At 68.9% G+C, this 55,877-nt stretch carries 50 protein-coding genes and 1 pseudogene (2 of these 51 running past the window's edge); 22 read left to right on the forward strand and 29 right to left on the reverse strand.

Going from position 1 to position 55,877, the window contains the following annotated elements; genetic code table 11:
* From V5F61_RS07040 to V5F61_RS07055, 4 genes are all read right to left on the reverse strand, one after another.
* A protein-coding gene (locus V5F61_RS07040) for a WecB/TagA/CpsF family glycosyltransferase (protein WP_393987751.1) crosses the window boundary here: on the reverse strand, positions 1-27 show its start. It extends 819 nt beyond the left edge of the window; only the first 27 of its 846 coding nucleotides appear in the window; it begins with the start codon at positions 25-27; its stop codon lies off the left edge, out of view.
* A gap of 86 nt (positions 28-113) precedes the next feature.
* Positions 114-965, reverse strand: a complete 852-nt coding sequence (locus V5F61_RS07045) for a polysaccharide biosynthesis/export family protein (RefSeq protein WP_393987750.1) — start codon at positions 963-965, stop codon at positions 114-116.
* A gap of 374 nt (positions 966-1,339) precedes the next feature.
* The gene (locus V5F61_RS07050) at positions 1,340-3,463 is read right to left on the reverse strand and encodes an exopolysaccharide transport family protein (RefSeq protein ID WP_393987749.1); all 2,124 of its coding nucleotides are present in this window, start codon (positions 3,461-3,463) and stop codon (positions 1,340-1,342) included.
* A 188-nt stretch (positions 3,464-3,651) separates the two neighbouring features.
* Entirely contained in the window at positions 3,652-4,944 is a 1,293-nt protein-coding gene (locus V5F61_RS07055; protein WP_394104020.1) for an oligosaccharide flippase family protein, read from the reverse strand.
* Positions 4,945-5,236: 292 nt separating this feature from the next.
* On the opposite strand from V5F61_RS07055, the gene V5F61_RS07060 reads away from it, so the two are divergent.
* Entirely contained in the window at positions 5,237-5,671 is a 435-nt protein-coding gene (locus V5F61_RS07060) for a hypothetical protein (RefSeq protein WP_393987748.1), read from the forward strand.
* Between the two features lie 473 nt (positions 5,672-6,144).
* Here V5F61_RS07060 and V5F61_RS07065 read toward each other — a convergent pair whose 3' ends face one another.
* The 6 genes from V5F61_RS07065 to V5F61_RS07090 all read right to left on the reverse strand — a co-directional run bounded on the left by V5F61_RS07065 (position 6,145) and on the right by V5F61_RS07090 (position 11,459).
* Positions 6,145-6,390: a hypothetical protein gene (locus V5F61_RS07065; RefSeq protein WP_393987747.1), complete on the reverse strand. Its 246-nt coding sequence runs from the start codon at positions 6,388-6,390 to the stop codon at positions 6,145-6,147.
* 404 nt (positions 6,391-6,794) lie between these two features.
* Complete coding sequence (locus V5F61_RS07070; RefSeq protein WP_393987746.1) at positions 6,795-7,580, reverse strand: succinate dehydrogenase iron-sulfur subunit; 786 nt, start codon at positions 7,578-7,580, stop codon at positions 6,795-6,797.
* 111 nt (positions 7,581-7,691) lie between these two features.
* Positions 7,692-9,527, reverse strand: coding sequence for a succinate dehydrogenase flavoprotein subunit (gene sdhA / locus V5F61_RS07075; protein WP_393987745.1), 1,836 nt, complete (start codon positions 9,525-9,527; stop codon positions 7,692-7,694).
* A gap of 3 nt (positions 9,528-9,530) precedes the next feature.
* A complete protein-coding gene (gene sdhD, locus V5F61_RS07080) occupies positions 9,531-9,929 on the reverse strand; it encodes a succinate dehydrogenase, hydrophobic membrane anchor protein (protein ID WP_393987744.1) in 399 nt (132 codons plus the stop codon).
* A 10-nt stretch (positions 9,930-9,939) separates the two neighbouring features.
* Positions 9,940-10,341, reverse strand: coding sequence for a succinate dehydrogenase, cytochrome b556 subunit (sdhC, locus tag V5F61_RS07085; RefSeq protein WP_393987743.1), 402 nt, complete (start codon positions 10,339-10,341; stop codon positions 9,940-9,942).
* Positions 10,342-10,772: 431 nt separating this feature from the next.
* Positions 10,773-11,459 (reverse strand): OmpW/AlkL family protein, encoded by a 687-nt coding sequence (locus V5F61_RS07090; protein ID WP_393987742.1) that lies wholly within the window; start codon positions 11,457-11,459, stop codon positions 10,773-10,775.
* A 396-nt stretch (positions 11,460-11,855) separates the two neighbouring features.
* On the opposite strand from V5F61_RS07090, the gene V5F61_RS07095 reads away from it, so the two are divergent.
* Positions 11,856-12,866 (forward strand): CE1 family esterase, encoded by a 1,011-nt coding sequence (locus V5F61_RS07095; RefSeq protein ID WP_393987741.1) that lies wholly within the window; start codon positions 11,856-11,858, stop codon positions 12,864-12,866.
* On the opposite strand, the gene V5F61_RS07100 is transcribed toward V5F61_RS07095, so the two are convergent.
* Positions 12,842-13,891 carry a MaoC family dehydratase gene (locus V5F61_RS07100; protein ID WP_393987740.1) on the reverse strand — a complete coding sequence of 350 codons (1,050 nt, stop codon included), beginning with the start codon at positions 13,889-13,891 and terminating at the stop codon, positions 12,842-12,844. The genes V5F61_RS07095 and V5F61_RS07100 overlap by 25 nt on opposite strands.
* A 100-nt stretch (positions 13,892-13,991) precedes the next feature.
* Here V5F61_RS07100 and V5F61_RS07105 point away from each other — a divergent pair, with 100 nt between their 5' ends.
* Complete coding sequence (locus V5F61_RS07105) at positions 13,992-14,951, forward strand: cation diffusion facilitator family transporter (protein ID WP_393987739.1); 960 nt, start codon at positions 13,992-13,994, stop codon at positions 14,949-14,951.
* 135 nt (positions 14,952-15,086) lie between these two features.
* On the opposite strand, the gene V5F61_RS07110 is transcribed toward V5F61_RS07105, so the two are convergent.
* The 10 genes from V5F61_RS07110 to smc all read right to left on the reverse strand — a co-directional run bounded on the left by V5F61_RS07110 (position 15,087) and on the right by smc (position 25,606).
* Positions 15,087-15,290: a DUF1737 domain-containing protein gene (locus tag V5F61_RS07110; protein ID WP_393987738.1), complete on the reverse strand. Its 204-nt coding sequence runs from the start codon at positions 15,288-15,290 to the stop codon at positions 15,087-15,089.
* 162 nt (positions 15,291-15,452) lie between these two features.
* Entirely contained in the window at positions 15,453-16,154 is a 702-nt protein-coding gene (locus V5F61_RS07115; protein WP_393987737.1) for a DJ-1/PfpI family protein, read from the reverse strand.
* Between the two features lie 4 nt (positions 16,155-16,158).
* Positions 16,159-17,037 carry an HpcH/HpaI aldolase/citrate lyase family protein gene (locus V5F61_RS07120; protein WP_393987736.1) on the reverse strand — a complete coding sequence of 293 codons (879 nt, stop codon included), beginning with the start codon at positions 17,035-17,037 and terminating at the stop codon, positions 16,159-16,161.
* A 282-nt stretch (positions 17,038-17,319) separates the two neighbouring features.
* Entirely contained in the window at positions 17,320-18,456 is a 1,137-nt protein-coding gene (locus V5F61_RS07125; protein ID WP_393987735.1) for an SGNH/GDSL hydrolase family protein, read from the reverse strand.
* Between the two features lie 275 nt (positions 18,457-18,731).
* Positions 18,732-19,223, reverse strand: coding sequence for a F0F1 ATP synthase subunit B family protein (locus tag V5F61_RS07130; RefSeq protein ID WP_393987734.1), 492 nt, complete (start codon positions 19,221-19,223; stop codon positions 18,732-18,734).
* Positions 19,224-19,437: 214 nt separating this feature from the next.
* Complete coding sequence (locus V5F61_RS07135) at positions 19,438-20,091, reverse strand: F0F1 ATP synthase subunit B (protein ID WP_393987951.1); 654 nt, start codon at positions 20,089-20,091, stop codon at positions 19,438-19,440.
* A 112-nt stretch (positions 20,092-20,203) separates the two neighbouring features.
* Positions 20,204-20,431 (reverse strand): F0F1 ATP synthase subunit C, encoded by a 228-nt coding sequence (locus tag V5F61_RS07140; RefSeq protein ID WP_234051604.1) that lies wholly within the window; start codon positions 20,429-20,431, stop codon positions 20,204-20,206.
* A gap of 75 nt (positions 20,432-20,506) precedes the next feature.
* Positions 20,507-21,259, reverse strand: coding sequence for a F0F1 ATP synthase subunit A (locus V5F61_RS07145; RefSeq protein WP_393987733.1), 753 nt, complete (start codon positions 21,257-21,259; stop codon positions 20,507-20,509).
* 268 nt (positions 21,260-21,527) lie between these two features.
* Positions 21,528-21,917 (reverse strand): AtpZ/AtpI family protein, encoded by a 390-nt coding sequence (locus V5F61_RS07150; protein WP_393987732.1) that lies wholly within the window; start codon positions 21,915-21,917, stop codon positions 21,528-21,530.
* Positions 21,918-22,153: 236 nt separating this feature from the next.
* On the reverse strand, positions 22,154-25,606 hold the full coding sequence (gene smc, locus V5F61_RS07155) for a chromosome segregation protein SMC (protein WP_394104021.1): 3,453 nt from the start codon (positions 25,604-25,606) through the stop codon (positions 22,154-22,156).
* Positions 25,607-26,027: 421 nt separating this feature from the next.
* On the opposite strand from smc, the gene V5F61_RS07160 reads away from it, so the two are divergent.
* The 5 genes from V5F61_RS07160 (at position 26,028) to V5F61_RS07180 (ending at position 30,741) form a co-directional block, all read left to right on the forward strand.
* The gene (locus V5F61_RS07160; RefSeq protein ID WP_393988804.1) at positions 26,028-27,827 is read left to right on the forward strand and encodes an acetolactate synthase 3 large subunit; all 1,800 of its coding nucleotides are present in this window, start codon (positions 26,028-26,030) and stop codon (positions 27,825-27,827) included.
* Positions 27,828-27,917: 90 nt separating this feature from the next.
* The gene (ilvN, locus tag V5F61_RS07165; protein ID WP_393988805.1) at positions 27,918-28,433 is read left to right on the forward strand and encodes an acetolactate synthase small subunit; all 516 of its coding nucleotides are present in this window, start codon (positions 27,918-27,920) and stop codon (positions 28,431-28,433) included.
* A 97-nt stretch (positions 28,434-28,530) separates the two neighbouring features.
* Positions 28,531-29,550: a ketol-acid reductoisomerase gene (gene ilvC / locus V5F61_RS07170; RefSeq protein WP_393988806.1), complete on the forward strand. Its 1,020-nt coding sequence runs from the start codon at positions 28,531-28,533 to the stop codon at positions 29,548-29,550.
* Between the two features lie 343 nt (positions 29,551-29,893).
* Entirely contained in the window at positions 29,894-30,376 is a 483-nt protein-coding gene (gene fldA, locus V5F61_RS07175) for a flavodoxin FldA (protein WP_393988807.1), read from the forward strand.
* Positions 30,355-30,741 carry a DUF2023 family protein gene (locus tag V5F61_RS07180; RefSeq protein ID WP_393988808.1) on the forward strand — a complete coding sequence of 129 codons (387 nt, stop codon included), beginning with the start codon at positions 30,355-30,357 and terminating at the stop codon, positions 30,739-30,741. The genes fldA and V5F61_RS07180 overlap by 22 nt, the downstream gene beginning before the upstream one ends.
* A gap of 160 nt (positions 30,742-30,901) precedes the next feature.
* Here the strand turns inward: V5F61_RS07180 and V5F61_RS07185 are convergent, their stop codons facing one another.
* Positions 30,902-31,261: a hypothetical protein gene (locus tag V5F61_RS07185; protein ID WP_393988809.1), complete on the reverse strand. Its 360-nt coding sequence runs from the start codon at positions 31,259-31,261 to the stop codon at positions 30,902-30,904.
* A 187-nt stretch (positions 31,262-31,448) separates the two neighbouring features.
* Here V5F61_RS07185 and V5F61_RS07190 point away from each other — a divergent pair, with 187 nt between their 5' ends.
* The 3 genes and pseudogenes from V5F61_RS07190 (at position 31,449) to V5F61_RS07200 (ending at position 34,427) form a co-directional block, all read left to right on the forward strand.
* Positions 31,449-32,195: a transaldolase family protein gene (locus V5F61_RS07190; RefSeq protein WP_393988810.1), complete on the forward strand. Its 747-nt coding sequence runs from the start codon at positions 31,449-31,451 to the stop codon at positions 32,193-32,195.
* 223 nt (positions 32,196-32,418) lie between these two features.
* Positions 32,419-33,516, forward strand: a pseudogene (locus tag V5F61_RS07195) (Ppx/GppA phosphatase family protein); the annotation flags it as partial.
* A gap of 170 nt (positions 33,517-33,686) precedes the next feature.
* A complete protein-coding gene (locus V5F61_RS07200; protein ID WP_393988811.1) occupies positions 33,687-34,427 on the forward strand; it encodes an RlmE family RNA methyltransferase in 741 nt (246 codons plus the stop codon).
* Positions 34,428-34,554: 127 nt separating this feature from the next.
* Here the strand turns inward: V5F61_RS07200 and V5F61_RS07205 are convergent, their stop codons facing one another.
* On the reverse strand, positions 34,555-35,976 hold the full coding sequence (locus V5F61_RS07205; RefSeq protein WP_393988952.1) for a DHA2 family efflux MFS transporter permease subunit: 1,422 nt from the start codon (positions 35,974-35,976) through the stop codon (positions 34,555-34,557).
* 526 nt (positions 35,977-36,502) lie between these two features.
* Between V5F61_RS07205 and V5F61_RS07210 the strand changes: the two genes are divergently transcribed.
* Entirely contained in the window at positions 36,503-36,751 is a 249-nt protein-coding gene (locus V5F61_RS07210; protein ID WP_393988812.1) for a hypothetical protein, read from the forward strand.
* Between the two features lie 281 nt (positions 36,752-37,032).
* Here V5F61_RS07210 and V5F61_RS07215 read toward each other — a convergent pair whose 3' ends face one another.
* The 5 genes from V5F61_RS07215 to uvrC form a co-directional block, all read right to left on the reverse strand.
* The gene (locus V5F61_RS07215) at positions 37,033-37,593 is read right to left on the reverse strand and encodes a hypothetical protein (protein WP_393988813.1); all 561 of its coding nucleotides are present in this window, start codon (positions 37,591-37,593) and stop codon (positions 37,033-37,035) included.
* Between the two features lie 316 nt (positions 37,594-37,909).
* Complete coding sequence (locus V5F61_RS07220) at positions 37,910-38,416, reverse strand: molybdenum cofactor biosynthesis protein MoaE (RefSeq protein ID WP_393988814.1); 507 nt, start codon at positions 38,414-38,416, stop codon at positions 37,910-37,912.
* Between the two features lie 3 nt (positions 38,417-38,419).
* Entirely contained in the window at positions 38,420-38,671 is a 252-nt protein-coding gene (moaD, locus tag V5F61_RS07225) for a molybdopterin converting factor subunit 1 (protein ID WP_393988815.1), read from the reverse strand.
* Positions 38,668-39,300: a CDP-diacylglycerol--glycerol-3-phosphate 3-phosphatidyltransferase gene (pgsA, locus tag V5F61_RS07230; protein WP_393988816.1), complete on the reverse strand. Its 633-nt coding sequence runs from the start codon at positions 39,298-39,300 to the stop codon at positions 38,668-38,670. Before pgsA ends, moaD begins: the two co-directional genes overlap by 4 nt.
* A gap of 93 nt (positions 39,301-39,393) precedes the next feature.
* Entirely contained in the window at positions 39,394-41,658 is a 2,265-nt protein-coding gene (gene uvrC, locus V5F61_RS07235) for an excinuclease ABC subunit UvrC (protein ID WP_394104022.1), read from the reverse strand.
* Between the two features lie 689 nt (positions 41,659-42,347).
* Between uvrC and V5F61_RS07240 the strand changes: the two genes are divergently transcribed.
* Positions 42,348-43,040 (forward strand): outer membrane protein, encoded by a 693-nt coding sequence (locus tag V5F61_RS07240; protein WP_393988818.1) that lies wholly within the window; start codon positions 42,348-42,350, stop codon positions 43,038-43,040.
* Between the two features lie 83 nt (positions 43,041-43,123).
* On the opposite strand, the gene panD is transcribed toward V5F61_RS07240, so the two are convergent.
* Positions 43,124-43,579: an aspartate 1-decarboxylase gene (gene panD / locus V5F61_RS07245; RefSeq protein ID WP_393988819.1), complete on the reverse strand. Its 456-nt coding sequence runs from the start codon at positions 43,577-43,579 to the stop codon at positions 43,124-43,126.
* Positions 43,580-43,827: 248 nt separating this feature from the next.
* Here panD and V5F61_RS07250 point away from each other — a divergent pair, with 248 nt between their 5' ends.
* From V5F61_RS07250 to V5F61_RS07290, 9 genes are all read left to right on the forward strand, one after another.
* Positions 43,828-44,808 carry a Gfo/Idh/MocA family oxidoreductase gene (locus tag V5F61_RS07250; protein WP_393988820.1) on the forward strand — a complete coding sequence of 327 codons (981 nt, stop codon included), beginning with the start codon at positions 43,828-43,830 and terminating at the stop codon, positions 44,806-44,808.
* Between the two features lie 49 nt (positions 44,809-44,857).
* Positions 44,858-46,006, forward strand: coding sequence for a DegT/DnrJ/EryC1/StrS family aminotransferase (locus tag V5F61_RS07255; protein ID WP_393988821.1), 1,149 nt, complete (start codon positions 44,858-44,860; stop codon positions 46,004-46,006).
* 178 nt (positions 46,007-46,184) lie between these two features.
* Positions 46,185-47,735, forward strand: a complete 1,551-nt coding sequence (gene murJ / locus V5F61_RS07260; RefSeq protein ID WP_393988822.1) for a murein biosynthesis integral membrane protein MurJ — start codon at positions 46,185-46,187, stop codon at positions 47,733-47,735.
* Between the two features lie 234 nt (positions 47,736-47,969).
* Positions 47,970-49,211: an efflux RND transporter periplasmic adaptor subunit gene (locus tag V5F61_RS07265; protein WP_393988823.1), complete on the forward strand. Its 1,242-nt coding sequence runs from the start codon at positions 47,970-47,972 to the stop codon at positions 49,209-49,211.
* A 12-nt stretch (positions 49,212-49,223) separates the two neighbouring features.
* Entirely contained in the window at positions 49,224-52,400 is a 3,177-nt protein-coding gene (locus V5F61_RS07270; protein WP_393988824.1) for an efflux RND transporter permease subunit, read from the forward strand.
* A 715-nt stretch (positions 52,401-53,115) separates the two neighbouring features.
* Positions 53,116-53,748 (forward strand): TetR/AcrR family transcriptional regulator, encoded by a 633-nt coding sequence (locus tag V5F61_RS07275; RefSeq protein WP_393988825.1) that lies wholly within the window; start codon positions 53,116-53,118, stop codon positions 53,746-53,748.
* Positions 53,748-54,713 (forward strand): HlyD family secretion protein, encoded by a 966-nt coding sequence (locus V5F61_RS07280; protein WP_393988826.1) that lies wholly within the window; start codon positions 53,748-53,750, stop codon positions 54,711-54,713. The genes V5F61_RS07275 and V5F61_RS07280 overlap by 1 nt, the downstream gene beginning before the upstream one ends.
* Positions 54,710-55,678: an ABC transporter ATP-binding protein gene (locus tag V5F61_RS07285; protein ID WP_393988827.1), complete on the forward strand. Its 969-nt coding sequence runs from the start codon at positions 54,710-54,712 to the stop codon at positions 55,676-55,678. The genes V5F61_RS07280 and V5F61_RS07285 overlap by 4 nt, the downstream gene beginning before the upstream one ends.
* Positions 55,675-55,877, forward strand: partial view of an ABC transporter permease gene (locus V5F61_RS07290; protein ID WP_393988828.1) — the start only. It continues 964 nt past the right edge of the window; the window shows 203 of its 1,167 coding nt (coding positions 1-203); its start codon is at positions 55,675-55,677; its stop codon lies beyond the right edge, outside the window. Before V5F61_RS07285 ends, V5F61_RS07290 begins: the two co-directional genes overlap by 4 nt.

The raw sequence follows: 55,877 nt of genomic DNA on the forward strand, positions 1-55,877 counted from the left end.
TTCCTGCGGCAAGGCTTCCTGCGGCATGGCTTCTGGTTCCGCTCCTGTGTCCGGCCGCAGGGCGCCGTGCACCGGCTCCCGTGCCCCATCCTGCCGGGGCGGCGCCCGCCCGCTCAGGGGACGAGCGAGGTGGTGCCGCCGTTCTGCGTGTAATTGCCGATGGTATAGCTGAACGAGCGCTGGAACGGCACCACGCGATTGATGAACTGGTCGATCCAGAGATTGACCTCGGCGATGGAGCTGCGCGGCACGAAGATGATGTCGCCGCTCTGGAGCGGCACGTCGCCGTCGGAGAAGCCGGTTTCGATCATTTCGCGCACGTCGATCAGGCGCAGCATGGGCAGGTTGTCGGGCCCGCGGCGGATGAGCGCCACCTGGCCGGTGCGCGCCTCCTCGGTGAAGCCGCCCGCCATCACCACGCCCTGCAGCACGCTGATGCCCGAGCTCTCCACCTTGATCATGCCGGGCTGCTTCACCATGCCGCCCACATAGACGCGGGGGCCGGCTGCCGCCTCCAGGGACACCACCACCTTCTGGTCCACCAGCTCCTTGCGGGAGGCCTTGCGGACGTACTCCTCGACCCCGGTGAGGGTGGACCCCTCCACCCGGATCTGGCCGATGGCGCGCGGGGCGATGGTGCCGTCCGGGCTGACGGTGAGTTCCTCGTCCATGTCGCGGGTGATGAAATACTTGAGCTTCAGCCGATCGCCCGGGCCCACCCGATAGGCGGGCAGGGTGTCGGTCCAGGGGCGGAAACGGTCGGCATTGACCTCGGTGAAGCGCAGCTCGTGGCCGGTGGTGAAGGGGGGCGTGCCCGTGTTCTGCGAGGTGGCGATGGCGGCGCAGCCGCTCAGGGCGAGGGGGCCGGCGATGAGCACCAGCGCCACCGGCACCGCGCGCCGGCTGGTCCGGTCCCGCACCATGTGGCGAGCGGATGCGATCCAACCGCACCGGGGCAAGACCATCGAGGACTCCCAAAATGACACGTTCGCACCGCGCCCGCCGCGTCCTGGCCGATCGATCCCTCCGGCCTCCGGAGCGGTGATGCCGCCAGCACGAGCTGAACCGCAATTCTTGGTTAACACACGCTAAAGCCGCACGGTTAACAAAGTCCTTAACGCTACGCTGCAAAGCAAAATAGCCCCAGCTTCCGACCAGGGCAGGCGGTAGCGAAATGTCGCGTGGGCCTGTGGATGGCGCGCGTGCGGTGCGGTAGGGGAGGGTAGAATGCGCGCCGCCGCCCGCCCGGCCGCGATTGCGACGGGGCGGGCGTGCGGGACGAATCACGCGGATGCGGGCGAGGGGAGGAGGGGTGCCCGAGGGCACCCGCGCGGCGCCCTCAGGCGCGGCGGTAGAGCCACGCGGGCAGGTAAAAGCGCCGTCCGAAGAAGACGAGCCCCAGCAGCGTGCCGCCCGCCTCGGCCACCGTGTCGCGCAGGTGGATGGCGGCCGGCTTGCGGGTGATCTCCGCATGAACGGTGAGAATGTTGCCGTCCACCAGCTGGGTGAGGCGCTGGGTCACCAGCGAGGAGCCCTGGAGGCTGGAGCAGATGATGATGCAGTCGAAGGCGACCTTGAGCGCCTTGATCATCTCCTCTCCTTCCACCACCGGCAGCCGCACGCTGAGCAGGGGCGAGGATTCCACCTCCGCCGCAGACCACAGCAGCGGCACGGGAGTGGTGGTCACCGCAAGGCCGCCGATCACCTCCATGTGCCCGGTGTGCAGCGGATAGGGGGTGTAGGAGCTGAGGTCCACCAGCAGGGTGCGCAGGCGGCGCTGGGTGGCGAACTCCTCCGCGAGGCGGCGGCAGAACCAGGGCAGGGTCTCGTCGCGATCGGGCGAGAGGAAGTGCATGGCGCGCAGCGGCACGTCGTCGATGCGCGTGTCGAGCAGGAGTGTGGCGCAACTGCCGATGGCCTGGTCCACCGCCGGGCTGGCGTGCTCCTCCACGCCCTCATCGAAGGTGGCGAGGTTGGGCAGGTCCAGGAGGCGCTCCGGCTCGCTGGGCATGATGAAGGTGGTGCGCAGCACCGACGCGATCGCGCCCGCCGCTGCACCGAACAATATGCCGCCGATAAGGCCGCCCGCCAGCATGGGCAGCACCAGCGAGCGCTTGGTCACCGCCGCCCCGGCTTCCTGCACCAGGCGCACGTTGGACTGGCGGGTGCGGGCTGCGGTTTCCTCGATGTTTGCGGCCACCGCCCGGCGCAGGTACTCGCGATAGCCCTCGCTCAGGGTCTCCCGCTGGCGGGTCAGCTCGACGAGTCGCGTCTCGGCGCCGCGCAGGATGTCGATGCGCTGCTGCGCGGCGGTGCGCTGCTGCTCCAGCTCGGCCCGCTGCTTGCCGAGGGAATCCTTCTCCACCTTCAGGTTGAGGACGAGATTGTCCACATAATTGATGGACGGGTTCCGCGAGGCGCGGTCGGTGTAATAGGGGTTCTGCCCGCGCTCGGCGATGCGCTTGCGCATCGTGTCGATCTTTTTCTGCACCTCCTTCAGCAGCGGGCTGCCGGGAGCGTACTGGGCGGCGAGGCGGTCGCGCTCCAAAAGGAGCTGGGTGAGCTGGTTGGAGCTGTCGTCGCCCTGGAGGGCGTCGCTCTTCTCCGCGAAGTCGAACACCGAGTCAGGCAGCGCGCGGCGCTGGGCCTCGGCCTCCGCGAGCTGGGCGGCAAGGGTGGCCTCGCGCTCGTCCACCTGCCGGATGCGCTGCACCACGCTGTCCATCTGGTTGGAGGCGAGGATGGCGTCCTGGTTGAAGTCGATCACGCCCACCTTCGCCTTGAGCGCCTCGATGTCGTTATCGGCTGTCGTGAGGTCACGCTTGAAGCGGTCAACCTCCAGCATCAGGATCTTGGCGGTGGGATTCTCGAACACCTTGCGGCGGCTGGCGAGGTAATTCTGCACCAGCGCGTCGGTGGTCTTGATGGCGATCTCGCGGTCCGGATTGGTGAACTGCACCTGGATGATGTTGGAATCGGACACCACGTCCGCGCGCAGGCTGCGGCGGAAGCGCTCGATGGCCTGGTCCATTTCGTCCTGGCTGGAACTGAGCATGCGGGCGAGGCTGCTCAGCGGGCCCGGCGGAAACAGCCGGTCGAGGCCGATCTGCTCGATGGTGGTGCGGATCACCTCCGCGCTCTCGATGATCTGGACCTCGGATTCCACCTGCTTCAGGCCCTCCACCGTGAGCACGGCGGGGCCGGTGTCGGTGATGTTACCGGCGTTGGAAACCTCGCGGTTCACGATCACCAGCATCAGGCTGGAGGCGGTATATTCGGTCTTGGCGAGGGCGGCAGCGGCGATACCGATCACCAGCGGCACCAGGGCCGCTGCCGCCACCACGCGGATATGGAAGAAGGCGGCGATCAGGAAGTCGCGCAGCGTGAAGCTCGGCGCCTCCGCGGCGATGGCCGGTGCGAGTGCGGTGTCGTCCGCCGTGCCGGCCTGTTGCGCCATCGACATGCTTCCCCCTGCGGCCATCCGCCTCTTGCTCCCCCGCCGCGGCGGCTGCGCCCCCGCGCCCCGCCGGCGTCCCGTCCCGGCTGGCCGCGCGGCCGCGAAGGCGGCATCACGCAGGCGGGTCTCGCCGGAGAATCATGCCGTGGCCCGATTACCCCGCGGTTAAGCGGTAGTGCGCAAAGCCGGCGCGCTCAATAGGCCCGCCGCATCAGCTTCAGCACCGCCAGCGTGGTGCCGATGGCCCCCTGGGCAATGAAGAGCGAGGTGGCCACTGCCGCGCCGATCATGCCGAAGGGGGGAATGAGCGCGAAGCACAGGATGATGCAGCTCGCGAGCTGGGCGCCGTTCAGCCAGCGCAGCACCCGCCCGTGACCGGTCATGGCGAGCATCACGTCCTGGGTCGGCAGCAGGCAGTTGATGAGCTGTCCCACCGCCATGATGACGAGCGCGGGCGCCGCCGCCTCGAATCCCGGGCCGATGAGGTGCAGAAGCCAGCCCGGCGCCGCCAGCATCACCAGGATGGCGGGCACGCCGCAGGCCGCGATGGCGAGGCGCGCACGCCGGTTCAGCCCCCGCAGCTGGTCGAAGTCGCCGGTGCGATGGGCCGCCGCGAACGACGGCGCGGCGATGGTCGAGATCGCGATGATGACCACCCAGATCAGTACCGTGATGCGGCTCGCCACGCTGAACCCGCCCACCGCGGCGGCGCTGGCATAGGCCGCCAGCACCATGGTGGGGATGGAATTGAGCGCCGACTGCACATTTTCCACGATGGCCAGGGGCCACGCAGTGCGCCACAGCGCCGGCAGTCGTTCCACCGGCCCATCCTTCGGCGTGTTCACGGCGAGCTTGCGCCGTTCACCGAGGAGCAGCCCGAAGCCCAGGGCCGCGCTCACGATGTTGGCGAACGCCAGCGCGTAGAGGATGCCGTGGAGCGAATGGATGCCGAGCGCCAGCGCGCCGAAGGTGAGGATGGGCCACAGGCCGTTCTGCACGAACTGCCCCGCCACGCCCCGGTGGCAGCCCGTGAGCGCGTGCGCCGCGAAGATGCACAGCGCCTGGGGCAGGATGGATGCCGCCGAGATCATCAGCGGCACGGTCAACGCATGCTCTTTGAAAACATAGGTGGCGAGCGGCTCGGCGGCGAGCACGGTGGCGAGGCTCGCGGCGAGGCCGCCCGCCGTCACCCACAGCGTGCCCGTCAATAGCGCTTTGCGCGCGTCCGGCCCGCGCCCCACCGCGAGTTCAGCGGCGATATGGCGCATCACCGCCTTTTCGAAGCCGCCGCGCGCCACCGTGGCCGCGGCGCTCACCCAGGTGTTGCAGAGGAAGAACAGGCCCGCCTCCACCACCCCCAGGATGCGCGCCGTGAGCATGTAGAGGCCGAGCTTGCCCACCACCTCCAGCCCGCGCACCACCAGCGCGGCGCCGAACGCCCATTGGGCGAGGATGAGGCGGAGGATGGGCTTGAGCTGGAGCTTCATGGGGCTCTTGATGGCTGGCGCCGGGCGGCGCGATGGGGAGGGGGCGTAGCCGGGGAGGCGTCAGCGGGCGGTGGTGCTCGCTGGCTAGCGAAGGAGATGCGGCGCGCCGCTGTCTCGCGCCCGCGCCCTGGTGCTATGAAGGATGGTGAAGCCGGGCCGCGCCGGGCCGCCAGCCCTTTCCGGGAGGGGCGCCGCGGCGTGCTGGCCGTAGCCGGAAAATGGGTTTCGCCGGATCGGCGGAAATGGGGAGATGTTCGGACCGATGAGGCGCACGCGGAAACGACTCCGGGCCATGATCGAGGCCCGATTCATGATGCACGTGCCGGTTCAAGCCGCAAGGGCGTGCGCCCTCGCTGCTCTGCTCGCGGCGCTGGCGGCCGCCACCTCCGCGCGGGCGCAACTGCAGATCCTCGATCTCAATGACCTGCCGCGGCAACGGACCCTGACCCCCATGAACCGCCTGCTGCCCATCGACCCCCATGTGGTGATCCGCGCTTATCTCGCGAAGAACCTGCCGAGCCTGTGGTGGGGGCGGGAAGCCGATTTCGGCAACGGCCGCACCGCATTGGAGATCCATATCCCGGATGGCTGGCAGGGCAATCCCACCACTGCGATGATGCGCCTCTGCCCCCAGACGAACGACAATCTGTGGCGCACCTTCCGCGAGATCGAGCTGCGCCCGTTCTTCCAGAAGAAGTTCTGGCCGAGCTGGACCTGTCGCTTGTAACGGGCGGCGCGGACCTGCTTTGCGAGGGCCGCCGCGGCAGAGCTGAACGACCGTTTCCGGCAAGCCTTCGATAGGCAGGCGAAGCGCGACCTTCGTTGGAGGCGATATGGCTGCCGGGGAGCCTGGGATTTTCGAGATCGTGGGTCGCTCTCGATGGGCAGGTTGCCGCCCGCGGATCGCCGATCCCCAGGAGGCGCGTCCCTGTGGGACGGGCGAAAGCCGTGTTTCAAAAGCTGACGCGGACAGAAGCGGTTGTTGCGAAACCGGCGCCTGCCCGTCCTGGCATGGACGAATGGCGCTGCTGGCGCGCAAACGTAACGCTTCGATAGCGCACCGCTGGCTCAGCCCAGAAACCGGTGCGAATGGCAGAAGCCGGGAGTGGAGTGCATGCTTGACTAAACAACAGCGGCAGTCGGAAAACCGAAAGGCGCTTTCCGGGCCACGCCGCTAAAGCGGAGGCGTGGCCTGATGCGTCAGGAGACGAACTGGTCGCCCAGGCCCTGATGCGTCGGCTGCGCCTGCACCACGCGGCCCTTGTAGGCACGGTCGAAGCCGAACACGAGAGCGGTCACCGCAAACGCGAAAAAAATCAGCGTGCTGGTGGTGCTGAAAGTAATCAGGAGGCCCGCGAACAGCTCGAAGCTACGCTCCGGATAGCGCACAATGAAAGGCAGACCAATCGCCGCAAGGGCAATGAAGATGGACAGGCGGCGCAGCATCGCACTTCTCCGGAGGGCGCGGCCCATATCCTCACCGGGCCATCCACCTGTTTACCACGCAGGGCTGGTGGTGAAAAGACCGCTTACACGCTCACGTTCGCGTGTCAGGCCCCCAGGGCGTAGCAGGCGCGCGCTGTCGCACGTCATGCACGGCCGGCTTTATCGGGACCGCTTCGTCTGGGGGGGGCGCGGTGGCGACGACCAGCGTGTGGCTTCGTGGTCGCTCCTGAAAGGGCGCATTTCCCTCTGTCCCAGCCAACTGGACCGGGCGCGGCAAGGCAGGGGTGCTAAAGAAAAAGCCGTCGCCGTTGCCGGCGACGGCTTTCGTATAACCAGAGGCCAGCGACGGAAGCGCGGTGCACCCTCTAGGCGATCGGCGCGAAAGAAGCTCGCGCCGCGGAGGTTCAGATAGAGCGCTCCACCATCATCTTCTTCACTTCGGCGATCGCCTTGGCCGGGTTCAGGCTCTTCGGGCACGCCTGCGCGCAGTTCATGATGGTGTGGCACCGATACAGCCGGAAGGGATCTTCCAGATTGTCGAGCCGGGCGCCGGTGCGCTCGTCGCGGCTGTCCTTCAGCCAGCGGGTGGCCTGGAGCAGGGCGGCCGGGCCGAGGTAGCGGTCGCCGTTCCACCAATAGCTCGGGCAGGAGGTGGAGCAGCAGGCGCAGAGGATGCACTCATAGAGGCCGTCGAGCTTCTCGCGGTCTTCCTTGGACTGGCGCCATTCCTTCTCGGGGGGGGCGCTGTCCGTCTGAAGCCAGGGCTCGATGGAGGCGTGCTGTGCATAAAAGCGGGTGAGGTCCGGCACCAGGTCCTTCACAACTTCCATGTGCGGCAGCGGATAGACGCTCACCACGCCCTTCACCAGCACTTCGTCCATGCCCTTGGTGCAGGCGAGGGTGTTGGTGCCGCCGATGTTCATGGCGCACGAGCCGCACACGCCTTCGCGGCAGGACCGGCGGAAGGTCAGCGTGGGGTCGATCTTGTTCTTGATGTAGATGAGGCCGTCGAGCACCATCGGGCCGCAGTCTTCGCGGTCCACGTAGTAGGTGTCGATGCGCGGGTTGCGGCCGTCATCGGGGTTCCAGCGGTAGATGCGGAACTCGGTGAGCTTCTTGGCGCCGGCCGGCTTCGGCCACACCTTGCCCGGTGTGATCTGGGAGTTTTTCGGGAGAGTGAACTCAGCCATGGGACGTCCTGGATCGCTGGAGCGGTGGTCGCTTGAGGCAGGACCGCCCGCAGGAATTCTGGCCGTGGCCGCACGCGCCGCAGCCGGCGCGCGCGGTCGAGGGAGAGGGCGTCAGTACACGCGCTTGCGGGGCTCGATGTACTGAATGTCGTTCGACAGCGTGTAGGTGTGCACGGGCCGGTCATCGAGCCGCACCGCACCGGTCTTCGAGTCGAAGTAGGCGAGGGTATGCTTCATCCAGTTCGCGTCGTCGCGATCGGGATAATCCTCGCGGGCGTGGGCGCCACGGCTCTCCTTGCGGTTCGCCGCGCTTTCCATGGTCACCACCGCCTGACCGATCAGGTTCTCGAATTCCAAGGTCTCCATGAGATCGGAATTCCAGATCAGGCCGCGGTCGGACACGCCGATATCGCTGGAATGATCGAACACTTCATGGATGAGGGTCTTGCCCTCTTCCAGAACCTCGCCGGTGCGGAAAACGGCGCAGTTGTTCTGCATCACCTTCTGCATGGAGAGGCGCAGCTCTGCCGTCGGGGTCGAGCCCTTCGCGTAGCGGGCGGCATCGAGGCGCGAGAGCGCAAGCTCGGCGCTATTCTCCGGCAGCGGATTATGCTTCTCGCCGGGCTTCACCAGCTCGGCGGCGCGCAGGCCGGCGGCGCGGCCGAACACCACGAGGTCGATCAGCGAGTTGGAGCCAAGCCGGTTGGCGCCATGCACGGACACGCAGGCGGCTTCGCCGATGGCCATCAGCCCGGGCACGACCGTGTCGGGATCGCCCTGGCGCTTGTCCAGAACCTCGCCGAAGTAGTTCGTGGGGATGCCGCCCATGTTGTAGTGCACGGTGGGCAGGATCGGGATCGGCTCGCGGGTCACATCCACGCCGGCGAAGATCCGGGCGCTCTCGGAGATGCCGGGCAGGCGCTCGTGGAGGATGGCCGGGTCCAGGTGGTCGAGGTGGAGGAAGGCGTGGTCCTTGTTCTTGCCCACGCCGCGGCCTTCGCGGATCTCCATGGTGATGGAGCGCGAGACCACGTCGCGGGAAGCGAGGTCCTTCGCGGAGGGCGCGTAGCGCTCCATGAAGCGCTCGCCCTCGGAATTGGTGAGATAGCCACCCTCGCCGCGGGCACCCTCGGTGATGAGGCAGCCCGAGCCGTAGATGCCGGTGGGGTGGAACTGCACGAATTCCATGTCCTGCAGCGGCAGGCCTGCGCGCAGCACCATGCCGCCACCGTCGCCGGTGCAGGTATGGGCCGAGGTGGCGGAGAAGTAGGCACGCCCGTAGCCGCCGGTGGCGAGCACGGTGAGGTGCGAGCGGAAGCGGTGGATGGTGCCATCGTCAAGCTTCAGCGCCACCACGCCGCGGCAGCGGCCTTCCTCGTCCATGATGAGGTCGATGGCGAAGTATTCGACGAAGAACTCGGCCTTGTGCTTCAGCGCCGCGCCGTAGAGCGTGTGCAGCATGGCGTGGCCAGTGCGGTCGGCGGCGGCGCAGGTGCGCTGGGCGGTGCCCTTGCCGAAATGCGTGGTCATGCCGCCGAACGGGCGCTGGTAGATCTTGCCGTCCTCGGTGCGGGAGAAGGGCACGCCCCAGTGCTCCAGCTCGTAGACGGCGGCGGGCGCGTTGCGCACCAGATACTCGATGGCGTCCTGGTCACCCAGCCAGTCCGACCCCTTGACGGTGTCGTACATGTGCCATTCCCACTTGTCGTCGCCCATGTTGCCGAGGGACGCCGCGACGCCGCCCTGGGCGGCCACCGTGTGGGAGCGGGTGGGGAACACCTTGGTGATGCAGGCAGTGCGCAGGCCGGCTTCGGAGCAGCCCACCACGGCGCGCAGGCCCGCGCCACCCGCACCCACCACGAGCACGTCGTAGGTGTGGTCCTGGATGGGGTAGGCAGCGCCCAGCTTGGACGGCGCGGCCGCCCCATTGGTTGCGGTATCGGCCATGTGTCAGCCTCCCAGGCTGATCTTGAGCACGGCGAAGGCGCCGGCGAGAGCGATCGCGATGGTGAAGAAGGTGTTGGCGATGATGAGCGCCACCTTCAGGCCTTCGGTGTGCACGTAGTCCTCGATCACAACCTGCATGCCGAGACGCATGTGGATGCTGACCGAGAGGAGGGTGAGGAGAAGGATGATCGCCACCAGCGGCTGGCCGAGCACCGCGCGGGTTTCCGCGTAGCTTGCGCCGGCGAGGCGGATGACGATGACGATGAACGCGATCGTCAGCAGCAGGTTGGCAAGGCCGGTGGCGCGCTGCAGGAAGAAGTGCTCGGTGCCCGTGTGGGCGGAGCCGAGGCCACGCACGCGGCCGAGGGGGGTGCGCATGGGGGAATGAGTGGGGTTGCTCATGTCGCTGTCCTCAGCCCTTGAGTGCGAGGCCGATGATCCACAGCACGATGGTGAGGCCCACCGAGCCCGCCAGCGTCGCCTTGGCGAGCAGAATGCGCTCCTGCGGGCCGAAGCCGTGGATGAAGTCCCAGATGAAGTGGCGCACGCCGCCGAGGGCGTGATGGAGCAGGGCCCAGGTGAAGCCCAGGAGCACCAGGAGGCCGATGAACGAGCCGGCCAGCCCGCTGAAGGTGGCGAAGGCAGAGGCGGTGGACGCCGCAGCCAGAAGCCACCACACGAACAGCACCATGCCGAAGTACAGCCCGATGCCCGTGACGCGATGCACGATGGACATCATCATCGTGAACAGCGGCCGGTAGATCTGCAGGTGAGGCGAAAGGGGGCGCGCGACGCGCGAAGGACTATCGGCCATGGGCCTCCTCCAAAAATTGACCGATCAGGTATCTCAATCGTGGCCAGTTCGCAACGATTCCAAAGCGGAAAGGCTGCGGTTTAATGAGCGGATGAGGGCGGCGGCGCAATTGGTCCTAGGTTGGATGGGCGCGGCCGCTGCCGGTTTCCGAGGTCGCCGGGGCATGCTGCGGCGCAGGAGCGCCAAGCGACGGCACGTCCTTACACCCATCTGCGCACTTTTGTATCCCGTAAAAACTTCACTTTTTCTGACAAAGCCGGCGGAGCATGGCGGGTCGGGGAGCTGAAACACCCGGCGCGGTCTCTTCTGTGCCTGCTACGCTTGGACGCACCCGCTAGCCAGCCGCCTCTTTCCCTCGAAGCTCGCCCAAAACGAACGCGGCGCCGGGGAGGGCCCCGACGCCGCGCGAAAAATTCTGAATGTGGCTTCGATCAGAAGCGGTAGGTGACACCACCGCCGATGAGCCAGGGATTGAGGTCGGCGGTGCCGCTCAGGATCGCGCCGCCGGCGGTGTTCAGCGTGAAGTCGGGCTTCAGGTAGAGCTTCTTCACGTCGACGTTGATACCCCAGTGCTTGTCGAACATCCAGTCGAAGCCGGCCTGGAGGGCGAGGCCCCAGCTGTCCTGCACGTTGATCGAGTCGAACGCGGCGTTCTTGATGCTGGAGTTGTAGAACACCGTGTAGTTCACGCCAGCGCCGATGTAGGGCTTGAAGGGCCCGAAGTCGGTGAAGTGATACTGCAGGGTGAGGGTCGGCGGGAGGATCCAGACCTTGGCGATGTCGTTCAGGCCGGCCAGCGCACCCTCACCGGTGATGGTGGAGTTGGTGGTGCCGAGGATGAGTTCCGCAGCGATGTTCTTGGTGAAGAAGTAGGAGATGTCGAGCTCGGGGATGACCGAGTCCGAGTAGCTCAGGTCGGAGTTGAGCACGCCGGTGACGGAGCCGCCGTTCTCGGGCTTCACGTAGAGCGCACGCAGGCGGATCATCCAGGGGCTCTGGGCTTCCTCAACCGCCGGCGCCTTGTAGACGGGCGTCGAGAGGTCGGCCGCCGCGGCCTGACCCGCCATCAGGGCACCAAAGGTCGCCGCAAGCGCAGCCCCGAAACCGAACTTGATCATCCCCCAACTCCCGCAAAAGTGAATTTATCGTGCGTTAGACATCACGCTCTGGGCGCAGAATAGGATTGATTCAGATCAAGTCCACTTCGCTTGTCGCCCGATCTGTGGCAACGAGGGCACAGTGGCGCCGCGCGCATGCCGTATTTCAGGGTGATTTGGGGGGTGGCGAAGTCCCCCCGGGTTCGGCGCTCCCTTCCTTTGATTTCAAGGAATCTCTCGGGTATGGCTTCGGTTGTGGCTGGCGCGTCCCCATCCCTGTGTGGGGTGGTATGGGCGGTTGTGGCAGGTGCGAAATCCCTCGCGAAGTGGTGCGGAAAAGCCACAGTTTTGGTCGTGGCGGCCACATTGCTGGCGGTATCGGGCGCGGGTGCGTCATCGAATCGTCAGCATCTGAGCGTGGGGGACGCGAAGCGCTCATATATCCTGTCCAACCCCGCGGGCGTGGCGGGGCCGGCACCGGTCGTCATCGCCTTGCACGGCGCGGGGCAGACGCCGGAAAGCTTCCGCGCCTATTTTGGTCTTGATGCCGCGGCGGCGGCGAACAATTTCGTCGCGGTCTATCCGGAGGGAGAAGGCCGGGTCTGGAATGACAGCCGGCCGGCGGCGATGCGCCTGAAGGCGCTGCTGCGCCCGGGCGATGACGTGGCTTTCCTGGTGGCGCTGGTGGGCAAGCTGGTGGCCGAAGGGGTCGCCGATCCCGCGCGCATCTACCTCACGGGTATTTCCAACGGCGGCTTCATGGTGGAGCGCATGGCGTGCGAGGCGGCGGAGCTGTTCGCGGCCTATTCGGTGATCATGGCCACCACGCCGGTCAATTCGCAGGAGGAGTGCCACCCCGCGCGGCCGGTGCCGATCATGTTCATCCATGGCACGGCGGATACGGTCATCACCTACAGTGGTTTCTGGACCCCCATGGGGGCGACCTTTTCCGCGCCCGACAGCGCCGCACTGTTCGCGCGGCTCAACGGGTGCGGTGGCGTGGAGAAGCGGGCTCTGCCCGATCTCGACCCCGCCGACGGCACCTCCGTGACCGAGCGCACCTGGCAGGGCTGCCGGGACGGCGCGACCGTGACGCTGCTCTCGGTCGAGGGCGGGGGCCACCAGTCGCCGGCGCGGGTGGAGACCCAGCCGGACCTCGCGACGCCGTTCCTGGGCCTGCGCAACCGGGACATCGATGCGGGCGAGGAAGTGTGGCGCTTCATGTCCGCGTTCTCGCTCGCCGCCGCCGCAGGCACCGTTCCCGCGCCGTCGCCGGCGGCCCCGCGCAAGCCCAAAGGCGCCGCCCCGCAGGCCGGCGGGGCGGCCAAGACCAGTGCGGCGCCGAAGACAGGCGCGGCCCCGCGGGCGGGCGCTGACGCCCAGGCCGGCGGGGCGCAGCAGGGTCAGCGCGGAATGAGCACCCAATAGTCGAGATCCAGGATCACGCTCGGGTCGTAGTCCTCGCCGGCTCGATATGGAAAATCGGCGGTGGGGCGGTCCTTGGTGGCGATGGTGCGCACCCGCAGCGCGCCCACGTCCTCGCGGCCCGGCAGGGGCTGGGCATCGAGGATCTCGCTCCAGGCGTGCACGGTGAGGCCGGCGAACAGCGGCGCCACATGACGCCCGCCGTTGATGGCGGCCACATGGAAGGCGTTGGCGAGGCCGTTGAAGGACAGCGCGCGCGCCAGCGAGATGACGTGCCCGCCATAGATGAGGCGGCGGCCGAAGCGGCCCTGGCCCTCGGTGAACTGGTTGAAGTGCACCTTTGCGGTGTTTTGGTAGAGGCGGGTGGCGAGCATGTGCTCGGCCTCCTCCACGGTCATGCCGTCCACGTGGTCGATGCGCTCGCCCACCTCATAGTCGCCGAAGCGGGCGGTGGAGCCGGAGAGTTCGTTGTTCCACCCATCGAGGTCGAGCAGCGGCACGGCGGCGCCGAGGGCGTCGGGCGCCAGGGCGGAGGGCAGCTTGGGCACCACCGTTTCGGGCGCGGGGGAAGAGGGGTCCGCCTTGCGCACCATCACCCAGCGCACGTAGTCGAGCACCTCGACGCCGTCCTGGTTGAAGCCGGTGGAGCGCACGTAGACCACGCCGCTCTGCCGATTGGAGTTCTCCTTGAGGCCGATGACCTCGGAGACGGCGCTCAGCGTATCGCCGGGGAACACGGGGGCGAGGAAGCGGCCGCCCGCGTAGCCGAGGTTCGCCACCGCATTGAGGGAGATGTCCGGCACCGTCTTGCCGAACACCACGTGGAAGGTGAGAAGGTCGTCCACCGGCGCGCGGGGATAGCCGATGGCCTGGGCGAAGCTGTCGGCGGACTGCACCGCGAAGCGGGTGCCGTAGAGGGCGCTGTAGAGGCTTGCGTCGCCGGTCGTGACGGTGCGCGGCGTGGCATGCCGGATCACCTGGCCGATCTTGAAATCCTCGAAGAAATTGCCCTTGTTCGTCTTGCTCATCATGCTCCCCCAGGGGTGGTGGCGCATGTTGGCAGACCGGGCGGGAGGCTGGCAACCGGGCCGCGCGGGGGATGCTGCGGCTTTTCGCGAAGGGCCAACCTTGGCGCGCTTGACGGATGGTGCGGTGCGGGTGCTGATGGCCCGTTGCATTGAGGGGGTCGCGGTGTCCGGTTCGGCGAGTCAGAAATTGTCATTCCAGGCCATGGTCTTCACGGCCTGCCTGTTTCCCTTCTACATCCTGGCGGCAACCCTCACCAATTCGTCCGCGATCCTGTCGGACCTGCTGGCGACCTCGTTCGACCTCACCGCGCTCACGGCCTGCTGGCTGGTGCTGCGCGTCGCGCACGGGGCGAATACGGGCAAGTATGCGTACGGCCTGGGCAAGCTGGAAAACCTCGCGGAGCTGATGATCGCGCTGCTGCAGAGCGTGCTGGTCGTCATCGCCGGCACCCAGGCCATCTCGCGCCTCATGCACCCGGAGGGGGTGAGCGGGGCGGAACTGGGCCTGTTCGTGACCGCGGCGGCGGTGGCCGGGAACGTGTTCCTCAACCGCAAGGCCCTGAGGCTCGCGGCCGAGACCAAGTCGCCGGTGCTGGCAGCCCAGGCGCGGGTGCACCTCGTTTCCGCCATCTCGTCGGGCGCGGTGTTCATCGTCACCGTCATCAGCTCGATCTTCAACGACGTGTACTGGATCTACTACCTCGATCCCATGGCGTCGTTCGTGGTGATCGGCTTCATGATCTACAACATCCTGGCGATGCTCACGAATTCGGTGGGCTCCCTGCTCGATCAGGCAATCGGCGAGGCGGGGCAGCTGCGCATCCTCAAGGTGCTCACCACCCATTTCGACGACTTCTCCGAGCTGGGCGATATCCGTACCCGGCAGTTCGGCGGCAAGATGTTCGTGGAACTGCACCTCGCCTTCGAGGACGACTGGACCGTGGCGCACACCCGCGCCGTCGTCGCCCGCCTGACGCAGGCGGTGAAGACCGCGTTCCGCGCGGCAGGCGACGAGGTGGACGTGGCGGTGGTGCTCATTCCCGGCCATGCCGCGGCCTGAGGCTGCAGGCACCGTCCCTCCGCGCGGCAGCAAAGGGCCCGGCTCACGCGGGGCCCGTGAGCTTCTCCGATGAGCTCCGGCCGAGCCCCGCGGGGGTGGGCGACTTCCGCTTGGCGCCGCCCGGCGCCGCCCGTGTCAGTAGTCGGAGAGCTTGACGTCCTCGTTCCACTCGCCCGGCACTTCCTTTACGATCACCTGGCCGCAGATGACGCGGCCTTTCGCGGGATCGAAGGTGAGGGTGGGCGCGCCGTAGAGCTGCCAGCCCTTGTTGAGGGCGGCGGTGACGCGGTTGCAGAAGGAAGTGTCGTCCGGTCCGGTGAGGTAGCGGTAGAGCTTCATGATGGCTGCCGTCTGACGGGGGGAAGGCGGGGTGCCGCGCGGCACCCGCCGGGTTGGGGTTCAAAGCCTGTCCCCGTTTCACGGAATCGGGGAAAGGCTCTGGATCCTTGGTTCGACGCGTTTTCTTCACGCGAACCGCTGTCCATTGCGCTCAAAAGCGCTCTATCCGCGCGAGGGAAGGCCCAGCCGTGCGCCGGCGGCGCGGGCGGCGGCTTCGCGCCGAGCCTGGAACGCGGCCGTGCGCTCGCGCACCTCGCTGGCAAAGCGCGGGTCCGCGCCGGCGAAGGGGAAGGGCGGCGCGGGATCATACTCGATGGCGAGGGCGATGCGCCGGGCCTCGTCCTCGCCCGCCAGCTCGGCCGCGAGCTGCAGGCCGAAATCGATGCCGGAGGTGACGCCGGCGCCGGTGACGCGGTTGCGGTCCACCACCACCCGTTCGGCCACCGGCTCGGCGCCCAGGAAGGCGAGCTGGGGCAGGGAAAGCCAATGGCAGGTGGCCTTGTAGCCGCGCAGCAGGCCCGCCGCCCCGAGCAGCAGCGAGCCGGTGCACACCGAGGTGACGTATCGCGCCTCCTGCGCCATGCGGCGCAGGAATTCCAGCGTCTCCACGTCCTCCATCAGCTCGAGCTGCCCCGGCCCGCCGGGTACGAACAGCAGGTCGCACCCCGAAAGCGCGCCGAACGCCGCCGTGGGCATGATCCGCAGGCCGGAGGCATCCTCCACCGGCTTGCGCGCCTTTTTCCACGCAAGCTCGATCCGCACGTCCTTCAGGCGGCTCAGCACCTCGAACGGCCCGGTGAGATCGAGCTGGGTCATGCCCGGATAGGCCAGCATGACCACGCGCAGCGGAAGGGCGCTCTCCACGGCGTCAGCCCCGCGCGGCGATGGCGTCGGCGACCGCCACGGTACGTTTCGCCATCTCGGCGTGGAGCAGTTCCACCATGCGGCCGTCCAGGGTGATGACGCCCTTGCCCGCGTTTTCCGGCAGGGCGAAGGCGGCGATGATGGCGCGGGCGCGGGCCACGTCCGCCTCGGGCGGGGAGAAGGCGCGGTTGCAGGGCTCGATCTGCGCGGGATGGATGAGGGTCTTGCCGTCCATGCCGAAGGAGACGCCCTGGGCGCATTCGGCGTCGAAGCCCTCGGTGTCCTGGTATGCGTTCCACACGCCGTCGAGCACCTCCACGCCATAGGCGCGGGCGGCGGCCACCACGAGGGTGAGCCAGGCCACCATGGGCGCACGGCCCGGCACCAGCGCGGCGCGGGTTTCCTTGGCGAGGTCGTTGGTGCCCAGCACGAACAGCGAGAGGCGGGTCAGCGGGTCTTTCGCGGCCGCGGCGATGGCCTTGATGTCGAGGATGGCGAGCGGGGTCTCGATCATCGCCCACACCCGGGTGGTCTGCGGCACGCCCAGCGCCTCCAGGCGGCGCCCTACCGTGGCGAGCTGTTCTACACTCTGCACCTTGGGCAGCAGAATGGCGTCGGGGCGGGCGGCGGCGGCGGCGTCGAGGTCGTCGGAGCCCCAGGGGGTGTCGAGGCCGTTGATGCGGATCACCACTTCGCGCGGGCCGAAGCCGCCGGCCTTCACCGTCTCCACGATGCGGCCGCGCGCTTCCACCTTCGCGTCGGGGGCAACGGCATCCTCGAGATCGAGAATCACGCCGTCGGCCGGCAGGGTGCGCGCCTTCTCCAGGGCGCGGGCATTCGAGCCCGGCATGTAGAGAAAGCTGCGGCGCGGACGAATGGTCATGGAAAGCTCCCCAATTGGACAGGAGCTGAACTTAAGGCCTCCCAACCGCGGCGGGAAGCATGGCCGTTGGCGACACCGAGGCCTTTTCGCAGGAGGCCCGCCATGTGCGGGCCGGTTCGTGATCGCACCTCCCCTGCCGTCCCGCCCGGACAGGTGACCTGGGCCGGGGCGTTGCCGACCATGGTGGAGGACGCACGCAATAAGATCGCCTTGCGGCGGAGGGGTGTCGACGCGCCGGTGCACGGCAGACCGGTTCCGGCGGGCGGCTCTTCTCCGCCCGGCCTATTTCTGGGCAGGTGACGGCAATTCGGCGGAGGGCGGCGGCCAGGAGAAGTCGTCGGCCCGCCCGCGCACGGCCGGCGGCGGGATACCGTCCTTCAGAGCCCGTTGCGTCGCCTGGGCCGGCGCGTTGGTGGCGGCAGCCGGAACCGCCGCGGGCAAGGCGCGCGCATCGGCTTTCGCATCCGCCTTGACCGGCGCTCCGGCGAGGCTGAGCGCGGGGGGAGCGCCGTCGGCGGGTGTCACCGGCTTGGCAGGGTCTTCCAGCAGGCGGTTGAGATCCTTCTGAACGAAGAACGCGAGCTTGCGCCCGCCGGCGCGCGTGAAGCGCACGCCATCGGCAAGGCGCAGACGACGGCGCTGGCCATCCACGGCCGGGCCCGTCGCCAGATACTTGCCTTCCTCGTCCACGAAGCCGTCCCACACGCTGACAAAGGGCAGGCCCGCCCGTGCGGCGCGGGCGCGGAGGATCTCATTGAGGCGCTCATAATCCGCCGAAACGCCGGGGCTTGCCGCCGGCGCGACGCCGACCACGATGACCCGGCCGGCCTTCTCCCGCAACGCCGCGAGCACCTCGTCGACCCGCCGGCTGTAGGCTTCGATCCAGCGGTCGGTCAGCGGTTCGAGTTGCAGCTCGCCTTCAGTGATAGGCTTGAGATCCTCGCCGCCGAGTGCGAGCACCGTCACGTTCGGCCGGCCGTTTGCGATGGCGGGTGGAGCCTTGGCGATCCAGTCCACCGGGCTCGACAGGTAACCGCTATCGTCAACGGTATATTCGACGATAGCAAGGCGGGCGCGATCCGGCACGTACGCATCGGCGAGGCCCTGGGCGAGCTGGCCGCCCATGCGGTCGCCAAGCACCAGCGCGAACTGCGTGGGCGGCTGGCGCTTGCCCTGGCTGGCGGCGTCGGCGCTGGGGTAGACCGTGCCTTCCGGCTCCGGCGGCGGCTCGCGCTTCTTTGGGGCCGCCTGGGGGGCTTCGGTCGGCTCCGGCGCCTGACGGGGCTGGAAGCCGAAGCCCGGCCACCAGCCATTGTTGTTCCGGTTGCGCGGTGCCTGCGGCACGGGCGCGGGCGGCCGCAGGAAGGAGAAAAAGTCCGCCTGCGCAAGCGCCGGGGTCACAGGCGCAAGGGGCGCCATCAGAATGAATGCGAGGAGGGCCGGCAGCGCCCGCCGCCAGAACGGCGCGCGCCGGTGCGCCCGCAGGGGCGGGAGCGCGAGACAACGGCGAGGTGCGGCGCGACTGAAAGCATCCATCCACATGCGTCAGGTGTGGCGCAGGCCCGCGGCGATTTCAAGATGCGGCATGGGAGAGGGATGGATAGGCGGCATAGCTAAAAGAAAAGCCGCCTGCTTGCGCGGCGGCTCCCCCCTCAGACGTCGGTTCTCGCGGACTGGAGCGAGAAGCAGATGCCTCAGTTCAGCTTGGACTTCACCTCGGAGAGCGCAGTGGAGATGAGGCGCTCGGCCGTCTGGCCAGTGGCGGCTGCGCTGAGCAGGCCCTCGGCAGCGCGGCTCGCGGTGTCGGCGGCGATTGCCTTCACGTCGGCGATGGCCTGCTTCTCGGCCTGCGCGATCTTCTCCTCGGCCATCTTGGTGCGTCGGGAGACGAAATCCTCGAGCTTCGCCTTGGCTTCGGCTGCGAGGCGCTCGGCCTCCGCCTTTGCGGCGGTCACGATGGATTCGGCCTCGGCCTCGGCCTCGCGCTGCTTGCGCTTGAACTCGGCCACCAGCTTCTGGGCCTCTTCCTTCAGCCGGCGGGCCTCTTCCAGCTCGGCGGCGATGCGCGCACCGCGCTTGTCGAGAGCGGAGGCGATGGCGCGGTGGGTACCCGCATAGAGCAGGATGCCCACGAAAACCAGGAATGCGATGGCGACCCAGAGTTCCGCCAGTTCCATCTCGTGCATGTCACGGTCCTCAGATCGGTCCAAACCCGCGGCGCCGTCCGGTGAACGGCGGTTGCGGGCTTTCAGAAACCCGGTTCTCGTTCGGCGCGCAATCCCGCCGCGACGAGGGCGGCAAAGACGGAAGGCGAGCCGGCTATTCCTGCGAAGGGTGGATCACCCTCCGCGCGCCCCGATGGCGTGCCACATAGAATGCGGCGCGCCAGGGGCAGTGCGCTCAGGCGGCGTCTCGCGAGGCCAGGGCGGCGTCCACAGCCTTTTCCACGTCCGCCTTCGGCGCAGCAGCGCCAACGAGGGTGGAGACGATGGTGCCGGCGGTGTCCACGGCGATGCCGCGGACATGGCTCATGGCTTCGGTCTTGGTGGTGGCAATGCGCTGCTCGGCGGTCGAAAGCTTGGCGTTGAGGTCAGCTTCGAGCGACTTGCGATTCGCGTCGGAATCGGCGGCGAGGCGAGCGCGGGTCTCGCTGGCGATGGCATTCGCCTTGGAGCGGGCTTCGTGCAGCGCCTTCTCGTAGGCGGCCTGGGCGGCCTCGCTCTCGGCCTTGTGCTTGTTGGCTTCCTCGAGATCGTCCGCGATGCGGTCGTGGCGCTCCTCAAGGATGCGACCGATGCGCGGCAGAGTCACCCGGCTCATGAGCAGGTAGAGCAAACCGAAGGTGATGGCCAGCCACAGAAGCTGCGAGGGAAAAGTAGTAACGTCGAACGGCGGGAAGTGCACGGCGTGCTCATCCACGACATTCTCTTGGCCAGCGGCCGGCGCGGCGCCGGTGGCATGGCCGGAGGCAGGAGTGGCGGGCGCCGCCGTCTCGGCGTGCGCGGCCTGGGGCGCAAGGGCGAGGGGAGCGGCCGAAAGGCACGCAGCGGTCATCGCCACCGCGACAATCAATTTCCACGTCTTCATCATGGCTCGCCCGCCTGACTTGAACTTGAACCAAGAGCCCCGCGCGGTGCCGCGCGAGGCTCTCTTGAGCACGCTTCGATCAGGCCACGAAGAGCAGAACGAGCGCAACGACGAGCGAGAAGATGCCGAGACCTTCCGCGAGGGCCGCGCCGATGAACGCGCGGGCGAACTGGCCATCGGCCGCCGACGGGTTGCGCAGCGCACCCGACAGGAAGTTGCCGAAAATGTTACCGACGCCGACGCCGGCGAGACCCATGCCGAGGCAGGCGAGGCCGGCACCGACGAACTTTCCAGCTTCCGCTTCCATTGGACTGCTCCTTGAGAACCTGTTGGATTAACGAAACGGGTGGGAACTTGCTCGCGAACGGTCAACCCGCCCCGGTCAGTGACCGGGGTGGATTGCGTCGTTGAGGTAGATGGAGGTGAGCACCGCGAATACGTAGGCCTGCAGCACTGCTACCAGAAGCTCGAGCGCGGTGAGCGCCACGATCATGAAGAAGGGCAGGGTGGCGCCGAACCAGCCCACGACACCCGCCGAGGCAAGGCCCACCACGAAGAAGGCGAAGACCTTGAGCGCGATGTGGCCCGCCAGCATGTTCGCGAACAGACGAAGCGAGAGGCTGATGGGCCGCGAAAGGAAGGACACGACCTCGATCACCACCAGGAACGGCAGCAGGAAGGCGGGCACGCCCGACGGCACGAACAGGTGCAGGAAGTGGGTGCCGTGCTTGAAGAAGCCGTAGACGATGACGGTGCCGATGACGAGCAGCGCCAGCGCGGCGGTGACGACGAGGTGGGCGGTGACCGTGAAGGTGTAGGGGATGAGCCCCACCAGATTCGCCACCAGCACGAAGGTGAAGAGGCTGAACACGAAGGGGAAGAATACCATCCCCTGATTGCCCGCCGAATCACGCACCATCTTGGCGATGAATTCGTAGCTCATCTCCGCCACCGACTGGGCCCGGCCGGGAACCAGAGTGCGACCGCGCGTCGCATAGGTGAGGAAGAAGAAGATGATGGCCACGATGCCGAACATGAACACGGCGGCATTGGTGAAGGAAAACTGCGCGCCGCTGATGTTCAGCAGGTCCACAAAGCGCTTGATCTGGAACTGATGGATCGGATCGACGGTCATCCGAACGCGCCCCCTGCCGTGCGGCGCTGACGCCGCGTTTCCTGTCCTGCGGCGCACGCGCCGCGTGAAATGCCGTGCGGCGCGAGCGCCGCCTTGTCCGCTTCGCGGCGCTTCCGCCGCCAATCGCCTGTCTGCGGCATGGGCCGCGATCAATGCGCCGCGGCCGCGGCCGCATCAAAAACGCCGCGGCCATAGCCGCGCTTGAAAACCACCGCGGCCCAGCCGCCGGTCCTGGCCCACTCGGTCCGAGCAGCCGCCGCGCGGCGCATCAGGACTTCGGGCCCTTGCGCGCGGGGCCTTCGCCGGCCGCGCGCATCATGTTCAGCACCCCGGCGCCGAAGCCGATCAGGGTGAAGACGATCAGGCCCCATGGGGTGATCGCCAGAAGCGTGTCCACGCCGTAGCCGATGGCTGCGCCCACAAGCACCCCCGAGACGAACTCCGCACCCAGCCGGAAGGCCAGGGCGACGCCCGAGCGGGAAGAGGTATCCGCCGCGCTTTTGGCTGCGGGGACCTCGCCCTTGGCGCGGACCTGGCTCAACGAGCTGTTGAGTCGCTCCAGCCGCGCGCCGAGCTCGGAATTGTCGGTCCGGGGCGCCTGCGTCTTGCCTGAGGCCCCGTGGCGCTCTCCGGAAGGAGAATGTTCAGGCTCGGACATGGCACAACCCTCGGCTTAGGGGTGCGGCGGATGCCTTGCCCCTTGAAACCGGGGCGCACCATAGTTGTGTCAAAATTGGGTGTCAAGGCGGGCGCGATTTTACTTAAGTCTATGAAAGTGCAAAGAAAAAATGTGGCTGCGACAACGTGGAAGGTGCCTTTTGCCAAGCCCTGCGACGTCGCGGCAACAGGGGATCGCGGGCGGGCTCCCTCAGCGCGGTGCGCGGGTGTGGCGGATCAGCCGGCTTCGCGCAGGCTTTCCGCACCCTGCAGATCGACGGAGACGAGGCGGGAAACGCCGCGCTCGGCCATGGTAACGCCGAACAGCCGGTTCTGGTGCGCCATGGTGATGGGGTTGTGGGTGATGGTGAGGAAGCGCGTGTCGGTGCGGCGCGTCATCTCTTCGAGGAGAGTGCAGAAGCGCTCCACATTGGCGTCGTCCAGGGGGGCGTCCACCTCGTCGAGCACGCAGATGGGCGCGGGATTGGTGAGGAACACCGCGAAGATGAGCGCCATGGCGGTGAGCGCCTGCTCGCCGCCGGAGAGCAGCGAGAGGGTCTGCGGCTTCTTGCCCGGGGGGCGGGCGATGATGTCGAGCCCGGCTTCCAGCGGGTCCTCCGCGTCGGTGAGCACGAGATCCGCCTCGCCGCCGCCAAATAGCGTGTCGAACAGCGACTTGAAGTGGGCGTTCACCACCGTGAACGAGGCCTGAAGGCGCTCGCGGGCCTCGCGGTTCAAGCTCTGGATGGCACCGCGCAGGCGCTTGATGGCTTCGATCAGGTCGTCGCGCTCGGTGACGAGGGCGGTGTGGCGGGCTTCCGCTTCTTCCAGCTCCACGTCGGCACGCAGGTTCACGGCGCCAAGGCGGTCGCGGTCGCGCTTGGCGCGCTCCAGCATGGCCTCCACGGCGCCGGCCTCCGGCAGGTTTTCGTCGTCGGTGATGCCGGCCTGGGCGCGGGCAGCCTCGGGCGGGCCGTCCAGCGCCTCAAGGATCTCGCGCTCCAGGTCGTCGCGGCGCTGGCGGGCGGCTTCGAGCCGGGCCTCGGCGCGGGCCGCCTCGGCGCGTGACTGCGACATGGCCTCCAGCGCCTCTCGGGCGGCCTTGTCGCTCGCGGCGAGCGCGGCTTCACCCTCAGCGAGGCGGTCGGCGGCGGCGCGCCGGGCGGCTTCGGCCTCCTCCAGCCCGGTCATGAGGGCGCGGCGCTGGCGGATGATCTCGCTCGGCGCGTCCTCGATCTCGGCCAGTTCCGCGTGGGCCTCGTCCGCACGCGCTTCGATGGCTGCGAGCCGCTCGCCCGCGCCCCCGGCGCGCTGCTGCCAGGAGCGGCGCTCGCCGGCGATGGCCTCCAGGCGCCGGATGCGGGCGGCGCCGTCGCGGCGCAGGGCGTCGGCGGCGGCGCGGGCCTCGGCCAGGGCGGCGCGGCGCTCGCCGGCATCAGCGCGAGCGCGCGCCAGCTCGGCCTCCAGCACCTGGGGCATGTCGAGGGCGGCGAGCTGGCCCTGGGCCTCCTGAAGCTGCGCCTCCATCTCCGCGCGCACGGCGGCGAGGCGCGCGCGGGCTTCGCCGATGGCGGCCAGGCGCGCCATGTGCTGGGCGGCCTTGCGCTCGGCCGCCTCCAGCACGGCACGGGCGGCCTCGGCGGCGCGCTGGGCGGCCCGGCGGGCCTCGCGCGCCTGCGTCTCGGAGGCGGCGGCGAGGCGTTCTTCCCCCTCCCGCTCGGCCAGGGTGGCGCGGATCTCCTCCACCGCCTCCCGCGCGGCTTCGGTCTCGGTCTCGATGTCGGCGAGGCGGTTGCGCTCGGCGAGCCGCCGGGCGGCGGCGGTGGGCGCGTCCGCGGCAGCGGTGAGGCCGTCCCAGCGCCAGAGGTCGCCGGCGCGGGAGACGAGCCTCTGGCCGGGCTTCAGCAGGGGGGCGAGGCGCGGGCCCGCCGCCGCCTCCACGATGCCCACCTGGGCGAGGCGGCGGGCGAGGGCCGGGGCGCCGGCGACATGGCGGGAGAGGGGGGCCGCCCCGGCTGGCAGCGGCGGGTCAGAGGGGTCGGGGGCGGCGCCGGCCCAGCGGGCAGGGGCCTCCGGCGCCACCGGCAGGTCGAGGTCGTCGCCCAATGCGGCGCCGAGGGCGGTCTCGTAGCCCTTTTCCACGCGCACGAGATCGGCGACGGGCGGAAAGCGGTGATCGGTGGATTGCAGCAGCTTGGCGAGGGTGCGGGCTTCCGCGTCCAGGCGGCCGAAGCGCTTTTCGGCCTCGCCCACTGCCGGGCGCAGCGCTTCCACCGCGCGGCGGGCGGCGGCGTGCTCCGCCTCGGCGGCAAGGGTGGCCTCCTCCGCCTCCGCGAGGCTTTCGCGGGAGATTTCGGCGTTGAGGCGGATGTCGTCCAGGGCGGCGGCGCCGGCCTCGCGGCCGAGCCGGCCTTCCTCCGCCTCCACCGAGGCCCGCTCGGCGGCGTTGCGCAGCAGGCGGTCGCGAATCTCGCGCGCGGCCTGCTCCAGGCTCGCGCGGCGGGCGCCGAGGTCGGCGAAATGGGCGGTCTTCTCCTCCAGCGCGAGCTGGGCCTCCTCCAGCAGGGCGGCGGCCTCTTCCTGCCGCTCCGCGGCCACGGCGCCCAGCTCGGCCGCCTCCTCCTGCTCGGCCAGGAGGGTTTCGGCCTCGGCATCGAGCCGCTCCAGCACGCCCTCGGCGTCGGCGGAGAGCGAGGTTTCGCGCTCCAGGTCCTGGGCGAGCTGGACCAGGCGGCGCTCCAGCTCCTGCCGGCGGGCGGAAAGGCGCGCCTCCTCCTTGTCCAGCGCGTCACGCGCGTGGGCGAGGCGCTGGACGGCGGCGGCGGCTTCCGCCTCCTGCGCGCGCAGCGGCGGCAGGGCATGGGCGGCAAGCGCCTGGAGGCGTGCCGATTCCGCCTGCACGCGGGTCAGCTCCGCCCCGTCGCGCTGGGAGGCGGCCAGCGCCCGCTCGGCCTCCAGGAGGGTCGCCGCCACCTCGCGCCAGCGCAGCCACATCAGGGTGGCCTCGCAGTGGCGGATCTCCGCGGCCAGCGCCTTGTAGCGCTGGGTCTGGCGCGACTGGCGGCGCAGGCTCTCCACCTGCGAGCCGATCTGGAGAATGACGTCCTCGACGCGGGTGAGGTTCTGCTCGGCGGCCTTCAGGCGCGTTTCCGCCTCGTGGCGGCGGGCATGGAGGCCGGCGACGCCGGCGGCCTCCTCCAGGATGCGGCGGCGGGCGTTGGGCTTGGCGCCGACGATCTCGCCGATTTGCCCCTGGCGCACCAAGGCGGGCGAGCGCGCCCCCGTGGAGGCGTCCGCGAACAGGAGATGCACATCCCGCGCGCGCACGTCGCGCCCGTTGATGCGATAGGCGGAGCCGGAGCCGCGCTCGATGCGGCGCACCACTTCCAGCTCCTCCCACTCGTTGAAGGCGGCGGGGGCGGTGCGGTCCGTATTGTCGAGCTGGAGCGCCACCTCGGCCGTGTTGCGCGACGGCCGCCCCGTGGTGCCGGAGAAGATGACGTCGTCCATGTCCTGGGCGCGCATGGCCTTGTGGGAACTTTCGCCCATCACCCAGCGCAGCGCTTCCACGAGGTTCGACTTGCCGCACCCATTCGGGCCCACCACGCCTGTCAGGCCGGGCTCGATGACGAGTTCCGTGGGCTCGACGAACGTCTTGAAGCCCACCAGCCGGAGGCGGTCGAACTTCATGCGGTCGGCACCGGGACATGATTGGCGCGGATCATGGCAAGAGGTGTGCCAGCGCGTGGCGGCGGCGTCAAACGCCGCGGCGCCGGCCCATGGCGCGGCGCCGGAACCGTGCCCGCCGGAGCGCGCGTGCGGCGGCACGGCCCGCCGTGCGATCGGCGCTTGACGCCTCGCGCGGGGGTCGGTAACTTCGCGCAACTTTTGGAAGGGCCTGCGGGACCATGCGCAATTTCGTTATTCTTCTCGTATCCGGGGGCGCCACGATCGGTCCAGCCTGAAGCGGCTGTTTCGAACGGACGTGGCGCGCGACGAGGGGCCCTTGGGGCCCCTTCGTCGTTTCTGAACCTCCGCGGTCCTGTCGATCGCGGCCCGACGCGATGACAGACAGACATGCGGCGCCAAGGCGCCAGGGAGCTCCAACGCCATGACCAGCGTGACCACCGCCACCAGCCCGACCATTCCCGCCGGCACCCGGATGACCGGCGCCGAGATGGTGATGAAGGCCTTCGCCGATCAGGGCGTCGCGCACATCTTCGGCTATCCCGGCGGCGCCGTGCTGCCCATCTACGACGCCCTGTTCCAGCAGGACGCCATCGAGCACATCCTGGTGCGCCACGAGCAGGCGGCGGTGCACGCGGCGGAAGGCTATGCCCGCTCCTCCGGCAAGGTGGGCGTGGTGCTCGTCACCTCCGGCCCCGGCGCCACCAATGCGGTGACGGGCCTTGCCGACGCGCTCATGGATTCGATCCCGATCGTCTGCATCTCCGGGCAGGTGGCGACCCACCTCATCGGCAACGATGCCTTCCAGGAGTGCGACACGGTCGGCATCACCCGCCCCTGCACCAAGCACAATTACCTGGTGCGGGACGTGAACGACCTCGCGCGGGTGCTGCACGAGGCCTTCTACGTGGCGCAGAACGGGCGGCCGGGCCCGGTGGTGGTGGACATCCCGAAGGACGTCCAGTTCGCCACCGGCACCTATGTCGGCCGCGACAACATCCAGCACAAGACCTACCGCCCGAAGCTGGAGGCCGAGGACGCGCAGATCGTCGCGGCGCTGGAGATGCTGGCGGGCGCGAAGAAGCCCATCTTCTACACCGGCGGCGGCGTCATCAACTCCGGTCCCGAGGCGAGCCGCCTGCTGCGCGCCTTCGCCCGCGAGACCGGCGTGCCGGTGACCTCGACCCTGATGGGCCTCGGCGCCTACCCGGCGAGCGATCCGCAGTGGCTGGGCATGCTGGGCATGCACGGCACCTACGAGGCCAACCTCGCCATGCATGACTGCGACGTCATGGTGTGTATCGGCGCGCGCTTCGATGACCGCATCACCGGCCGGCTCGACGCCTTCGCGCCGGGCTCGAAAAAGATCCATATCGACATCGACCCCTCCTCCATCAACAAGAACGTGAAGGTGGACCTGCCCATCATCGGCGATGTGGCAAAGGTGCTCGGCGCGCTCACCCGCGCCTGGGCGGCGCGGGGCGCCTCTATCGACAAGGCGTCGCTCACCGCCTGGTGGGCGCAGATCGACCGCTGGCGCGCGCGCCAGTGCCTCGCCTATCGCGCCTCCGACACCATCATCAAGCCGCAGTACGCCATCGAGCGGCTCTACCATGCGGTGAAGGACAAGGACGTCTACATCACCACCGAGGTGGGCCAGCACCAGATGTGGGCGGCGCAGTTCTTCCACTTCGAGGAGCCGAACCGGTGGCTGACCTCCGGCGGCCTCGGCACCATGGGCTACGGCCTGCCGGCCGCCATCGGCGCGCAGAAGGCGCACCCCGGCGCCCTGGTGGTGGACATCGCGGGCGAAGCCTCGATCCAGATGAACATGCAGGAGATGTCCACCGCCATGCAGTTCGACCTGCCGGTGAAGGTCTTCATCCTGAACAACAAGTACATGGGCATGGTGCGCCAGTGGCAGGAGCTGCTGCATGGCGGGCGCTACTCCCATTCCTACTCCGAGGCGCTGCCCGATTTCGTGAAGCTGGCGGAGGCCTACGGCGGCGTCGGCATCCGCTGCGACAAGCCTTCCGATCTCGACGCGGCCATAAAGGAGATGATCTCGGTGAAGAAGCCGGTGATCTTCGACTGCATCGTGGACCAGCAGGAAAACTGCTTCCCCATGATCCCCTCGGGCCGCGCCCATAACGAGATGATCCTCGGCGACATGGCCGTGGACCTCGACGCGGCCATCACCGACGAAGGCAAGATGCTGGTGTGAGTGGGCCCGCCCGCCTGCTCCGTCCCGCCGTTCCGGCCCTCCCCCGCGTGGGGGAGGGGTTCCCGCCGACACCCATTTCCGAGCCTTTCCATGCCTGAAGCTCACGAGCGCATCGAGCGCCACACCCTCTCGGTCCTGGTGGACAACGAGCCGGGCGTGCTCGCCCGCGTCATCGGCCTGTTTTCCGGCCGCGGCTACAATATCGACAGCCTCACCGTGTCCGAGGTGAGCGCGGAGAGCCATCTCTCGCGCATCACCATCGTCACCACCGGCACGCCCATGGTGATCGAGCAGATCCGCAACCAGCTCGACCGCCTGGTGCCCGTGCACCGGGTGCGGGACCTCACCGTGGAGGGCTGCTACCTGGAGCGCGAGCTCGCCATGGTGAAGGTGAGCGGCACCGGGGAGGCGCGCTCGGAGGCGCTGCGCCTCGCCGAGGCGTTCCGCGCCCGCGTCATCGACGCCTCCCGCGAGAGCTTCGTGTTCGAGATCACCGGCAAGAGCGACAAGATCGACCAATTCGCCCATCTGATGGAGCCGCTCGGCCTCACCGAGGTGGCGCGCACCGGCGTGGTCGCCATCTCGCGCGGGCCCAAGGCGCTTTGAGCCTGCCCGCATAACCGTTCCATTTGGCCGCGATCCGGGGCAAGACGCCGGCGCGGCCCGACGTCATTCAAAGACAAACGCCCACAAGGAGACACTGATGCGCGTTTACTACGATCGCGATGCCGACCTGAACCTCATCAAGGGCAAGAAGGTCGCCGTCATCGGCTACGGCAGCCAGGGCCACGCCCACGCGCTCAACATGCGCGATTCGGGTGTGAAGGATGTGGTGATCGCGCTGCGTCCCGGCTCCGCCACCGCCAAGAAGGCCGAGGCCGAGGGCTTCAAGGTGCTCTCTCCCGCCGAGGCCGCCAAGTGGGCCGACGTGGTGATGATGCTCACCCCCGACGAGCTGCAGGGCGACATCTATCGCGACAGCCTCCATGACAACATGAAGGAAGGCGCGGCGCTGTTCTTCGCCCACGGCCTCAACATCCACTTCAACCTGATCGAGGCGCGCAAGGATCTCGACGTGCTCATGGCCGCCCCCAAGGGCCCCGGCCACACCGTGCGCGGCGAGTACCTGAAGGGCGGCGGCGTGCCGACCCTGATCGCCATCGCCCAGGACGCCACCGGCAACGCGCATGACCTCGCGCTGTCCTACGCTTCCGCCATCGGCGGCGGCCGCGCCGGCATCATCGAGACCACCTTCAAGGAAGAGTGCGAGACCGACCTTTTCGGTGAGCAGGCCGTGCTGTGCGGCGGCGTGGTGGAACTGATCCGCGCCGGCTTCGAGACCCTCGTGGAGGCCGGCTACGCCCCCGAGATGGCCTATTTCGAGTGCCTGCACGAGATGAAGCTCATCGTCGACCTCATCTACGAGGGCGGCATCGCCAACATGAACTACTCCATCTCCAACACCGCGGAGTATGGCGAGTACGTCACCGGCCCCCGCATCATCACGCCCGAGACCAAGGCCGAGATGAAGCGCGTGCTCACCGACATCCAGTCCGGCAAGTTCACCCGCGACTGGATGCTGGAGAACAAGGTGAACCAGACCTCGTTCAAGGCCACCCGCGCCCGCGTGAACGCCCATCCCATCGAGGACGTGGGCGAGAAGCTGCGCGCCATGATGCCCTGGATCAAGGCCAAGGCCCTGGTGGACAAGTCCAAGAACTGAGGCTGCTCCGCGGGCATGCGGCCCGCGGCGCGCATTCCACCCCGGGTCGGCTTGTCGGCCCGGGGTTTTTTATGTCCGGGGACCCGCTGGCTGGTCGAGGCGGACCGCCATTTAAATCAGAATAACTCAAAACAAGAGTTGAATTTAAAACCGTTCTCGAAAGCGCATATTTTCGATGATGCGCTGAATAGCACAAGTTTTTCTTTGACACAATTCGGTGTTGTCCTATCTTGAGAGGGCTTGCGGCGCGCAATTAGATTTAAGGCGCTAAAGCCGGGTGCCATCCTCTCCGCGTGGTGCCCTTTGTTTTGATTTTGAACAATTCAATAAAGAGATACGACCCATGAATGTTACCGTCATCTTCGGATCGGACGGCGGCGCGACCAAGGGTGTCGCCTCCAAGATTTCCAAGAAGTGCCAGGGCCGCAGCGTCGACATCAAGACCGCCACCAAGGCGGACTTCGAGGGCTGTGATCTTCTGATCCTCGGCTCGCCCACCTATGGCGACGGCACGCTGCAGACCGATTGGGAAGAAAACATCGAGAAGCTGCGCACGGCTAAGCTTGGCGGCAAGAAGGTGGCGCTGTTCGGCACCGGAGACCAGGCCACCTACCCGGAATCCTTCGTCGATGCGATGGGTATCCTTTATGACGAAGTGATCGAGCTGGGCGCGGTGGTGGTGGGCTTCACCGACACCACCGGCTACGATTACTCCGGTTCCACCGCCGAGCGGGATGGCCAGTTCGTGGGCCTCGCCCTCGACCAGGACGGCCAGTCGGGCATGACCGAGAAGCGGGTCACGGCATGGCTCAGCAAGCTGCTGTAGATCCGGTCGCGCTCAGGCTGTTCCACCACCACCTGTATGAATACGGGCGGGGCGTGCGGGGCCTGTTCCTGATGACCCTGGGGCTCATCGAGTCCGCCCCCGTCGTCGCGAAGCTTCGCGACGACGGCATCGACCACTTCGTGCAGCGGGTGGGTTCGTCGAAGGTCAATGTCTTCTTCGGGCGGGAGGCCTACGTGGCGGTGGCGCGCAGCTTCGTCACCAAGCCGCTCAACCTTCTGAGCCCGGAGGAGGATTTCATGCTCGGCACGCTGCTCGGCTATGACCGGGAACAGCAGTGCCGGCGTTTCCTGGGCAAGCTTGCGGCGTCGGCGGCGCGCTGCCCCCTCGCCGTGGCGGCGGAGTGAGGCGGCGCCGGCTGGCGCCGCTGTCCCATTGCGCTGCGGGCGCGGGCGTTCCCGCGCCGCTCCATGCCAGCCCCCGAGGGGGCGCATATTGACCTTTGCCCTCGCGCGCGGCGTTTGCGTGCCACCCGCCCGGGACCTCCCGTGGGGCGGGTCGAGGATATCAGGTCGCCGCGTCGGAATAGCGGGTCGCGAGCGGCAGGGATGCCGTGGCGATGAAGGAGCGATAGCGCCGCCGCGCGTCGATGGCGGTGCCGTTGTCGGAGATGGCCGCTTCCTGCAGCTCGGCGAGGGCCCAGGGGTTGGGCTCCACCGGCAGGGCCACGATCTCGGGCGCGTTGTGGGAGGTGATCTCGATGATGTCGTGGGCGGTCAGCGCCTGCAGGGCGTGTGCCGCGAGCTGGCGCTGATAGGCCCGCCGCTCCGGCGCGATGTCCTCCCACGCCTCCAGGAGCGGATAGCGGGTGCGCGAAAAGGCGTGCATCGCCCGCGCCATACGCTCCACCATGTCCGCCGAGATCATTCCCTGGCCCTCTGACCTTCCAATCCGATCGCGCCCAAAGGTGCCGGAAAGGCGTTTCCCGACCGTTGCGAAACGGGCCCTCTTTGCCGCATGGTCAATGAAACATGAACGCGCGGCGCGGTGGCGCGTGCCCGGGCGCGCGTGCTAAGCCGCCGGTTGCACGGCGCAGGCCAAGGGGAGTGGACGAATGGCGGTGACCCTCGACATGCTCAAGGTGAAGCTCTTCACCGATGGTGCCGACAAGGCGCAGATCGTGGAGATGGCCCGGCATGGCCACATCGCCGGCTTCACCACCAATCCCTCGCTGCTGCGCAAGGCCGGCGTGACCGACTACGAGGCCCACGCCCGCGCCCTGGTGGAGGCGGTGCCCGATCGTCACCTTTCGTTCGAGGTGATCGCCGACGACATTCCGGAAATCCGCCGCCAGGCGCTGTTCATCGCCACCTGGGGCGCCAACGTCCATGTGAAGCTGCCGGTGTCCACCACCGCCGGCGAGCCGCTGTTCCCCCTGGTGCGGGAGCTGTCGCAGCAGGGCGTGAAGGTGAACCTCACGGCGGTGTTCGACCTGCCGCAGGTGGAGGAAGGCGTGGCGGCCCTCGCGGGCGGGGCGCCGGCCTGCATTTCCGTGTTCGCCGGCCGGCTGGCGGACATGGGGCTCGACTATGCCCCCGCGGTCACCCGCGCGGTGGCGCTCGCCCGCGCCACGCCCAATGTCGAGGTCATCTGGGCTTCCACCCGCGAGGTGTGGAACGTGATCGAGGCCGACCGCATGGGCTGCCACATCATCACCGCCCCCGCCGACGTGCTGAAGAAGTTGCCGGAGCTGGGCACCCGCACCGCCGCCGAGCTCTCCCTCGGCGCGGTGAAGGCATTCCGGGCGGATGTGGAGGCCGCGGGCCTGTCCCTCGCCATCCCCGATCGCGACGCCGCATAGGGCCATTCCGCACCGGCTCGCGGAAGACGAGCGGACCCCGCCTTGGCGGGGGTGTTCACGCGGATTGAAATCTGCGTGGATGGTGCTGTGGAGGTTGCTCGGTGGCACCGGCGGCCATTGCGCCGCCGCCGTGCGCTGCTAGACTTGTCGTCAAGGCGCGGCGAGGTGTGATGCGCACACCGGGCCGGAGCGCATTTTTCCGCCTTGCGGCGAGGGGATCGACATGAGGGACGGGACGCACGGGTCCGCGTCGGGCTCGGAGCCGTCTTCCCAATCCGGGAGCGAGAGGCGCGGTGTTGTGCCTTCGCGCGCGCGGCGCATGCCGGAACGGCAGGGGCCGCCGGATGATTCGGTCTATGCCGCCATCGACCTCGGTACCAACAACTGCCGGCTTCTGGTGGCCCGGCCGACGCCGCGCGGCTTTCGCGTGGTGGATGCCTTTTCCCGCATCGTCCGCCTCGGCGAGGGGCTGACCGCCTCCGGCCGGCTGTGTGATTCGGCCATGGAGCGGGCGGCTTCCGCGCTGGAGGTGTGCGCGGCCAAGATGGCCCAGCGGGGCGTCACGCGCGCCCGGGTGATCGCCACCGAGGCGTGCCGTGCCGCCGTCAACGGCGACGATTTCTGTGCCCGCGTGCTGGCCCGTACCGGCCTCGACCTCGAGGTGGTGGACCGCCGCACCGAGGCGGGGCTCGCCGCCGCCGGCTGCGCGCCCCTGGTGGATCCGCGAGGCGACGGGGCGGTGCTGTTCGACATCGGCGGAGGCTCCACGGAGGTGGTCTGGCTCGGCCGGCGCTCGGCCGGCGACGACGGCCCGCCGCGGGCGCGCATCCGTGCCTGGGTGTCGCTGCCGGTGGGGGTGGTCTCCCTGTCCGAGCGCCACGGCGGCGTGCGCGTCTCGCCGGACGTGTTCCACGCCATGGTGGCGGAGGTGCGCACCATGCTGGAAGGCGTGCGCGAGAGCTGGAACTTCCGCCCGCCCCAGCGCCTGCACCTGCTCGGCACCTCCGGCACGGTGACCACGGTGGCGGGCATCCACCTCGGCCTTCATCGCTATGACCGTACCCGCGTGGACGGCACCTGGCTCAGCGACACCTCCATCGGCGAGGTGGTGGACCGGCTCATGGGCATGTCGTTCGAGGAACGGGTGGCCAATCCGTGCATCGGCGCCCAGCGGGCGGACCTGGTGCTGGCGGGCTGCGCCATCATGGAGGCGGTGCGCGAGGTGTTCCCGGCCGAGCGCCTCCGCGTGGCCGATCGCGGCCTGAGGGAAGGCATGCTGGTTCAATTGATGCGGGCCGACGGTGTATGGCGCCGGCACCGGCCCGGCGGCCCCTCCGGCGGGGAGGCTCCGCCGTCCTGTGCGGAAGGCGAGCGGGCGGACGGTGTCTCCAATGACGGCGGAAAGGGCACGGCAAAGGGCGTGTCGAGGGGGAGCAAGGCGTGCGCCACCCCGGTGGAGCGGGCCGACAGCCGCAGGAAGGATGCGCGACCGTGAGCAATCCCACCCATGGGCCGGACGGCCGTCCCCTCAAGGTGCGGGTGAAGACCGCCCGCGGCCGCACCACCTCCTCGCAGAAATGGCTGCAGCGCCAGCTCAATGATCCCTATGTGGCCCGCGCCCGGCGCGAGGGCTGGCGCTCGCGCGCGGCGTTCAAGCTCATCGAGATGGACGAGAAGGCGAAGCTACTGAAGAAGGGCATGCGCATCCTCGATCTCGGCGCCGCGCCCGGCGGCTGGAGCCAGGTGGCCGCGCGCAAGATCGGCCTCGATGCAGGCCACGGCAAGATCGTGGGCATCGATCTGCTGGAGATGGAGCCCATTCCCGGCGTGGTTTTCGCGCAGATGGACTTCCTGGCCCCCGATGCGCCCGCGCGGCTGCTCGCCATGCTGGACGGGCCGGCGGACCTCGTGATGTCCGACATGGCGGCCAACGCCACCGGCCACAAGAAGACCGACCACCTGAAGATCGTGGCGCTGGTGGAATTGGCGGCGGATTTCGCCCGCCAGGTGCTGGCGCCCGGCGGCGCCTTCCTCGCCAAGGTGCTGCAGGGCGGCACCGAGGGCACGCTCCTGGCCGACCTGAAGCGGGATTTCGCCTCCGTGAAGCATGTGAAGCCGGCCGCCAGCCGCGCTGATTCGGCCGAGCTCTACGTGCTGGCGACCGGCTTCCGGGGCCGGGCGGCGGAAGGGCAGGACGAGGCGCCCGCGCACGACGAGCCGGCGGAGAGCTGAGGCGACACGCACCAGAGTGCCATGCTGAGCGTGGCTCAGGCCCGCGCGGTGGGCGCTGTCGTCCGTCTGGCTGCCGGGGTTGTGCCGGCGCTGATGCGCGCGGGCGGCATGTCGTGCCGGCCAGCCTTCAGTGCTGTTCCACCTCGGCGCGCGGGTCTGCAAGGTCCTTGCGCTTGGCAATGAGCTCCTTGCCGGCGTTCCCTGGCAACACGATGAAGTGGAGGAAGCTGAGCGCGCTCACCGCCGCCACCACCAGGAACGCCACGGTGAAGTCGATCTGCGTGACGTGCACCGCGTGCCCGCCGCCGCGCATCATTTCCAGCACCAGCCCGGCGAGGGCGACGCCGGTGGAGAGCGAGACCTGCTGCGCCACGCTGGCGAAGGAGGTGGCGCTGCTCATCTCGCGGTCCTGCACCTCGGCGTAGCTCAGGGCGTTGAGGGCGGTGAACTGGAGCGAGCGCAGGAAGCCGCCGATGAGCAGCAGGGCCACGATGAGCCAGTAAGGCGTCTCGTTGGTGAACAGAGCGTAGGCGGCGATGAAGCCCGACGAAAGCAGTGCATTCACCGTCAGCACCCGCTTGTAGCCGAGCCGCTGGAGGATGCGCGCGGCGGTCACTTTCATGACGATGGCGCCGGCCGAGGCGGAAAAGGTGATGAGCCCGGAGGCGAAGGGCGAGAGGCCGTAGACGAGCTGCAGCAGCAGCGGCAGCAGGAAGGGCAGGGCGCCGATGCCCACCCGGAACAGGGAGCCGCCCACCACGCAGGCGCGGAAGGTGGGGTAGCGCATCAGCCGGAGGTCCAGCACCGCGTGGGGCGTGCGGCGGGCATGGTGCACATAGGCCGCGAGCGACAGGGCGCCAATGCCGGTGACGCCGAGCACGATCCAGAGTGGAACGATCTCCTGCCCCAGCACCGCGAAGCCGAACACCAGCCCGGCGAGCCCGATGCCCGACAGCACCAATCCTTTCAGGTCCAGCGGCGGCACGTCCTCCGCGCGCACGTTCTCGATGAAGCGCGTGGCCAGGAATACGCCGAGGATGCCGATGGGCACGTTGATGAAGAACACCAGCCGCCAGTCGAAATAGGTGGTGATGAAGCCGCCGAGCGGGGGGCCGATCACCGGCCCCAGCAGCGCCGGTATGGTGAGCCACGCCAGAGCCGACACCAGTTCCGATTTCGGCACCGCGCGCAGGATGACGAGCCGCCCCACCGGCACCATCATGGCCCCGCCGAGGCCCTGGATGATGCGGTAGAGCACGAAGTCTCCCAGCGAGGTGGCAAGCCCGCACAGCACCGAGCCCAGGGTGAAGATGACGATGGCGGAGCGGAACACCGTGCGCGCGCCGTAGCGGTCCGCCGCCCAGCCGCTCGCGGGGATGAACACCGCCAGCGACAGCAGGTAGGAGGTGAGCGCCAGCTTCAGCGCCACCGGGTCCTCGTGGAGATCGGCGGCGATGGCGGGCAGCGAGGTGGCGATGACGGTGGCGTCCACCTGCTCCATGAACAGGGCGCACGCGACGATCAGCGGGATGAGGACCTGCGGGGGCAGAGTGAGGCGCGGCACGGGGGCTTCCTGACGGCGTGGCGCCTCCTTAAGCCAGTTTGCCCGGGGGATGAAGGGGGCGGCCATCACACCCCCGCGCGGGCGTTCCGTGCGCGGCCCCGGCGATGCGCCGTGGACCGGGAGGGCTTACGCAGGGGTGGGCGCCAGCGGTTTCGGGCAGCGCCGCGAGGTGGATGGGCGAAAGAGCGCCGCTCCGGCGAAGGGCGCGGGCCCGGCGGGCCGCCGGCCGGACCATCGGTGGCGCCACGAGCGCGGTGGACGCAGGCTTCGGCATCGCCGCATTCGTCGGGGCAGCTGCAATGGCGGGGTGAGGTCCGCCCGGCTCCTGAACCAGGTGCGGGCGCCGACGGGCGACGACTGCGCGCCATTCGTCAAGCCGCCGCAAGATGGTATCTTGAGGGGGTGCCGCCCGTTTCCCGCTCCCGACCTCCGGGACGCCGCTTGCGGTGGCGCCGGCGCCGCCCATATGCGCAGGAGCGGCCGCGTTGGCCGCGGCGGGAGGGTCTGGCGGATGATCTACATTCTTGCAGCGCTGCTGCCGCCGCTCGGGCTGCTGCTGAACGGCCAGCCGGTATCGGCGGTGGTCAATCTCGTCATGATCGTGCCGTGCGTGCTGCTGGGGCTGCTTTTCGCCCCGTTCCTGCTGCTGCCCTCGGCCCATGCGGTGATTTCGGTGCACATGAAGCGCAACGATCGTTGGCAGAGGCGCATGCTGGAAGCCATGGCCCGCCGCGAGGCTCCACCCGGTGGCACGCCTTGAGGCGAGGCAGCCTTCCGGCCTCCGCAACGAAGGCTGCAAGGGGCTGGCGGTGGTGCGGTCGGGGTGATTGGGGGCTGCGCCCTTCGCGCGTCAGCATGGCGCCGCTGGCGGGGGACTGCCCGGCCAGGTGAGGGAGTCCGCGCTGGCGCGCGAAGAGGCCGATAGCGCGGTGCGATTCGTCCGCCAGCCTTGGCTCGTGTTCGCCAGATGCGGCTCTTTGGCGGGCGGCCTGATGGCCGCACCGCATTCGTGCTGGCGCGGGGACCCCGCGCCGCGTCGCCTCAGAAGAAGCGACGTCCGCCGGACTCCTCGTCCTGGCCCGGCTCGCGGGTCAGGCGCGCGGTTTCATCGCGGCGGATGAAATCCGAAAAAGGGTCGCGGGCGTCCTCCCGGGCGCTGGCCGGGGCCACTTCCAGGGGCTGCGGGCGGGCGGCTGCGGGCACCGGGGCCGGCGCCGGGCGGGCATTGCCCACCGGAACCGCACGGCTCGAATCCGTGGTGCGCGAGGCCTTGGCGTCGAGCCACGGCAGCGGGAAGGGCGAGGCGATGAAGGCCACGCCGTCCTCCTGCTCCCAGGCGACCATGTAGACCTCCTCGTCCACCGGCATGCCGGGGAGCGAGAACATCTGCGGCGCCTCGCGGGCAGAGCCGCTCCAGCCCAGGGAATGGGCGAGCTGGAAGGCCTCGTCGAGGAACGAGCTCAGGGCCGCCAGGCGATCGGCGCGCAGATTCTGAATGAAGTCCACGTCCAGCAGGCGGCGGAGATAGGTCTCCACGCTGTCCCCCGCGGCCCATTGGGCACCGGTGGCGAACTGGTACACATATACGCGCGGGTTTTCCATTACTCAGCTCCACCCAGCAGGGACATCGTCGAGCCCACCGTGCCCACTGCTCGCTTGGATGCGCAGGACGACTGGGGCTGGCCGAGGTTCTTGTACCGTCTTGTCGAGCATTTTCAAAGAGACAGCAGCCGTTGCGCGCCGGTGCGGTAGCGCCAGGGGGTGGCGGCGGCGATGACGAGACACTGGCTTAACATGCTGTAAAATATTGGTTTTATCAGTTGTGGCAGGTATCTGGGCAGGTTATTAACCAGATATTTACGAAGCCGGCCGAGCCAGTGGAGAAGCCCCCGCGGGTGCTCGCCCGGTGGCCTTTACCCTATGGCGCGCGGGGCTTTGCCCCGGCCGGAGCGCTCCAGCGGGCGGTGGCGGCGTCATCGGCCGCCTTGGCCTCCACCCAGGCGCCGCCGGAGGCGCGCTCCTCCTTCTTCCAGAAGGGGGCATCGGTCTTCAGCCAGTCCATGAGGAACTCGGCCGCGGCGAAGGCGGCGCCGCGATGGGCGGAGGCGGTGGCCACCAGCACGATGGGCGCGCCGGGCACGATGCGGCCGTGGCGGTGCACGATCACCGCCCCCTCCAGGGGCCAGCGCCGGCGGGCCTCCTCCAGGTGGCGGGAGATCTCCTCCTCCGCCATGCCAGGATAATGCTCCAGCACCAGTGCGGCCAGGGGCGCCTCGCCCGCATCCGCGCGGCACAGGCCGGTGAAGGTGACGACGGCGCCGATATCGGTGCGCCCCGCCGAGAGGCGGGCGGCTTCCTCGGCCGCGTCGAAGGGCTCGGCCTGCACCCGCACCACGAAGACGCCTTCCTGCGCTGTGGCGGCCATGGCTCAGCCTCCGGTCATGGGCGGGAAGAAGGCGACCTCGCGCGCGCCGGCAAGGGGGGTGTCCGGCTTCACGTGGCGGCGGTCCAGGGCGGCGCGCACCACGGCGGGGTCGGTGAAGGCGGAGGCGTGGGCCTCGTCCCGCGCCGCCAGCCAGCGGGCGAGGTCGGCCACCGTGCGCACGGTCTCCGGTGGGTCCAGCGTTTCCTCGGGCAGGCCCACCCGCTCGCGCAGCCAGGCGAAGTAGAGGATTTTCACCGCTCGTCCTCCACCAGGTGGCGTGCCCCCGCACGGAAATAGTCGTAGCCGGTGTAGAGGGTGAGCACGGCCGAGATCCACAGCAGGGTGAGGCCGACAAGCCCGATGCCGGGCAGGATCTGCTCGCCCGCCGTGCCGGTGATGAGCACGCCCACTGCCACGAGCTGCACCGTGGTTTTCCATTTGGCGAGGCGCGACACCGGCACCGACACGCGCAGCTCCGCCAGGAATTCCCGCAGGCCGGAGACCAGGATCTCGCGGCAGAGGATGACGATGGCGGCCCACAGCGACCAGCCGCGGATGGTGCCGTCGGAGGCCAGCATCAGCAGGCAGGTGGAGACCAGGAGCTTGTCGGCGATCGGGTCGAGCATGCGGCCGATGGCCGACTGCTGCTGCCAGGCGCGGGCGAGGTAGCCATCGAAGAAATCGGTGATCGCGGCGGCGATGTAGAGCGCGAGCGCGACCCAGCGCAGCCAGATGCCGCCGTGCAGGATGTCCGACCAGAACAGGCATCCCGCCACCAGCGGCACCGCCACGCAGCGCGCATAGGTGAGGAGATTCGGCACGGACAGGGCATGGCCCCGGCCGGGCGCGGGGGAAGGGGAGGTGCGCGTTGCAGCGTCGGCCATGCTCATCACTTCGCAGAAGCGGTCCGGGGTTCGCGATCGCCCTTCTTTAATTCGCGCCGGGCGCAGGGGGAACCCGCTTGTGCGCCTTCCGCCTCACGCGGACGGGCGCTCGTGAAAATAATCATAGACCGCCTTGGCGGTGGCGGCATTGATTCCGTCCACCTGCTCCAGGTCGGCGAGAGCGGCCCGCTCGATGGCCTTCAGCGTGCCGAAATGGCGCAGCAGCGCGCGCTTGCGCGTGGGCCCGACGCCGGCGATGGCCTGCAGGCCGGCCTCCGAGATATCCTTCTTGCGCCGTGCCCGGTGGGAGCCGATGGCGAAGCGGTGGGCCTCGTCGCGCAGGCGCTGGATGAAATAGAGCACCGGGTCGCGCGGCTCCATGCGGAACGGCGGGCGTCCGGGCAGGAAGAATTGCTCGCGCCCCGCCTCGCGGTCGAGCCCCTTGGCGATGCCCACCAGCGGCACGTGGGTGATGCCGAGCGCGTCCACCACCTCGCGCGCTACGTTGAGCTGGCCGAGGCCGCCGTCGATGAGCACCAGGTCGGGCCAGGGCGAGGCGCCCTCGGCGTCGGGCAGGGGGCCTTCCGCCTCCGCTTCCGGCAATGGGCCTTCGGCCAGGGTTTGGGGCAGTCGGCCTTCGGCCAGGGTTTGGGGCAGTCGGCCTTCGGCCAGGGTTTGGGGCAGTCGGCCTTCGGCCTCCGGGGCGCCTTCCGCCGGCGGCATCGCCGCTGCGCGCGGGTTCTCTTTCAGCAGACGGGAGAAGCGGCGGGTGAGGACCTCGCGCATCATGCCGAAGTCGTCGCCGGGCACGAGATCTGACGACTTGATGTTGAACTTGCGGTACTGCGATTTGCGGAAGCCCTCCGGTCCCGCCACGATCATGCCGCCCACCGCATTGGTGCCCATGATGTGGGAGTTGTCGTAGACCTCGATGCGCTGGGGCGGATGGGGCAGGCCGAAGGCCTTGGCCACCCCCTCCAGCAGCCGCGCCTGGGTGGCGGTCTCGGCCAGGGTGCGGCCGAGAGCCTCGCGGGCATTCTGCAGGGCATGGTCCACGAGGTCGCGCTTCTCGCCGCGCTGGGGCGCCGCGATCTCCACCTTGAAGCCGGCCTTCTCCGAGAGGGCCTCCGCCAGCAGCGCCTGCTCCTCCACCTTGTGGGAGAGCAGGATGAGGCGCGGGGCCGGCTTGTCCTCGTAGAACTGGGAGAGGAAGGCGCCGAGCACCTCGCTCTCGTCCAGGGAGCGGTCGGCGCGCGGGTAATAGGCGCGGTTGCCCCAGTTCTGGCCGGTGCGGAAGAAGAAGACCTCGATGCAGGTGGCCCCGCCCTCCTGGTGGCAGGCGAACACGTCCGCCTCCTCCACCGAGCGGGGGTTGATGCCCTGCGTGCCCTGCACGGCGGAAAGGGCGGCGAGGCGGTCGCGCAGGCGCGCGGCGCGCTCGAATTCCAGAGCCTCCGCGGCCGCCTCCATCTCCTTCGCCAGCTCCTCCTTGATGGCGCGCGAGCGGCCGGAGAGGAAGGCCTTCGCCTCCCGCACCAGCTCGGCGTAGTCCTTCTCGCCGATCTCGCCGGTGCAGGGCGCGGCGCAGCGCTTGATCTGGTGGAGCAGGCAGGGGCGCGAGCGATTCTCGAAATAGCTGTCGGAGCATGAGCGCAGGAGAAAGGCGCGCTCCAGCGCGTTGATGGTGCGATCCACCGCCCACACGCTGGCGAACGGGCCGTAATAGTCCCCCGGCCGGTTGCGCGCGCCGCGATGCTTCAGGATCTGCGGCGCCTTGTGCTCGGCGTCGGCGGTGATGAGGATGTAGGGGAAGGACTTGTCGTCCCGCAGCAGCACGTTGAAGCGCGGCTTCAGCTGCTTGATGAGATTGGCCTCCAGCAGCAGGGCTTCCGGCTCGCTGCGGGTGGAGACGAACTCCATGGCATGGGTGGCCGCGATCATCCGCGCGATGCGGTTGGTGTGGCCCACCGGGCGGGTGTAGCTCAGCACCCTCTTCCTGATGCTCTTGGCCTTGCCCACGTAGAGCACGGTGCCGTCGGCGCCGAGCATGCGGTAGACGCCCGGCCCCATGGGCGCGAGCTTCACCGCGTGGATGATGGCGGCGCGGCCGGTGGCGAGGGTCGCCTCCGCCGGCGCCTCGGCGTCCGCGTCATCGTCGAGGGAGAACGCGGGGAGATCCTGCGCGTCGGCGTCCTCGGGGGCCTCGATCTCCGGCGCCTCCGGCTCGGGCGCGTCGGCGCCGGGCATGGGGGCCTTCGGCGCAGGTGCGCCGCGGCGCACCCGTGCGGAATCGGCGCCGGGCGCATCGACGGTGGGAAGCTGAAGCTCGGGCGGGTCCGTGGGGCGTCTGCCGGTCATGGGCGCAGCTTATACCAAAGGCTCACGGGCGACAGACATGGGCCTTTGGTCAAGCCCGCGTGTGCCGGGGTGGCATGCGCCGGCGCCGTTAAGGCGCCGTCAACCATGGTGGCCACTGCGACCCGCGCCGCGCACGGCGCGACAGCGCTCGAATACGAAATTGTGAAGCCATCGCAAAGCATTGAGGCGTTTACCGTGCGTTCATCATGGGCAGCGGGAATCCGCCCGCGGCAAAATTCGGGCAGGTTTGTGCTGCCACAGTGCGCCCGTCGGGCAGGCGCGGCTCCCGTCTCCGAAAGGGTTGCTGCCCGCCGGGAAGCCTGACGGTGGTTGAGTATCCGCGGGTAAATGAGTGTGCCGGCTTCTCTCCGCGTCGCGGGGTAGTGGTAAATTGAGTCGGTGGAAAACTATTTGGCCCGTGGATATCAACTATCGATTCAGCTTTCGGGACGATGGAAAGTCCCATCGAATAAGGCGCAACTGTGGTCTCGCCCCTGTGGTGCCTTGTTTGACAGAGCGTGCTCTGGCTGATGTAAGGAAGTGGAAAGGTTTTGCCACATCTCGGCCGTGTTTGATTTGGCTGGTGTGGCGCGATGGCTACAGACGGCCGGGGTGGCGGTCTGTATGAAGTCTCCCATGGTCGGCGATCGCCTTCGGGCGGGCCGAATTGAAGCAAGAAGGTAATAGTCATGTTGAAGCGTGTTCTGCTGGGTGCCTCCGCCCTCGCTCTTCTGGCCGGCTCGGCGTCTGCTGCCGATCTCTCCACACGCTATCCCGTGAAGGCCGCCGTGATGCCCGCCCCGATGTTCTCGTGGACCGGCTTCTACATCGGTGGCAACGTCGGCTGGGGCTGGGCCTCCAACTCGTTCGACTACACCACCGGCGCCCTGACCTATAATTACGACGTGGACAACTCGAACGGCGTGTTCGGCGGTCTGCAGGGCGGCTACAACTTCCAGTTCGCCAACAATGTGGTGGTGGGCGTGGAGGCGGATCTCGAGTTCGCCGACATCGGCCAGAGCAACACGCTCGTGGGCGGCCCGCTGGCCGCCACCATCACCTCCAGCAGCGTCGACACCTTCGGCACCATCCGCGGCCGCGTGGGCTACGCGCTCGACCGCTTCCTGCCCTACTTCACGGGCGGCGCGGCCTGGGCCAACACCAGCTTCACCGGCCCGTGGGGCGTGACCGCCGACGGCACCCGCTGGGGCTGGACCATCGGTGGCGGCGCCGAATACGCCCTCACCAACAACTGGACCGTCAAGGCCGAGTATCTCTACCTCGACTTCGGCGACAAGAACCTGGGCTACCTGAACACGGACACCGCGTCCCAGGGCCTCACCATGAATACCGTCAAGGCCGGCGTGAACTACAAGTTCTGATCGCCGCCAGACGCGGAAAAGGGGGCTTCCCGGCCGGGAAGCCCCCTTTTTCTTTCAGGCTTCTTTTTCCCGCTTCCCGCGCTTCAGGCGCGCGGGGCGGTGCGCAGGGGAATGGGCTGGGCGGCGCCGGTCTCGTCCTCGATGGAGAAGTGCCAGCGCCCGTCCGCGTCCCGCGTCACCGCGTAGGAGAGGCGGCCGGTCACGCGGTTCTCCCGGTCGAAGGTGAGCACGCGCGGCCGGATGGCGGGGATCTCCGCCTCCGGCACGTAGACCGAGTTGCAGATGATGACCTCGTCGCCGGGCTGGCAGGTGCGGGCGGCGGCGCCGTTGAGCACGCAGCAGCGCGAGCCGCGCTCGCCGAGGATGACGTAGGTGGAGATTCGCGCGCCCGAATTGCGGTTCCAGATCTCCACGAACTCCATGGGCAGGATGCCCGCTTCCTCGCAATGGTCGGGATCGAGGGTGATCGAGCCGTGATAGTTGAGATCCGCGCCCGTGACGGTGATGCCGTGAAGCTTGCCGGCGACGATCTTGCGCATGGGGTGTCCTCCCCGTTTCCAATGAATGTGGGACCAAGCCTGGCGCGTCCCTTAATCGCGCCGGGGGCGGGAGGGAAGGGGCCGGTGGCCCGTGCCGCCGCGCGCGGGCGGCCTTGCGCGCTGCGCTGCGGTAACACGGGGACGCAATTCTTGAACGCCCCGGCCGGCGCACTTTCGCCCCTTGCCTCGCTTCCTCCTTGGTTGTCGTGCTAGGAGCCGCCACCGTGATCAAAAATATGAGGGCTGTCATGGCTCATCCGGCTGCGCCCGAGCGCGCCCTTCGCGTCGGTGTCACGGGCATCGGCATCATGGGTTCCAACCACGCCCGCGTGCTCTCCGCCCTGCCCGGCGCCGAGCTGGTGGCGGTGGCGGATCCCGACCAGGCCCAGGCCGAGCGCGTGGCGAGCTTCCTCGGCTGCAAGGCGGTGGGCGACCATCAGGCCCTGCTGGAGCTGGGCCTCGACGCCATCGTGGTGGCGGCGCCGACCCACCTGCACCATTCCGTGGCCCTCGACGTCATCGGCGCCGGCTGCTCGGTGCTGGTGGAGAAGCCCATCGCCTCCACCGCCGAGGAGGGGCGCGAGATCGTCGCCGCCGCCCGCCAGAAGGGCGTGACCCTCATGGTGGGCCACGTGGAGCGCTTCAATCCGGCGGTGCGCGCCGTGAAGGAGGCCATCCGCGACGAGCACATCCTCTCGGTGGCCTTCACGCGCGTCGGTCCCTTCCCGCCGCGCATGTCGAACGTGGGCGTGGTGATCGACCTCGCCGTGCACGACATCGACCTGATCCGCTGGCTGACCGATTCGGAGATCATCGAGGTGCAGCCGCAGACCTCGGCGGCGCTGGCGGAGCGCGAGGATATCGCGCTGCTCCAGTTCCGCACCGCCTCCGGCGTGCTTGCCCACATCAACACCAACTGGCTCACCCCCTTCAAGGCGCGCACGGTGCACGTGGCCACCGCCAAGAAGTACGTGATCGGCGATCTGCTCACCCGCCAGGTGACCGAGCATTTCGACTACCGGCCGGACGGCTCCTATTCCACCCGGCACCTGCCGGTGGCCTATGCCGAGCCGCTGCGCGCCGAGCTCGAGAACTTCCTCTCCGCCGTGCGCGCGGGCCGCGCGCCCGAGGTCACCGGCGAGCAGGGGGTGGCGAGCCTGGAGATCGCCATCTCGTGCCTCGCCGAGCACGGGCCCGCGCAATCCGCGCCGCGCCGCGCCATCGGCTGACGCCTGCCCGGGTTCCCTCTTCAGGCTTTCTTTTCAGGACTTCGCACACATGACGTCTCCCGTGCCCACCGCGCCCATCGCCTTCATCGACCTTGCCGCGCAGCGCGCGCGCATCGGCGCGAAGATCGATGCCGCGGTCCAGTCGGTGCTCGCATCCTGCCGCTTCATCAACGGGCCGCAGGTGGGCGAGCTCGAAGAGAAGCTGGCGGCGTTCGCGGGCGCGAAGTACGCGGTTAGCTGCTCCTCCGGCACGGACGCGCTGGCGCTGCTCCTGATGGCCTGGGGGGTGAAGCCCGGCGACGCCGTGTTCTGCCCGGCCTTCACCTTCTGCGCCACCGCCGAGGTGGTGCCCTGGGTCGGCGCCACCCCCGTGTTCGTGGACGTGAAGGAAGACACCTTCAACATGGACCCCGAGAGCCTGGAGGCGGCCATCGCCGTCGCCGTGGAGCAGGGGCTCCAGCCGAAGGCGGTGATTCCGGTGGACCTGTTCGGGCAGCCGGCCGACTATGACGCCATCCTGCCGATCGCGGAGAAGCACGGCCTGAAGGTGCTGTGCGACACCGCCCAGGGCTTCGGCGGCACCTGGAACAACAGGCGCACCGGCTCCATCGGCGATGCCACCGCCACCTCCTTCTTCCCCGCCAAGCCGCTCGGCGCCTACGGGGACGGCGGCGCCATCTTCACCGACAGCGCGGAGCTGGTCGCCATCCTGAAAAGCCTGCGTGAGCACGGCCAGGGCGTGGACAAGTACCAGAACGTGCGCATCGGCATGACCGCCCGGCTCGACACCGTGCAGGCGGCGGTGCTGCTGGAAAAGCTGGCCATCTTCGAGGACGAGATCGCCGCCCGCGAGACGGTGGCGCGGCGCTACAACGCCCTGCTGAAGGACGTGGCCACCGTGCCGGTGGTGGACCCGCGCGCCACCTCCGTGTGGGCGCAGTACACCATCCGCCTCCAGCCCGGCGTGCGCGACGGCCTCGCCGAGACGCTGAAGGCCGAGGGCGTGCCTACGGCGGTCTACTACCGCCTGCCCATGCACCTGCAGCCGGCCTACCGCCACTACCCTTCGGCAGGCGCCATCCTGCCCGTGTGCGAAGCGCTGGCGGAGGAGGTCATCTCCCTGCCCATGCACGCCTATCTGGACGAGGCGACGCAGGATCGCGTCATCAGCGCGGTGCGCCGCGGCCTCGGCGCCTGATCCCGAAGGCCCTCTCGAGGGCCTTCGGTCGCGCCCGCGTGGCGGTGGCGGCGGTGAAGGATGCCGGACCGGCACCGGTCGAAGGCCGGGGCCGATCACGCGCGGCGGGTGCGCGGCGCTGGCGTCCGGCGGCGCGGCGGGCTAGCTTCCGCGCCGCATTCTCCACGGCGCGCCCTCCATGTTCCGCTCCATTCTCTCCGTTGGTGGCTTCACGCTGCTCTCGCGCATCGCCGGCTTCATCCGCGACGTGGTGATGGCCGCCGTGCTCGGCGCCGGGCCGGTGGCCGATGCCTTCCTGGTGGCGTTCCGCCTGCCGAATCACTTCCGCGCCATTTTCGCGGAAGGCGCCTTCAACGCCGCCTTCGTGCCCACCTACGCCCGCCTGCGGGAGCAGGACGGGGTGCCGGCGGCACGACGCTTCGCGGACGAGATCCTCACCGGCATGGTGCTGGTCCATGCCGTGCTGCTGGCGCTGGCGCTCGGCTTCACGCCCCAGTTCGTGGGGCTGCTGGCCCCCGGCCTCGCGGAGGATGGCGAGCGCTTCAACCTGGCGGTGACGCTGACCCGCATCACCTTCCCCTACCTGGCGCTGATCTCGGTGGCGACCCTGGTTTCGGGTGCGCTCAATGCGTCCGAGCGGTTCTGGGTGGCGGCGGCCTCGCCCATCCTGCTCAACATCTGCATGGTGAGCACGCTGCTCGCCGCCGCGCTGTTCCCCACCGCCGGCAACGCGGCGGCCTGGGGGGTGCTCGTATCCGGCGTCGCCCAGCTGTTCTGGGTGGGGCTCGACGCCGAGCGGCACGGCATTGGCCTCCGGTTCGGCCGGCCGCGGATGGATTCGGGCACGCGGCAGTTCCTCAAGGCCCTGGGGCCGGCCATCATCGGCTCCGCCGGCGTGCAGATCGCGCTGTTCGCGGACACCATCATCGCCACCTTCCTGCCCATCGGTGCGCTGTCGGCGCTCTATTATGCGGACCGCATCAACCAGCTTCCCATCGGCGTGGTGGGCATCGCGGTGGGCACCGTGCTGCTGCCGGAGATGGCGCGGCGCCTCGCGGCCCAGGACGATGCCGGCGCCGCCCATGCCCAGGCCCGCTGCATCGAGCTCGCGGCCCTGCTGGGCATTCCCTTCGTGGCGGCGGCGCTGGTGGTGCCGGACCTCACCATGCGCGCCCTGTTCGCGCGCGGCGCCTTCACCGCGGCCGACGCGGCGGCGGCGGCGGCCACCCTGCGCGCCTACGGCTTCGGCCTTCTCGCCTTCCTGGTGGTGCGCGCCTTCATCGCCCCCTTCCACGCCCGCGGCGACACCCGCACCCCCATGATCGCCTCGCTCTCCGCCGTGGGACTCAACGTGGCGCTGAAGTTCGCGCTCATGGGCACCTTCGCCCAGGTGGGTCTCGCCTTCGCCACGGCGGTGGGCGGGTGGATCAACGTGGGCCTGCTCCTCCTGTTCGCCCGGCGGCGCGGCTTTCCCCTGGGGGATGACGCGCTCGGGGGGCATCTGGCGCGGCTGGCGGTGGTGCTGGTGGTGGTGTCGGCGGCGCTATGGGGCGCGGCTTTCGCTGCCAACCGGCTGGTGCCATCGCAATTCCCCGCTCGCGAGGAAGTGATGCTGGCGCTGGTGGTGGTGGTCGGCGCCGCTGTCTACGGGGCGGCGGTGGCGCTGCTGCTGGGACGGCGTTTCCTGGCCGGAGTCATGGGCCGGCGCATGCCCGCCGCCCTCTCCTGAGCGACACCCGCGACACCCGCAGCGGGGCGTTGCCATTAAGTCACTGTCCGCCGGCGGAGGTGCCCCAGCGCGGCTGCCGGCGCGGAATTCGACATTCGAGGCGTTTTGCATCGCAGCGGTCTGTGCTATCTCGACGCCTCTCATTCCGGTTTCGGCTCGTCGGTTGCGGGAAGTGCCGAACCCCTCGCCCCAGGAATTTCGCGGATCCCGAGTATCCGCCAGGAGCCGGATTTGATGACGCACGTCATGCGCTCAGCGTTCCTTTTTGTGCCTGCGACCCTCGTCCTTGCGCTCGCGGGCTGCGGGCAGCCCACCGCCCAGCAGTCGGGCCCGCCGCCCGCCCCGCAGGTGACGGTCGCCAATCCCGGCACCCGCACGGTCACGGACCAGGACGAATATGTCGGCCGCTTCGTCGCCATCGACGAGGTGAACGTGCGTGCCCGCGTCTCGGGCTACCTGGACAAGATCCACTTCACCGACGGCCAGATGGTGAAGCAGGGGGACCTCCTGTTCACCATCGACCAGCGCCCGTTCAAGATCGCGCTGGATCAGGCGCAGGCGAACCTCGCCCAGGCCAAGGCGAACCTCGACTTCGCCAAGGGCGATCTGGAACGCGCCCGCACCCTGCTGGAAGACAAGAACTCCAACGCCATCTCCAAGCAGGCGTTCGACCAGCGCACCCAGGCCGAGCGCACCGCCGCCGCCACCGTGCAGTCGCAGGAAGCGGTCGTGCGCCAGGCCGAGCTCGATCTCGGCTTCACCGAGGTGAAGGCCCCTGTGTCGGGCCAGATCGGCGACCGGCGTGTTTCCGTCGGTAACTACGTGACCGGCGGCACCGGCGGCTCGCCGACCCTGCTCGGGGTCATCGTCTCCATCGACCCCATCCGCTTCGAGTTCACCATCGACGAGGCCGCCCTGCTGCGCATCCAGCGCCGCAAGACCGACATCAAGGGTGAGCCGGTGGCGCTGAAGCTCATCGACGACAAGGGCTTCGTCCACGAAGGGAAGATGGACTTCCTCAACAACGTGATCGACCGGGAGACGGGCACCATCCGCGGTCGCGCGGTGTTCGCCAATCCTAACGGCCTGTTCCGCCCCGGCATGTTCGCGCGCCTGCGCCTCAACTCGTCCGATCCGCACGAGGTGGTGGTGGTGCCGGATGCCGCCATCGGCACCGAGCAGGTGAAGAAGTTCGTCTATGTGGTGGGCGCCGACAACAAGGTTGCCCAGCGCTTCGTCACCCTCGGCTCGCTCGCCGGCGACCAGCGCGTGATCCTCGAAGGGCTCACCCCGCAGGACAAGGTGGTGGTGAACGGCCTGATGCGGGTGCGCCCCGGCGTCGTCGTGAACCCGCAGATGGCCGCCGCGCCCGCCGATGCTCCCAAGACCGACGCCCCCAAGGCCGACGCGCCGAAGCCGGATGCGGCCAAGGCAGAGCCACCCAAGGGCGCGGCCGAACCCTCCGCGTCGAAGTGAGGGAGGCCCTCCATGCGCTTTTCTCACTTCTTCATCGACCGGCCGATTTTCGCGTCGGTGGTCTCCACCATCGTCATCATCCTCGGCGCGGTGTCCTACCTGCGCCTGCCGGTGGCGCAGTATCCTGAGATCGCGCCGCCGGTGATCACCGTCACCGGCCAGTATCCCGGCGCTTCGGCCGAGACGGTGGCCGACACGGTGGTCGCGCCCATCGAGCAGCAGATCAACGGTGTGGAGCACATGCTCTACATCTCGTCCAACTCCACGGCGGACGGCCGCTTCTCGATCCAGGTGACGTTCGATCTCGGCACGAACCTCGACACCGCCCAGGTGCAGGTGCAGAACCGCGTCGCCATCGCCACCCCGCGTCTGCCCTCCGAAGTGCAGCAGGTAGGCGTGGTGACGGCCAAGTCCTCGCCGGACATGCTGCTGGTGGTGAACCTCTATTCGCCCGATGGCTCGCGCGATCCGCTGTTCATCTCCAACTTCGCCAATATCCAGATCAAGGACGTGCTCTCGCGCATCGACGGCGTCGGCTCCATCACGGTGTTCGGCCAGCGCGACTACGCCATGCAGATCTGGATCGATCCGGACCGCCTCTCGCAGCTCAACCTCACGTCCAACGACGTGGTGGCCGCGCTCCGCGCGCAGAACGTCCAGGTGGCCTCGGGCATCCTGAACGCGCCGCCGGTGCCGAAGCAGAACGCGTTCCAGATCGCGGTGCGCACTCTCGGCCGGCTTTCGACGCCGGAGGAGTTCGGCGACATCGTCATCAAGCAGACCGAGCAGGCGCTGGTGCGGCTGAAGGACGTGGGCCGGGTGGAGATCACCGCCCAGGACTACGCCTCCACCACGTTCCTCGACCGCTATCCCTCCATCGGCCTCGGCATCTTCCAGCGGCCGGGCTCCAACGCGCTCGCTACCGGCAACGCGCTGGTGGAGGAGATGAAGCGTATCCGTCAGACCTTCCCGGAAGGCGTCGAATACGGCATCTACTACAACCCCACCGAGTTCATTCAGCAGTCGGTGGACGCGGTGGTGCACACCATCGGCGAGGCCATCGTGCTGGTGGTGCTGGTGGTGATCCTGTTCCTCCAGTCCTGGCGGGCGGCGATCATCCCCATCCTCGCCATCCCGATCTCGCTCATCGGCACCTTCTTCGTCATGGCCATGTTCGGCTTCTCGCTGAACAATCTGTCGCTGTTCGGCCTGGTGCTGGCCATCGGCATCGTGGTGGATGACGCCATCGTCGTGGTGGAGAACGTGGAGCGCAACATCGCGGCGGGCCTCTCGCCGCGGGACGCCGCCTACAAGACCATGGACGAGGTGGGCGGGGCGCTGGTGGCCATCTCGCTGGTGCTGTCCTCGGTGTTCGTGCCCACGGCCTTCATCACCGGCATCTCCGGCGCGTTCTACCAGCAGTTCGCGCTCACCATCGCGGGCTCGACCCTGATCTCGCTGCTGGTGTCGCTCACGCTCTCGCCCGCCATGTGCGCGCTGCTCTTGAAGCCGCACAAGGAGGGGCACGAGCACCATGCGTGGTATGCGCGGCCCCTGGTCGGCTTCTTCCGCCTCTTCAACCGCGGGTTCGAGGGGCTGGGCAACGGCTATGCCTGGATGACGTCGCGCCTCGTGCGCGTGGTGGCGCTGGTGCTGATCGTGTACGCGGGCATCGTCGGCTTCGGCGGCTACCTGTTCACGACCACGCCTCAAGGCTTCATCCCGCAGCAGGACCGCGGCTACCTCATCGTGGTGGCGCAGCTGCCGCCCGGCGCGTCCATGGCGCGCACGGAGCAGGTGATGAAGAGGGCCGGCGATCTCGTGCTCGGCACGCCGGGCGTGGCGCGCATCGTGAACATCGTCGGCTTCTCCGGTGCGACCTTCACCAACGCGCCCAACGCCGGCGCCATGTTCGTCATCCTCGAGCCGTTCTCCGAGCGCGGCGGCGATCCCGCCCGCTCGGCTGCAGCGGTGCAGCGCACCCTGTTCGGCAAGATGGCCTCCATCCAGGAGGCGCAGATGATCGTGGTGCAGCCGCCGCCCGTGCAGGGCATCGGCAATGCGGGCGGCTTCCGCATGATGGTGGAGGATCGCGACGGCGCCGGGCTGCTGGCCCTGCGCAACGCCACCTACGCCATGATGGGCGCCGCCGCCCAGACGTCGGGGCTGATGCAGGTCTACTCGCTGTTCGAGACCTCCACCCCCCAGCTCTACCTCGACATCGACCGCGAGAAGGCCCAGCTGCTCAAGGTGAACGTCAACGACGTCTTCACCGCCCTGCAGACCTTCATCGGCTCTTCCTATGTGAACGACTTCAACCTGTTCGGCCGCACCTTCCGCGTGCAGGCGCAGGCCGACTCGAAGTTCCGCATGGAAGCGAAGGACGTGCTGGCCATCCGCGTGCGCACGGAGGCGGGGGATACGGTGCCGCTCGGCTCCTTCACCACGGTCAGGGACATTTCCGGCCCCTACCGCGTGCCGCGCTACAACCTCTATCCGGCGGCGGAGCTCGACGGCTCGCCGGCGCCGGGCTACTCCCAGGGCCAGGCCATGAGGATCATGGAGGGCCTTGCCCAGAAGGTCCTGCCCCAGGGCTTCGCCTATGAGTGGACGGGCATCGCCTTCCAGCAGGAGCGGGCGGGCAACACCGCCATCTTCGCCTTCGCGCTGGGCGTGGTGTTCGTGTTCCTGGTGCTGGCCGCGCAGTATGAGAGCCTGACCCTGCCGCTGGCGGTCATCCTCATCGTGCCCATGTGCCTGGTGGCGGCGCTTCTCGGCGTCATCATGCGGGGGATGGACAACAACATCCTCACCCAGGTGGGCTTCATCGTGCTGATCGGCCTGGCCGCCAAGAACGCCATCCTGATCGTCGAGTTCGCCAAGCAGCTGGAGGATGACGGCCACGGCCGTCGCGAGGCGGCGGTGGAGGCGGCGCGGCTGCGCCTGCGGCCGATCATCATGACCTCGCTCGCCTTCATCCTCGGCGTGGCGCCGCTGGTGTGGGCGGTGGGCGCCGGCGCCGAGCTCCGGCAGGCGCTGGGCACTGCGGTGTTCTCGGGCATGATCGGCGTCACGCTGTTCGGCCTCGTGTTCACGCCGGTGTTCTACGTATTCGCGCGCTGGCTCGCGAGCCGCGGCGGACGACGCGAGAAGCACGAGCCGCCCCACCATCCCGCGCCGGCCGAGTGACCGGAGCGACATTCCCGAAACTGGCTTCCGGGGCCGGCTGCGCGAGGCGCAGCCGGCCCCGGCGCTTTTCTGGGGGATAGCGCGGGCCGGGGGGATGAGCGCCAGGATGTCTTGAAGTGAAACGGATGTTGTTCGCGTGAGGACCTGCGCATCCTCAATGGCCTGGAGTGATCGCGGGGACGGAGGTGAGCGGCGAGCGCGCTCGCCGGTTGCCGCCCCTTCGTAGGGCAGGGGGTCTGAGGCCGCGCGGGTGATCGCCCTTCCGCGCCATGCGGAAGCGCCTTGCCGCCGGAAATCCCCCCGATGGGGCGTGGCTGGGCCGGAGCCGCGAGCGGGATCCGCTGAGGATGCTGCCAATCCCGCCGGAAATGCGCCGTGAGATTGCATTTGGAAGGGCACATCCCCGGTGCGCGCTTCGCGTGGGCGGAGCCAAAGTGTGGGCCCGCGTGCGTCACGCCGCAGTTTCCGGGCGTCGGCGGTGCCATGGCGGTGCCAAGGGGTCAGATTTCGACGCGGCGCACGTGCGAAAGGCTGTGGCACTCTGATATGGTCGGTTATATGACTGACGCGTCAGTCAAAGAAATAGATCATGACCGAGAGAGCATCGAAGGCACGTGGAGCGGTGCGGGCCTCCCTTCAAGCTGCTTCGCAGGCGGCCCGGGACGTCGCGTCTGCCGCCAGCGTCACGACGCCTGCGGAGGGCGACGGAGCCGGAGTGGGTCCGCGGGGGCGGCCGAGGGCCGCGCCCGCAGCGCGGGCGGAGCGCCGGCGCGCCATCCTCGAGGCAGCGCTTGCGGAGTTCGCCGCCCACGGCTTCGCGGTGACGAGGCTCGACGACGTGGCGCGCCGGGCCGGCGTCGCCAAGGGCACGATCTACCTCTATTTCTCCGACAAAGAGGCTCTCTTCCGCGCCCTGGTGGAGGAGAACATTTCCAGCGTGCTGCTGGATGCGGGCGCGCTGGTGAGCCGGTTCCCCGGCACCACCCGTGAGCTGCTGGAGCGGCTGATGGCTCTGATGGCCGACCGCGTGCTCGACGCGCCGGCGGCAGCCCTCGTGCGGCTGATGCTGGGGGAGGGGGCGCGTTTTCCCGAACTCGCGGCCTTCTACCATCGCGAGGTGGTGTCGCACGGCCTCGCGCTCATCCGGCAGGTGGCCCAGCGGGGGCTCGATCGCGGCGAGCTTTCGAGCGACATCGCCGTGCGCTTTCCCCATCTGGTGGTGGCCCCGGCGATTCTCGCGGTGGTGTGGAATGGTGTCTTCGGCGCGGTGGATCCGCTCGACGCGCGGGCCCTGCTTGCCGCCCACCGCGACCTCCTGCTCACCGGCCTCGGATGGAGAGACGCCTGATGCTCCGCCCTCTCGTCGCAGCCCTACCGCTCGCGCTTGCCGCTGCTCTTGCTCTCGCGGGCTGCGATGGTGGCGGGCAGCAGAGCTTCTCCGGCTATATCGAGGGCGACCTCGTTTTCATCGGCCCCAACGAGCCCGGCCGCCTCGTCGCCCTCTCAGTCCAGGAGGGCGACACCGTGACCAGGGGTGAGGTGGTGGCGCAGGTGGAGGACGACCTCCAGCGCGCGGATCGCGACAGCGCGCAGGCGCAGCTGAAGGAGGCGCAGGCCCAGCTCGCCAATGCCGAGGCTCCGCTGCAGCGGCCGGAGGAGATCGCGGTGCTGGAGGCGGCGGAGCGGCGCGCCTCCGCGGCGCTCGATCTCTCGCGCATCGATCTTGCGCGGCAGAAGGACCTGGTGCCCAAGGGCGCCTCCTCCCAGGCCAATCTCGATTCCGCCCAGCACGTGTTCGACCAGAACCAGGCGGCCTATGACGAGGCGCGCCGGCGCACCGCCGCAGCCCGCATCGCCTCGCGCACCCAGCAGATCCAGGCGGCGCAGGAGGCTGCCGCAGCGGCACGGGCCGCGGTGGTGGCGGCCGAGGTGCGCCTTGCCCGCCGCACGCTCGTCGCGCCGGAGGCGGGCGCCATCCAGACCGTCTACTACCGGGTGGGCGAGCTTGTGCCGGAGGGGCGGCCGGTGGTGTCCCTGCTGCCGCCGGGGCTGGTGAAGATCCGCTTCTTCGTGCCTGAGGCGGTGCTGCCGAAGGTGGCGCTGGGCGAGAGCGTGCGCGTGGAATGCGACGGCTGCCCGCCGCTCACCGGCAAGGTCAGCTTCATCTCCGCCTCGGCGGAATACACGCCCCCGGTCATCTACAGCCGCGAAGAGCGCGCCAAGCTCGTCTATCTCATCGAGGCGCGGCCCGATGCGCCCGGCCGCGCGCGGCCGGGCCAGCCCGTCACTGTCACGCTGGGCGGTGCGCCATGAGTGCGGCGCCCGCCCCCGGCGATGTCGCCATCTCCGTGGAGGGGCTCTCCAAGAGCTTCGACGGACGACTGGTGGTGGACCACCTGACCATGCGGGTGATGCGTGGGCAGATCTACGGCTTCCTCGGCCCCAACGGATCGGGCAAGACCACCACCATCCGCATGCTGTGCGGCCTGCTGACGCCCGATTCCGGCACCGGCACCTGCCTCGGCATGGATATCCGCACCGAGGCGCGGAAGATCCGCGAGCGCGTGGGCTACATGACCCAGCGCTTCTCCCTCTACCAGGACCTCTCCGTGCGGGAGAACCTGGAGTTCGTGGCGCGGCTCTACGGCGTGCCGCAGCCGGAGCAGGCGGCGGCCGCGGCGCTGGAGCGGCTCGGCCTCGCTGGGCGCGGCAAGCAGCTCGCTGGCTCGCTCTCCGGCGGGTGGAAGCAGCGCCTCGCGCTCGGCGCCTGCATCCTGCCGAGCCCGGACCTGCTGTTGCTGGACGAGCCCACGGCCGGCGTCGATCCCAAGGCGCGGCGGGAGTTCTGGGCGCAGATCCATGATCTGGCGGCGGAGGGGCTCACCGTGCTCGTCTCCACCCACTACATGGACGAGGCGGAGCGCTGCCACGAGATCGCCTACATTGCCTATGGCCGGCTGCTGGCCCAGGGCACGGTGGCGAGCGTCATCGCCGCCTCCCACCTCACCACCTGGACGGTGGAGGTGAAGGGAGTGGAGGGTCATGCGGCGGGGCAGGCCATCACCACGCTCGCCCGCGCGCTCGGCGAGCGGCCGGGGGTGGACATGGTGGCGCCCTTCGGCACCCAGCTTCACATTTCCGGGCGTGACGCGGCGGCGCTGGAAGCGGCCATCGCCCCCTTCCGCGCCGATCCGAAGCTCGCCTTCCGCCAGGATGCGCCGACGCTGGAGGACGTGTTCATCGACCTCATGGGCCGCACCCGGGACGACCTGCGATGAGCGCCCCGTCCGGCGGCGCCGCTGCGTCCGGCCCCCTGGCCTCGGCCCTCGGCGTGCTGCGCCGCATCTCGGCGATGATCGTGAAGGAGTTCATCCAGCTCCGGCGCGACCGGGTGACCTTCGCCACCATGATCATGATCCCGCTCCTGCAGCTCATCCTGTTCGGCTATGCCATCAACACCACGCCGCGCCATCTGCC

It is taken from the genome of Xanthobacter sediminis, assembly GCF_043195015.1.
In the GTDB taxonomy this organism is placed as follows: domain Bacteria; phylum Pseudomonadota; class Alphaproteobacteria; order Rhizobiales; family Xanthobacteraceae; genus Xanthobacter.

What these genes read in the sequence shown, in the direction of transcription:
- V5F61_RS07045 (WP_393987750.1), bottom strand. Translation starts at nt 965, where the DNA reads ATGGTCTTGCCCCGGTGCGGTTGGATCGCATCCGCTCGCCACATGGTG.
- V5F61_RS07050 (WP_393987749.1), bottom strand. Translation starts at nt 3,463, where the DNA reads ATGTCGATGGCGCAACAGGCCGGCACGGCGGACGACACCGCACTCGCA.
- V5F61_RS07055 (WP_394104020.1), bottom strand. Translation starts at nt 4,944, where the DNA reads ATGAAGCTCCAGCTCAAGCCCATCCTCCGCCTCATCCTCGCCCAATGG.
- V5F61_RS07060 (WP_393987748.1), top strand. Translation starts at nt 5,237, where the DNA reads ATGATCGAGGCCCGATTCATGATGCACGTGCCGGTTCAAGCCGCAAGG.
- V5F61_RS07065 (WP_393987747.1), bottom strand. Translation starts at nt 6,390, where the DNA reads ATGCTGCGCCGCCTGTCCATCTTCATTGCCCTTGCGGCGATTGGTCTG.
- V5F61_RS07070 (WP_393987746.1), bottom strand. Translation starts at nt 7,580, where the DNA reads ATGGCTGAGTTCACTCTCCCGAAAAACTCCCAGATCACACCGGGCAAG.
- sdhA (WP_393987745.1), bottom strand. Translation starts at nt 9,527, where the DNA reads ATGGCCGATACCGCAACCAATGGGGCGGCCGCGCCGTCCAAGCTGGGC.
- sdhD (WP_393987744.1), bottom strand. Translation starts at nt 9,929, where the DNA reads ATGAGCAACCCCACTCATTCCCCCATGCGCACCCCCCTCGGCCGCGTG.
- sdhC (WP_393987743.1), bottom strand. Translation starts at nt 10,341, where the DNA reads ATGGCCGATAGTCCTTCGCGCGTCGCGCGCCCCCTTTCGCCTCACCTG.
- V5F61_RS07090 (WP_393987742.1), bottom strand. Translation starts at nt 11,459, where the DNA reads ATGATCAAGTTCGGTTTCGGGGCTGCGCTTGCGGCGACCTTTGGTGCC.
- V5F61_RS07100 (WP_393987740.1), bottom strand. Translation starts at nt 13,891, where the DNA reads ATGAGCAAGACGAACAAGGGCAATTTCTTCGAGGATTTCAAGATCGGC.
- V5F61_RS07110 (WP_393987738.1), bottom strand. Translation starts at nt 15,290, where the DNA reads ATGAAGCTCTACCGCTACCTCACCGGACCGGACGACACTTCCTTCTGC.
- V5F61_RS07120 (WP_393987736.1), bottom strand. Translation starts at nt 17,037, where the DNA reads ATGACCATTCGTCCGCGCCGCAGCTTTCTCTACATGCCGGGCTCGAAT.
- V5F61_RS07125 (WP_393987735.1), bottom strand. Translation starts at nt 18,456, where the DNA reads ATGGCGCCCCTTGCGCCTGTGACCCCGGCGCTTGCGCAGGCGGACTTT.
- V5F61_RS07130 (WP_393987734.1), bottom strand. Translation starts at nt 19,223, where the DNA reads ATGCACGAGATGGAACTGGCGGAACTCTGGGTCGCCATCGCATTCCTG.
- V5F61_RS07135 (WP_393987951.1), bottom strand. Translation starts at nt 20,091, where the DNA reads ATGACCGCTGCGTGCCTTTCGGCCGCTCCCCTCGCCCTTGCGCCCCAG.
- V5F61_RS07140 (WP_234051604.1), bottom strand. Translation starts at nt 20,431, where the DNA reads ATGGAAGCGGAAGCTGGAAAGTTCGTCGGTGCCGGCCTCGCCTGCCTC.
- V5F61_RS07145 (WP_393987733.1), bottom strand. Translation starts at nt 21,259, where the DNA reads ATGACCGTCGATCCGATCCATCAGTTCCAGATCAAGCGCTTTGTGGAC.
- V5F61_RS07150 (WP_393987732.1), bottom strand. Translation starts at nt 21,917, where the DNA reads ATGTCCGAGCCTGAACATTCTCCTTCCGGAGAGCGCCACGGGGCCTCA.
- smc (WP_394104021.1), bottom strand. Translation starts at nt 25,606, where the DNA reads ATGAAGTTCGACCGCCTCCGGCTGGTGGGCTTCAAGACGTTCGTCGAG.
- V5F61_RS07160 (WP_393988804.1), top strand. Translation starts at nt 26,028, where the DNA reads ATGACCAGCGTGACCACCGCCACCAGCCCGACCATTCCCGCCGGCACC.
- ilvN (WP_393988805.1), top strand. Translation starts at nt 27,918, where the DNA reads ATGCCTGAAGCTCACGAGCGCATCGAGCGCCACACCCTCTCGGTCCTG.
- ilvC (WP_393988806.1), top strand. Translation starts at nt 28,531, where the DNA reads ATGCGCGTTTACTACGATCGCGATGCCGACCTGAACCTCATCAAGGGC.
- fldA (WP_393988807.1), top strand. Translation starts at nt 29,894, where the DNA reads ATGAATGTTACCGTCATCTTCGGATCGGACGGCGGCGCGACCAAGGGT.
- V5F61_RS07180 (WP_393988808.1), top strand. Translation starts at nt 30,355, where the DNA reads ATGGCTCAGCAAGCTGCTGTAGATCCGGTCGCGCTCAGGCTGTTCCAC.
- V5F61_RS07185 (WP_393988809.1), bottom strand. Translation starts at nt 31,261, where the DNA reads ATGATCTCGGCGGACATGGTGGAGCGTATGGCGCGGGCGATGCACGCC.
- V5F61_RS07190 (WP_393988810.1), top strand. Translation starts at nt 31,449, where the DNA reads ATGGCGGTGACCCTCGACATGCTCAAGGTGAAGCTCTTCACCGATGGT.
- V5F61_RS07210 (WP_393988812.1), top strand. Translation starts at nt 36,503, where the DNA reads ATGATCTACATTCTTGCAGCGCTGCTGCCGCCGCTCGGGCTGCTGCTG.
- V5F61_RS07215 (WP_393988813.1), bottom strand. Translation starts at nt 37,593, where the DNA reads ATGGAAAACCCGCGCGTATATGTGTACCAGTTCGCCACCGGTGCCCAA.
- V5F61_RS07220 (WP_393988814.1), bottom strand. Translation starts at nt 38,416, where the DNA reads ATGGCCGCCACAGCGCAGGAAGGCGTCTTCGTGGTGCGGGTGCAGGCC.
- pgsA (WP_393988816.1), bottom strand. Translation starts at nt 39,300, where the DNA reads ATGGCCGACGCTGCAACGCGCACCTCCCCTTCCCCCGCGCCCGGCCGG.
- uvrC (WP_394104022.1), bottom strand. Translation starts at nt 41,658, where the DNA reads ATGACCGGCAGACGCCCCACGGACCCGCCCGAGCTTCAGCTTCCCACC.
- V5F61_RS07240 (WP_393988818.1), top strand. Translation starts at nt 42,348, where the DNA reads ATGTTGAAGCGTGTTCTGCTGGGTGCCTCCGCCCTCGCTCTTCTGGCC.
- panD (WP_393988819.1), bottom strand. Translation starts at nt 43,579, where the DNA reads ATGCGCAAGATCGTCGCCGGCAAGCTTCACGGCATCACCGTCACGGGC.
- V5F61_RS07250 (WP_393988820.1), top strand. Translation starts at nt 43,828, where the DNA reads ATGGCTCATCCGGCTGCGCCCGAGCGCGCCCTTCGCGTCGGTGTCACG.
- V5F61_RS07255 (WP_393988821.1), top strand. Translation starts at nt 44,858, where the DNA reads ATGACGTCTCCCGTGCCCACCGCGCCCATCGCCTTCATCGACCTTGCC.
- murJ (WP_393988822.1), top strand. Translation starts at nt 46,185, where the DNA reads ATGTTCCGCTCCATTCTCTCCGTTGGTGGCTTCACGCTGCTCTCGCGC.
- V5F61_RS07265 (WP_393988823.1), top strand. Translation starts at nt 47,970, where the DNA reads ATGACGCACGTCATGCGCTCAGCGTTCCTTTTTGTGCCTGCGACCCTC.
- V5F61_RS07270 (WP_393988824.1), top strand. Translation starts at nt 49,224, where the DNA reads ATGCGCTTTTCTCACTTCTTCATCGACCGGCCGATTTTCGCGTCGGTG.
- V5F61_RS07280 (WP_393988826.1), top strand. Translation starts at nt 53,748, where the DNA reads ATGCTCCGCCCTCTCGTCGCAGCCCTACCGCTCGCGCTTGCCGCTGCT.
- V5F61_RS07285 (WP_393988827.1), top strand. Translation starts at nt 54,710, where the DNA reads ATGAGTGCGGCGCCCGCCCCCGGCGATGTCGCCATCTCCGTGGAGGGG.